This is a genomic window from Streptomyces sp. NPDC048623, from assembly GCF_040650755.1.
Lineage (GTDB): Bacteria > Actinomycetota > Actinomycetes > Streptomycetales > Streptomycetaceae > Streptomyces.
The window spans coordinates 495908-549297 of the sequence record NZ_JBEZHV010000001.1 but is presented as its reverse complement, the minus strand read 5'-3'; the positions used below and the strand labels follow the sequence as shown (position 1 = coordinate 549297).

The following is a 53390-nucleotide window of genomic DNA, read 5'->3' as shown; positions in this document are numbered from 1 at the left end:
GCGACCCACAGCATCGTCGGCAAGGACCGTTCCGACGCCTCCCACGTGGTCGAGATCGTCGAGTTCCCCTCGTACGACGTGGCCATGCGCAACTCGCAGCTCCCGGAGACCGATCGGATCTTCCGGGAGATGGTGGCGCTCTGCGACGAGATGCCGACCTTCACCGACCTGGACGTGGTGCGGGACGAGGCGCTGTACAAGGCCAATGCCCGGCGGCTCCTGGACATGCTGGCGAACGAGCCGGAACTCGCGCTGCTCGACGAGATCATCGCCGAGGGCTACCACGACCACGATCCGACCAACGAGCAGGACGTCATCGGGATGGACGCGGTCCGGCGCGAGGTCGAGATGTGGCGGGGCGGTTTCGACTTCGCCTTCACCGTGGACGACCAGATCGCCGAGGGAGACCGGGTCTGCACCCGGTGGACCTGGCGGGGCACCCACACCGGGGACTTCATGGGGATCCAGCCGACCGGCATGGACGTGTCGATGACCGGCACGGTGATCCACCGCTGCCGGGACGACGGGAAGATCGTCGAGGGGTGGTGGCAGTACGACCTGCTCGGCCTGATGGGGCAGCTCGGCGCCGTCGAGGCCTAGATCGGAACAGCACCGAGGCCCGGTGCTCCCGCGACGGGAGCACCGGGCCTCAGTGATCAGCTACGAGCCTCAGTGGGAGTGGCCGTGACCGTGGCCGTGGCCCGCGTCCGCCGGCTCCTCCTCCTTCTTCTCCACCACGAGGGTCTCGGTGGTGAGGAGCAGGGAGGCGATCGAGGCGGCGTTCTCCAGGGCGGAGCGCGTCACCTTCACCGGGTCGATGACGCCGGCCTTGACCAGATCGCCGTACTCGCCGGTGGCGGCGTTGAAGCCCTGGCCCTTGTCGAGCTCGGCGACCTTGGAGGTGATGACGTAACCCTCCAGGCCGGCGTTCTCGGCGATCCAGCGCAGCGGCTCGACGGCGGCGCGGCGGACCACGGCGACACCGGTGGCCTCGTCGCCGTCCTTGCCGAGGTTGCCCTCCAGGACCTTGACGGCGTGGACCAGAGCGGAGCCACCACCGGAGACGATGCCCTCCTCGACCGCGGCGCGGGTCGCGGAGATGGCGTCCTCCAGACGGTGCTTCTTCTCCTTCAGCTCCACCTCGGTGGCGGCGCCGACCTTGATCACGCACACGCCGCCGGCCAGCTTCGCGAGGCGCTCCTGGAGCTTCTCGCGGTCCCAGTCGGAGTCCGTGGCCTCGATCTCGGCCTTGATCTGGTTGACGCGGCCGAGGACGTCCTCGGAGGAGCCGGCGCCGTCCACGATCGTGGTGTCGTCCTTGGTGACGGTCACGCGGCGGGCGGTGCCGAGCACGTCCAGACCGGCCTGGTCGAGCTTGAGGCCGACCTCCTCGGAGATGACGGTGGCACCGGTGAGGGTGGCCATGTCCTGGAGCATCGCCTTGCGGCGGTCACCGAAGCCGGGCGCCTTGACGGCGACGGCGTTGAAGGTGCCGCGGATCTTGTTGACGACGAGGGTGGAGAGGGCCTCGCCCTCGACGTCCTCGGCGATGATCAGCAGCGGCTTGGAGCCACCGGACTGGATGACCTTCTCCAGCAGCGGCAGGAGGTCCTGGATGGAGGAGATCTTGCCCTGGTTGATCAGGATGTACGGGTCGTCGAGGACGGCCTCCATACGCTCCTGGTCGGAGACCATGTACGGGGACAGGTAGCCCTTGTCGAAGGCCATGCCCTCGGTGAAGTCGAGCTCCAGACCGAAGGTGTTGGACTCCTCGACGGTGATGACACCGTCCTTGCCGACCTTGTCCATCGCCTCGGCGATGAGCTCGCCGACCTGCTGGTCCTGCGCGGAGAGCGCGGCGACGGCGGCGATGTCGGACTTGTCCTCGATCGGGCGCGCGGTGGCGAGCAGCTCGTCGGAGACGGCCTTGACGGCGGCGTCGATGCCCTTCTTCAGGGCGGACGGCGAGGCGCCGGCGGCGACGTTGCGCAGACCCTCGCGGACCAGGGCCTGGGCGAGCACGGTGGCGGTGGTGGTGCCGTCACCCGCGATGTCGTTGGTCTTGGTCGCCACCTCCTTCACGAGCTGGGCGCCGAGGTTCTCGTACGGGTCCTCGATCTCGACCTCGCGGGCGATCGTGACACCGTCGTTGGTGATGGTGGGGGCGCCGAACTTCTTGTCGATGACGACGTTGCGACCCTTGGGGCCGATCGTCACCTTCACCGTGTCGGCCAGCTTGTTGACGCCGCGCTCAAGGGCGCGACGGGCGTCCTCGTCGAACTTCAGGATCTTCGCCATGGGAGCGGTTCAGCCCTCTCGGAAATCGTTGAAAGAAAACTGCGCCCCTGGACGCCCACGCAGAAAAGAGGGGGTCAGGGGCGCAGCTCAAAGCATCTGGCTCAGGTGCCTTGGTGACTTACTTCTCGATGATCGCGAGCACGTCGCGAGCCGAGAGGACGAGGTACTCCTCGCCGTTGTACTTCACCTCGGTGCCGCCGTACTTGCTGTAGAGCACGATGTCGCCGGTCTTCACGTCGAGCGGAAGGCGCTCGCCGTTCTCGAAGCGGCCCGGGCCCACGGCGAGGACGACGCCCTCCTGGGGCTTCTCCTTCGCGGTGTCCGGGATGACCAGGCCAGAGGCCGTGGTCTGCTCGGCGTCGAGCGGCTGGACCACGATGCGGTCCTCAAGCGGCTTGATGGCAACCTTGGAGCTGGTGGTCGTCACGATCCGACCTCCCCCTTCGGTGATCTCACGGGGTTGACTGTCTGAGGTGGCGACCAGGTGGATCCGTCGTCGCGGGTGCCGGACCTGCCCGTCGCTGTGTTGGCACTCTCCTGCGGGGAGTGCCAGAGCCGAGACTATGACCGCGATTAGCACTCGGTCAAGCGGAGTGCCAATTCACGACCCCGTGGCGTGACGCGGCACCTCCGGGCGGGCTTCCGGGTGCTCCTCATGGACCGTGCGGCGGGGATGCGGGGTGACCCGTTCCGCCGCCTTGCGGCCGAGCCGCTCGAACGGGTCGACCGAAGGAGCACAGGCCGGGAGGGCCGCGAGCAGCGCGCCGGCCAGGACCAGGGCGGCGACCGGCCGGCGCGCCCGGCTCACACGTAGTCCTCGAGCTTCGCCACCGCGTACCCCTTGGCCGTGATCGTCTTCATCACCAGACGGATCATGTCCGGCATGGAGCCCTTCCACTCCTGCTTGCCCCGGAAGTGCGTGAGGATGATGTCGCCGGGGTGCAGGTCCCGGTCCCACTCGCGCCACTCCATGTGGTCGGCGAAGGCCTCCGACGCCCACAGCGGGACGGCCTTGACGCCGCAGGACCTGGCGGCGCGCAGCGTGTCCTCGTTGTAGTTGCCGTACGGCGGGCGGAACAGCTGGGGCCGCCGGCCGAACTGCTTCTGCATGATGTCCTGCATCCCGCAGATCTCCCGCTTCTGCTCGTCGTAGTCGAGACCGGGCAGATAGGGGTGGGTGAGCGTGTGGTTGTTCAGGGTCACGCCCTGGCCCTGCATCTTCTTGAAGTAGCCGTAGTCGTCCTTCACCAGGTAGTTACTGAGGAAGGCGCTGTACGGGATCTTCAGCTCGTCCATCATGCGCAGCAGCGCCGGGTCCTTCTCGGCGCCGTCGTCGATGGTCAGGAAGACGACCTTCTGCTTGGTCGGCACGGTGGTGAACACCGGCGGGAGGCCGACGCCGTCGGTCTCGAAGCCCTTGCGCGTGGTGATCTTCGGCTTCACCTTGGGCGGCGCGGGCGCCTCGATGGGCGGCTGGGCCAGACCCCACTTCTTCGCGGCGGCGACCCGGGCGGCGCGGGCCTTGCGGACCCTCTCGACGTACGCGTCGAGCGCGCCGGCCGCGCCCCCGGGCTCGGCCTGCTGCTGGCCGGCGGCCGGCTTGGCCGGAGCGGGCTTCTCCTCGGCGACGGGGCCGGCGCAGGCGGAGCCGAGGGCGGCGACGAGCAGGGCCGCCCCGACCGCCCGCGCGGACCGGAATCCGGTGGCGGACCGGAATACATGCTTCTGTTCTTTTTGTCGTACGAGCTGCATGGCGCCGCATCCTGTCAGCGCCACGCCCCTCCGGGGTCCCGACACCACCGGCGGACCCGCACCGTCCCCCGGCCGGCCCGCACCCGTACGGACCAGGGCCACCGGGCCGCCGGCCCACGGCGACAATGGGAAGGTGACCGACCTCGCCGCCTTCACCGCCCTGCTCGCCCCCGAGGGGCAGGCCCTGCTCGCCGCCCTGCGCGACTACGACCCCGCCCAGGAACTCGCGGTCGCCTCGCGCCTGCGCCGGGACCACCCGGCCGAGCTGGTGTCGGCGGCGCTCGGGCAGGCGCGGCTGCGGCAGCGGGCGGTGGCGAAGTTCGGCGCGGAGGACGCGTACCGGATGTACTTCACGCCGAACGGCGTCGAGCAGTCGACCCGGGCGACGGTCGGGTCCTACCGGGCCGGGCGGATGAAGGCGCTCGGCGTGCGCAGCGTCGCCGACCTGTGCTCCGGCATCGGCGGCGACGCCCTCGCGCTCGCCCGCGCCGGGATCTCCGTCCTCGCCGTCGACCGCGACCCGCTGACCGCCGAGGCGGCCCGCGCCAACGCCGCCGCCCTCGGGCTCGCGGACCTGATCGAGGTGCGCTGCGCGGACGTCACGGAGATCGACACCCGTGCGTACGACGCGGTGTTCGTCGACCCTGCGCGGCGCGGCGGCCGGGGCAGGATCTTCGACCCCGAGGCGTACTCGCCGCCGCTGTCCTGGGCGGTCGAGGCGGCCCGCAAGGCCCCGCACGCGGCCCTGAAGATCGCGCCGGGCATCCCGCACGAGGCGGTGCCGGACGAGGCCGAGGCGGAGTGGATCTCGGACGGCGGCGATGTGAAGGAGGCGGTGCTCTGGTTCGGCACCGAGCCCGGCGCCCGCCGCGCCACCCTGCTGCCGGGCGGCGCCACGCTCACCGGAGGCCGGCTGCCCGACCCGGCGGTCCGCCCGGTCGGCCGCTATCTGTACGAGCCGGACGGCGCCGTCATCCGCGCCCATCTGGTCGCCGAGGTGGCGCGGGAGCTGGACGGCGGACTGATCGACGAGACCATCGCGTACGTCACGGCCGACGAGCTCCGCCCCACCCCGTACGCCGCCGCCTACCAGATCACCGACGAACTCCCCTTCAACCTCAAGAAGTTGAAGGCCCTGCTGCGCGAACGCGAGGTCGGCACCCTGACGGTGAAGAAGCGCGGCTCGGCCGTCGAGCCCGAGGAGATCCGCCGCAAGGTGAAGCCGAAGGGCCCCAACTCCGCGACGGTGCTGCTCACTCGGGTCGCGGGGGCGCCGACGATGCTGATCGGGCACCCGGCCGGGGGCCGTTGAGCCGCACGGCCAGCCGGTAGTGGCCGATGGCCTTCACGAGGCCCGTGAGGCCGGTCACCCAGAGAATGAGCCCGGCGCCCATGCCGTACGCGACGAGCGGGTAACCGCCGTTGTCCCGCGTGGTGTTGAACGACACGGCGAAGGACGTCCACAGGCCGACCGCGCACATCGCGAAGGACAGCAGCAGCCAGCACACGCTCAGGACCGGAGCGCGCAGCCGGGCGTCGGCGGCGGGGTCGCGGTCGAGGGCGGCCCACCGGACGAGGCGCGCGCGCACCACCTGATCGCGGCGCAGGCTCCGTACGGTCATCCAGACGCCCGGGATCAGCGCGCCGAGCCCGAGGACCGCGCTGAACAGGCAGAGGAACAGGGTGATCGGGTCCACCACGAGCACGTCGTCGAAGGCCGTGAAGACCAGGCTGAAGAGCGCCCAGCCGAGTTCGAGCAGCGCGAACCACACCAGGAACAGCGTGAGCCGCCCGGCGCCGAGGTAGCGGCGGGACAGGTCGTCGAGCGCCAGCGCCCGGTCGGTGAGCCGGGCCGCCCGGTCCGGCCAGCTCTGCAGTTCGGCGGGCGGCGGGGGCGGCGGCAGATACGGCAGCGCGGTACGACGGGACATGCCCGTGAGCCTAACCTCCGGACTTCGCGGCCTGTACGGCCCGTTGGAGCAGGAGGGCCCGCTCCCGCTCGTTACGGGTCAGGGCGGCCGCCCGCTCGAACTCCGCGCGGGCCTCCTCCGTACGGCCGAGGCGGGCGAGGAGGTCGCCGCGGACGCTGGGGAGGAGGTGGTAGCGGTCGAGACCGGGGGCGGTGGCCAGGGCGTCGACGAGGGCGAGACCGGCCTCGGGGCCGTCGGCCATGGAGACGGCGACCGCGCGGTTGAGTTCGACGACCGGGGAGGGGGCGACGGTGGCGAGGCGGGCGTAGAGGGCGGCGATGGTGGGCCAGTCCGTGGACGCGTAGGTCGCCGCGCGGGCGTGGCAGGCGGCGATGGTGGCCTGGAGGGCGTACGGGCCGTTGGCGCCGCCCGCCTCGACGGCGCGCTCCAGGGCGGCGAAGCCGCGCCGGATGAGGAGCCGGTTCCAGCGCCTGCGGTTCTGGTCGGCGAGGAGCACCGGCGCCCCGTCCGGGCCGGTGCGGGTCGCGGTGCGGGAGGCCTGGATCTCCAGGAGCGCGGCCAGGCCGTGGACCTCGCCCTCCTTCGGCATGAGCGCGGCGAGCACGCGCGCGAGCCGCAGGGCGTCCTCGCACAGCGCGGGGCGCAGCAGGTCGTCGCCCGCGGTCGCCGCGTACCCCTCGTTGAAGATCAGGTAGATGACTTCGAGGACCGAGTCGAGCCGGGCCGCCCGGTCCGCCCCGTACGGCACCTCGAAGTCCACGCCCGCCTTCGCGAGGGTCCGCTTGGCGCGCACGATCCGCTGCGCGACCGTCGGCTCGGGGACGAGGAAGGCGCGGGCGATCTCGTCCGTGCGCAGCCCGCCGACCAGGCGCAGCGTGAGCGCGGTGCGGGCCTCGGCGGACAGCACCGGATGGCAGGCGGTGAAGACGAGCCGCAGCACGTCGTCGTCGATGTCGCCGGGGCCCGAGGGCTCCGGGTCGTACGCCGCCTCGTCGAGCGTCCGGCCCACCTCGGCGAGCTTGCGCGCATACGTCTCGCGGCGGCGCACCAGGTCGACGGCGCGGTGTTTGGCGGCGGCCGCGAGCCACGCCCCCGGCCGGTCCGGGAGGCCGGAACCGGGCCACTGCTCCAGGGCCGCGAGGAACACGTCCTGCGCGATCTCCTCGGCGATGCCCAGGTCCCGTACGACCCGGGCCGCGGTGGCCACGATCCGGGCCGACTCCAGGCGGAAGACCGTCTCCAGCGTCTGCTCGACCGAGGCCCCGGCCCTGCTCTGTGCCGTCACCCTTCACATGACAGCACAGAGCACTGACAGCGGCCGCGAGCCGGGCTCAGGAGCCGGGCATCTCCTCGATCTCGCGGACCTCCAGGCCCACCGTCCACTCCTTGGGGTGGACCTCCAGGAAGCGCTTCCCCCACTCGATCGCCTCGGCCATGTCCTTGCACTGCATCAGGGCGTAGCCGCCGACGACCTCCTTGGTCTCGGTGAACGGGCCGTCCGTGTACGACAGCTTCCCGTTCGTCCAGCTGATCCGGGTGGACTCGGCGGTCGGCTTCAGACCGGCCGTGTCCAGCATGACGCCGGCCTTGGTGATCTCCTCGAACAGCGCACCCATGCGCTCCTCGAAGCCGGGGTCGGCGGACGCCATGTCGATGGTGTTCTCCTCGATGCGGACGAGGGAGAGGTAGCGGGGCACGGTGACTCCTCGGGGTGCGGTGGCGGGGCCGTTCCCCGCCTTCCACTCATACGTCGAACGGGCCCGCCCCGCATCGACACCCCGCCGAAGATTCTTTTCGGACGTCGTCCTCAGACGTAGTCCTCCAGGCGCGCGACCGTGTAGCCCTGCTCCTCGATGTGGCGCAGCAGATTGGCCATCATCTGGGTCATCGTGCGGCCCTTGAGCTCGGACGGGCCGCGGAAGTGGGCCAGGATCACGTCCCCGGGGTGCAGCTTCCCGTCTCCGCGCTGGTACTGCATGTTCTGGATCTGCATGGACTCGCGCCACAGCACGATCGCCTCGATGCCGCACTCCTTGGCGGCGGCGCGGGTGGCCTCGTTCCAGTTGCCGTACGGCGGGCGGAAGAGGCGCGGCCGGGTGCCGTACTCCTTCGTCAGCTTCTCCTGCTGGCCGCAGATCTCCCGGCGCTGGGCGTCCGGGGACAGGGTGCGCAGGTTCGGGTGGGTGAGGGTGTGGTTGGCGAGGCCGTGGCCCTGGGCGGTGAGCTGGGCGAAGTACGGGTAGTCCGAGCGGATCGTGGCGTCGGTGAGGAACATCGTCACCGGCACCTTGAGGTCCTTCATCATCGCGACGAACTGCGGGTCCTTCTCGGCGCCGTCGTCGATCGTGATGAAGACGATCTTCTGGTCGGTCTCGATGTCGCTGATGACGGGGACCGGGCCGCCTGCGGTGCGCGTGGCCGGCTTCTTCGCGGGCGGGGCGGGCGGCGGCGCGAGGGGCTTGAGGCCCCACTTGCGGTACGCGGCGGCGGTGGCGGCCGCCGCGTCCGGCGCCTCGGGGGCATCAGGAGCCCCCGGCGCCTTGTTGCCGGCCGAGGGGGTCGCCGTACTGGCGGCCGGGGCCGGGGAGTCGGCGTCGGCGGTGGTGCAGCCGGTCGCCGCGAACAGGGCGAGGGTGGTCAGGGCCGCCCACAGCGCGATCGTCTTCTTCACGCGCTGTGGGATGCCCGAATCCGGCGAAAGGTTGCCTTAGATACGACTGTCCGACTGACGGTCGACCGATTCGAAGCGCCAGCGGTGGACCGGACGGGTGGTCAGACCCGCGTCCGGCTCCGGCAGCTCGGGCAGTTCGGCGTCCAGGCCGTCCGCCGTCTCCCACCAGGTGAGGACGAGCACCCGGTCCTGCGGGGCGCGGAAGGTCTCGCGGCGGAGCGGATCACGGGCGAGCTTCTGGGCCCGCGCCCAGGCGAGGAGTTCCTCGCCCCGGCCCTCGGCCGCCCGCGCCTCCCACATCAGGGTCACTGTGCTCATGAGTAGAGGTTCTCCTTGCTGACCTCGTGCACATGATCGTGGTTCCCCGGCACGTGCGACTCCGTCACCGGCAGCGAGGAGTCCGCCGACAGCTCCAGGTCCGAGGCCGCCCGCCCGCGCGCCACCATCTCGGCGCCGAGCGCCGCCACCATGGCGCCGTTGTCGGTGCACAGACCCGGCCGCGGCACCCGCAGCCGGACGCCGGCCCGCTCGCAGCGCTCCTCGGCCAGGGCCCGCAGGCGCGAGTTGGCGGCCACGCCGCCGCCGATCATCAGATGGTCGACGCCCTCGTCCTTGCAGGCCCGGACGGCCTTGCGGGTGAGCACGTCGACGACCGCCTCCTGGAAGGACGCGGCGACGTCCCGTACGGGCACGTCCTCGCCGGCGTTCCGCTTGGCCTCGATCCAGCGGGCCACGGCGGTCTTCAGGCCCGAGAAGGAGAAGTCGTACGCCGGGTCCTTGGCGCCGCTCAGACCGCGCGGGAAGGCGATGGCCGCCGGGTCGCCCTCCCTGGCGAGCCGGTCGATGACCGGGCCGCCCGGGAAGCCCAGGTCGAGCACGCGCGCGATCTTGTCGAAGGCCTCCCCCGCCGCGTCGTCGATGGTCGCGCCCATCGGCCGTACGTCGGCGGTGATGTCCGAGGAGAGCAGCAGCGAGGAGTGCCCGCCGGAGACGAGGAGCGCCATCGTCGGCTCGGGCAGCCGGCCGTGCTCCAGCTGGTCGACACAGATGTGCGAGGCGAGGTGGTTGACGCCGTAGAGCGGCTTGCCGAGGGCGTACGCGTAGGCCTTGGCCGCCGAGACGCCGACCAGCAGCGCGCCCGCGAGGCCGGGCCCGGCGGTGACGGCGATGCCGTCGAGGTCCCTCGGCGAGACGCCGGCCTCCTTGAGCGCCCGCTCGATCGTCGGGACCATGGCCTCCAGATGGGCGCGGGAGGCGATCTCGGGCACGACGCCGCCGAAGCGGGCGTGGGTGTCGACACTGGACGCGACGGCGTCGGCGAGCAGGGTGGTGCCGTGCACGATGCCGACGCCGGTCTCGTCGCAGGAGGTCTCGATGCCGAGCACGAGCGGTTCGTCAGCAGCCATCAGATTTCGGTCCCAGTTCCTTGAACGATCAGTCGCATCACGAGCGCGTCGACGTTGCCCGGCTGGTAGTAGCCGCGCCGGAAGCCGATGGGCTCGAAGCCGAAGCGCTCGTAGAGCTTCTGAGCCCGGGTGTTGTCCACGCGCACTTCGAGGAGGACCTCGTCGCACTCGAAGGCGGTGGCGTGCCGGAGCAGGTCGGTGAGCAGCCGGGCGCCGAGGCCGGTGCCCCACTGGTCGCGGGCGACGGCGATGGTCTGGACATCGCCGAGGCCGCCGGCCGCGGCCAGGCCCGCGTACCCGACGATCCGCCCGTCGGGCGCCTCCGCGACGACGTAGCGGCGGGTCGCGCGCGGGCCCCGGGAGTGGGCGAGTTCGGACCAGAACATCCCGGCCGACCAGGCGTCCTCGGGGAACAGCTCGGCTTCGAGCGCGAGCACGGGCTCCAGGTCCCACCAGCGCATCTCGCGCAGCACGGCACCGGTCTCGGTGCTCGCGGTGCTCACGGTGCTCACTTGGGCGTGACCACCTTGTAGTTCTTGGGCACCTGCGCGTCGGGGCGGCGCAGGTACATCGGCTGCGGGTCGAGGAAACCGGCCTCACCGGCCTCACCGCCCGCGGCGAGCCGCTCGGCCGCGAGGGCGGCGAGCGCGGCGGCCGACTGGTGCTCGGGGTCGCGGGCGTCCGGGAAGGCGTCCGGGTAGAGGCGGGCGCCGGCGCCGACCACGGGCAGGCCGGCGAGCTGCTCGGCGATGTCGGCGGGCCGGTCGACGGAGGCCTCCGTCACGCGCGTACGGGAGTTCTCGTACCTCGCCCAGTAGACCTCCTTGCGGCGCGCGTCCGTGGCGACCACGAAGGGCCCGTCCTCGATCCCGCTCGCGTACGCGAGTCCGTCGAGCGTGCACAGGCCGTGCACCGGGACGCCGAGCGCGGAGGCGAAGGTGGCGGCGGTGACGAGGCCGACGCGCAGCCCGGTGTACGGGCCGGGGCCGACGCCGACCACGAGGCCCGTCACCGCGTCGAGCGTGAGCCCGGCCTCCTTCAGGACCCGGTCGACGGCGGGAAGCAGCAGCTCCCCGTGGCGGCGGGCGTCCACCTGGGAGTACTCGGCGACGACGGTCTCGCCGTCGTGGAGGGCGACGGTGACGGCGGGTGTGGCGGTATCCATGGCGAGCAAGAGCACGCGAACAGCCTACGGCGCCGGGCGTGGGGGTGCGGCGCCCCGCCTGACCGAGGTGACGGCTGCTACGGTCAGCCCGTCAGATTGACACCGATACGTACGTACGACAGAAGGTGGGCGCGCGGTGGCACGGAGCAGCTCGGGATTCGTGGCCGCGCTCACTGCGGCGGCGGTCGCCGTGGTCGGCTTCCTCGCCTATCAGGCCTCGGCCTCCGCGCCGTCGCCGGCCGAGCTGGCGGCGAAGCCGCGGACGCCGAGCTCGGCGCCGTCGGCCGAGGCGACCGGGAAGCCGAAGCAGCCGGTCCGCGACCCGCTCGCGCTGCCCGCGGACTCCGGCAGGGGCGAGCGCGTGGTGTACGGGCTCAAGGACCGCCGGGTGTGGCTGGTGGACGCGAAGAACCAGGTCACGCACACCTTCTCGGTCATGCCGAGCACGGTCTCGCCGGCGCCGGGCGCGTACGCGGTGACCTCGCGCTCCGGTTCGGTGCGCGGCTCGGACGGCGTGCAGATCGAGCACGTGGTGCGGTTCACGACCACGCAGGACGTCGCGATCGGCTTCAGCGCGGCGGTGGACGGCTCGACGCCGGACCCGGACCCGACGAAGAAGACCGGCGGCATCCGGATGAAGCGGGCGGACGGCGACGCGTTGTGGCTGTTCGCGACGATCGGCGCGAAGGTCGTGGTCGTCGCCTGACGCCGCAGGGGTTCTAGGCGGCCTCGTCGTGTACGGCGTGGGCGCCGGGCTCCTCGTCCACAGCCCCGTCCACGGCCCCGGGCTCGCGTTCGCGCGGCGGGGTGGACACGGCGGTCGCGGCGGCGCACGCGGCCAGCAGCTCTCTCATCGGGACGCGGACGATGTCGCTCTCGGTGTCCTCGGTGTGGTCCGCGCGCTCGGGCGTCGCCATGCCTGCCTCCCGTAGGTTAGGTACACCTAACCAGCTCGTGCATCCATGTGACCACGCCCGCGAGCACCGGCGCAACATTTTCCCGACACGTTGTCGGAATCTACGTACGTTCGGCTCAGCCGCAGGTCAGCTCAGCCGCAGGTCCTCGCCCGCCCAGCGCGCACCGATGCCGTTGAGGACGACGGTCCGCCGGTCGTCGTCCGTGTCGCCCACGACCCGGTGGATCAGCACGTGCAGCCGGTCGTCGGTCAGCTCCTCGACCTTGCCGTCGCCCCACTCGACCACGACCACCGAGTCCGGCAGCGAGACGTCGAGGTCCAGGTCCTCCATCTCGTCCAGACCGCCGCCGAGCCGGTACGCGTCGACGTGCACCAGCGGCGGGCCGTCCACGAGCGAGGGGTGGACGCGGGCGATCACGAAGGTCGGCGAGGTGACCGCGCCCCGCACGCCCAGGCCCTCGCCGAGCCCGCGGGTCAGGGTGGTCTTGCCGGCGCCGAGCTCGCCGGTGAGCATGACGAGGTCGCCGGGGCGCAGCAGCTTCGCGAGGCGCCGGCCGAGCTCCGTCATGCGCTCGGGCGAGTCGATCTCGACGGTGGCCTGGTTGACCGTGGCCTGGTGGGCCGTGGTCCGGTCGTGCGGTGTGTCCATGTCCGCCAACCTACCTACCCGGGTACGGGGACGGCTCCCGCCCTCACCAGCAGGTCGGCGATCCGGTCGGTGACCGCCTCGGGGTGCTCCAGCATCACCAGGTGCCCGGCGTCGGGCACGATGACCAGCTCGGCGCCCGGCAGCAGGTCGGCGATGGCCTCGGTGTGCGCGCTGGGGGTGACCAGGTCGTGGTCCCCGGCGAGGGCGAGCACCGGCATCTCGCGGAAGGCGCCGAGCGCGGCCGTCATGTCGTGCTCGGCGAAGGCCGGATAGAACTCGGCGACGACGTCGATCGGGGTCGACTCGATCATCCGCTCGGCGAACCGGGCCACGGCCGGATCCACGTCCTTCGAGGAGAACGAGTACTTCTTGATCAGCCCGGCGAACAGGTCCGCGGTGGCCCGCCGGCCCCGCTCGACCAGTTCCGCCTGCGAGCCGAGGGCGCGGAGCACCCCCGGCAGCACGCGGCGCACCGCGTTGACGCCGGCGAGCGGCAGTCCGTAACTGACCTCGTCGAGCCGGCCGGCCGAGGTGCCGACGAAGCCGACGCCGACGACGCGGTCGCGCACGAGCTCCGGGTACTGCGCGGCCAGGGCCATGATCGTCATGCCGCCCATCGAGTGCCCGATGAGCACGAGCGGCCCCTCGGGCGCGGCGGCGTCGAGCACCGCCTTCAGGTCGCGGCCCAGCTGTTCGATGGTGACCGGCACGCCGTCCGGGCCCTGCTGGGCCCGCCCGCGCTCGGAGTGCCCGTGGCTGCGCTGGTCCCAGTGGACGGTGCGGACGATCCCGCGCAGGGCGGCGCGCTGGAAGTGCCAGGAGTCCTGGGTGAGGCAGTAGCCGTGGCTGAAGACGACGGTGGCGGGCGTGGGGGCCTTGCGCCCGAAGAGGCGCCGGCGGCGCGGCCCGGAGGGGTCGGGCTCGACCTCGTCGACCTCGTAGTAGAGCGTGGTGCCGTCGTCCGCGAGCGCCCGGCCGGAGGTGCCGCGCAGGGCGCCGTACGGGCCTTCGGCGTCGAGCGCGAGCCGCGCCTTCTGGCGTACCGAACGACCCACGGTGAGCCGCTCGACCGCGACGCCGGCCGCCGCGCCCGCGGCGAGCACGCCTATCGCGGCCCCGGCCCAGCCGGCCTTGCGCCAGGTGTCGTCGCCCACGGCCCTCTCAGTCCTCTCGGTCCCCCAGGTAGACGCGCGGGACGCGCGCGCCGATCCGGGTGATGATCTCGTACGCGATGGTGTCGGCGGCCTCCGCCCAGTCCTGGGCCGTCGGCTCGCCCCGGTCGCCGGGGCCGAACAGCACGGCCTCGGTGCCGGGCTCGGGCGCGTCGCCGCCGGGACCGGTGTCGCCGAGGTCGACCACGAACTGGTCCATGGCGACCCGCCCGGCCACGGTCCGCACCCGGTCGCCGACCAGGACCGGGCCGCGGCCCGAGGCGTGCCGGGGGATGCCGTCCGCGTAACCGAGCGGGATCAGACCGAGGGTGGTCTCGTCCGGGGTGACGTAGTGGTGTCCGTACGACACGCCGTGACCGCCCGGCACCCGCTTCACCAGGGCGACGCTCGCCTTCAGCGACATCACCGGGCGCAGGCCGAGGTCGGCGGAGGTGCCGAGGGCCGGGTCGGGCGACACGCCGTACATGGCGATGCCCGGCCGGACCAGGTCGAAGTGGGCCTCGGGGAGGGTGAGGGTGGCCGGGGAGTTCGCGATGTGGCGCACCTCGGGCTCGACGCCGGCCTTCTCGGCGAAGCCGAGCATCGAGCGGAACACGTCGAGCTGCGCGGGGATCGACGGGTGCCCGGGCTCGTCGGCGCACGCGAAGTGCGACCACAGGCCGGTGACCTTCACGAGGCCCTGCGCCTCGGCCTTCAGGGCCTCGCCGACGAGCTCGGGCCAGTCGGCGGGCTGGCAGCCGTTGCGGCCGAGGCCGGTGTCGGCCTTGAGCTGGATCCTGGCGGGGCGGCCGACCGCCTGCGCGGCCTCCGTCACCTCGCGCAGGGCCCACAGGCCGCTCACCGACATGTCGAGCCCGGCCCGGATGCCGTCGGCCCACGGGTCCCCCGGCGTCCACAGCCAGCACATGATCCGCGCCTCGGTGAGACCCGCCGCCCGCAGCGCGAGCGCCTCCTGCGGCGTGGCCGTCCCCAGCCACGTCGCCCCGGCCTCCAGCGCGGCCCGCGCACACCGCACGGCCCCGTGCCCGTACGCGTCCGCCTTGACCACGCCCATCACCTGGACGTGTGGCGCGACACGGGCACGCAACGCGCGCACGTTCGCGCGCAGCGCCCCGAGGTCGATCTCGGCGCGGGCTCGGCGGGGGTGCGGTGTCTGAGTCATCGGCCCCAGTCTCTCAGGTGCGGCGCGCGGCACCGCGTAGGCGGTCGGTGGCCCGCCTCACTCCGCGCCGCGCGCGCCACCCCCGCCCCCTCAGCTCACTACGTCCCGCCACGCCCCCGGCAGCGCCTCCGCCACGTCGGTCGCCGCGATCGGCGAGCCGCCCTGGGACGCGCGGCGGGCCGCAAGGCCGTGGAGGTAGGAGGACACCGAGAGGGCGTCGACGGGGAGGAGGCCGGTGGCGAGGAGGGCGCCGGCGAGGCCGGAGAGGACGTCGCCGCTGCCCGCCGTGGCGAGCCAGGACGTGCCCGTCGGGTTCACCCGGACCGGGCCCGCGCCGCCCGGGCCGCAGACCAGCGTCGTCGAGCCCTTCAGGAGCACCGTCGCGCCGTAACGGGCAGCCAGTTCACGCACCGCCGACAGGCGGGCCGACTCGACCTCCTCGCGCGCGACCCCCAGCAGCGCCGCCGCCTCGCCCGCGTGCGGGGTGAGGAGAGTGGGGGCGGACCGGCCCCGTACCGCCGTCGGGGTCAGGACGCGCAGGCCGTCCGCGTCGACGAGGACGGGGACGTCGGTGGCCAGGACCTGGCCGAGGGCCACGGCGACACCGGGCCCCTCGCCGAGACCGGGGCCGATGACCCAGGCCTGGACGCGCCCCGCCTTGTCGGGCGGGCCGTCGTGGACCAGTGTCTCGGGGTGCGCGGCGATCACCGCGCCCGCCGCCGGCCCGACGTACCGCACCGCCCCCGCACCGCCCCGCAGCGCGCCGGAGACGGCGAGCACGGCGGCGCCGGGATAGCGGGCGGAGCCGGCGACGACGCCGAGGACGCCGCGCCGGTACTTGTCGGACTCCGACCCGGGCGCCGGCAGCCGCCGGGCCACGTCCTCGTGCTGGAGCGCCTCCAGGTCGGGCACGGACGGCAGGGTCGCGCCGAGCCCGATGTCGACGAGCCTGAGCGCGCCCGCGTACTCCCGGGCGGGGTCGACGAGCAGCCCCGGCTTGTACGTACCGAAGGTGATCGTCGCGTCGGCGCGCAGCGCCTCCCCCGCGACCTCCCCGGTGTCCGCGTCGACGCCGCTCGGCAGGTCGACGGCGACGACGACCGCGTCGGAGCCGCGCGCGGCGCGCGCGACGGGCACGGCGTCCGGCCGCAGCCCGCCCTGCCCGCCGATCCCCGTGATGCCGTCCAGGACGAGGTCGGCGGCGGCCAGGGCCTCGTAGGGATCGTCGTGCGGACCGGTCACCCGTCCGCCGGCGGCCCGCAGTGCCGCAAGCCCCGCCTCGTGCGCCCGCTCCCCCAACAGCACCGCCGTCACCCCGGCCCCGCGCCGCGCGAGCCGCACGCCCGCGTACAGCGCGTCGCCGCCGTTGTCGCCGCTGCCGACGAGCAGGACGACCCGCGCCCCGTACACCCGTCCCTTCCCGAGCAGCGAGCAGCAGGCGGCGGCGAGCCCGGCCGCGGCCCGCTGCATCAGCGCGCCCTCCGGCACCCGCGCCATCAGTTCGGCCTCGGCGGCCCGTACGGTCTCCACGCGATAAGCGGTACGCATGGCATCAACCCTCCGCGATCACCACCGCCGACGCCACCCCCGCGTCGTGACTGAGGGACACATGCCAGTGCCGTACGCCCAGCTCGGCGGCGCGGGCGGCGACGGTGCCGCGCACCCGCAGGCGCGGCTGGCCGCTGTCCTCGACGTACACCTCGGCGTCCGTCCAGTGCAGGTTCCCCGGCGCGCCAAGGGCCTTGGCCAGAGCCTCCTTCGCGGCGAACCGCACCGCGAGCGAGGCCGGGCCGCGCCGCTCGCCGCTCGGCAGGATCAGCTCGCGGTCGACGAAGAGACGCTGGACGAGGCCCGGCGTACGGTCAAGGGACGCCTCGAACCGGTCGATCTCCGCCACGTCGATCCCCACCCCGATGATCATGTCCTTCTTCTTTCACTCCACGGTCACGGACTTGGCCAGATTGCGCGGCTGGTCCACCTCGTTGCCCCGCGCCGTGGCCAGTTCGCAGGCGAAGACCTGGAGCGGCACGGTGGAGACCAGCGGCTGGAGCAGCGTAGGCGTCGCGGGGATACGGACGAGATGGTCGGCGTACGGGACGACGGCCTCGTCGCCCTCCTCCGCGATCACGATCGTCCTGGCCCCCCGGGCCCGGATCTCCTGGATGTTGGACACGATCTTGTCGTGGAGGACGGACCGGCCGCGCGGCGAGGGGACGATCACGACGACCGGCAGGTCCTTCTCGACGAGGGCGATCGGGCCGTGCTTGAGCTCGCCGGCGGCGAAGCCCTCGGCGTGCATGTACGCCAGTTCCTTGAGCTTCAGCGCGCCTTCGAGGGCCACCGGGTAGCCGACGTGCCGGCCGAGGAAGAGCACGGTGTCCTTGCCGGCGAGGGAACGGGCCAGGGCCCGTACCGGCTCCATGGTCCCCAGGACCCGCTCGACGTCCTCGGCGATCCGGCCGAGGTCGCGGACGACGGCGTGGATCTCGTCGCCCCACTGGGTGCCGCGCACCTGCCCGAGGTAGAGCGCGAGGAGGTAACAGGCGACGAGCTGGGTGAGGAAGGCCTTCGTCGACGCGACGGCGACCTCGGGCCCGGCGTGGGTGTAGAGCACGGCGTCGGACTCGCGCGGGATCGTGGACCCGTTGGTGTTGCAGACGGCGAGCACCTTGGCGCCCTGCTCGCGCGCGTGGCGCAGCGCCATCAGGGTGTCCATGGTCTCGCCGGACTGGGAGATCGCGACGACCAGGGTGCGCTGCCCGAGGATCGGGTCGCGGTAGCGGAACTCGCTGGCGAGCTCGACCTCGCAGGGGATGCGGGTCCAGTGCTCGATGGCGTACTTCGCGATGAGTCCGGCGTGGAAGGCGGTGCCGCACGCGATGATGACGATCTTGTCGGCCTCGCGGAGCACGGCGTCGGGGATGCGCACCTCGTCGAGGCGCAGGCGCCCCTCGGCGTCGATCCGGCCGAGGAGGGTGTCGGCGACGGCCTTCGGCTGCTCGGCGATCTCCTTGAGCATGAAGGAGGCGTAGCCGCCCTTCTCGGCGGCGGAGGCGTCCCAGTCGATCGTGAACGCCCGTACATCGGCGGGGGCGCCGTGGAAGTCGGTGACGGTGACGGTCTCGCGGGTGAGCTCCACGACCTGGTCCTGGCCGAGTTCGATGGCCGAGCGGGTGTGGGCGATGAAGGCGGAGACGTCGGAGGCGAGGAAGTTCTCGCCCTCGCCGACGCCGACGACGAGCGGGGAGTTGCGGCGGGCACCGACGACGACCTCGGGCTGGTCGGCGTGCACGGCGACCAGGGTGAAGGCGCCGTCGAGCCGCTTGCAGACGAGGCGCATCGCCTCGGCGAGATCGCCGACGGAGGAGTACTCCTCGGCGAGCAGATGGGCCACGACCTCGGTGTCCGTCTCGGACGCCAGCTCGTGGCCCCGGTCCGCCAGCTCCGCGCGGAGGGCGGCGAAGTTCTCGATGATGCCGTTGTGGACGACGGCGACGCGGCCCGCGTTGTCGAGGTGCGGGTGCGCGTTGGCGTCGGTGGGGCCGCCATGGGTGGCCCACCGGGTGTGCCCGATGCCGGTGGAACCGCTCGACAGCGGCCGCTCCACCAGCTCCTTCTCCAGGTTGCCGAGCTTCCCGGCCTTCTTGGCGGCGGCGAGCCCTCCGTCGGAGAGCACGGCGACACCGGCCGAGTCGTAGCCGCGGTATTCGAGCCTCTTGAGCCCTGCGATCACCACTTCGAGCGCCGACTGACCGCCGACGTAACCCACGATTCCGCACATGACGGCAGACTACGACCCGAGGGCCCTGAGCGGCCGGATCCGGAGCGGACCTGACCTGACCGGACGTGACCCGACCGGACCCGGCTCAGCCCAGCTTCGCCGCCTGCGCGTCGATGACCGTCTTCGGCTGCTCCTTGACCTCGCCGCTGATGCTCAGCGTGGCGAAGCCGGCGAGGTTGTTGCCCTTGCGGAGGACGGCGAGCTTGGTGACGAACGGCTCGCCCTCCATGTCGCGGGTGACGGTCCAGGCCAGGGCCTCGTCGCCCGCGGTCACCGTGTCCGGCTGCACCTTGGTGACCTTGGTGGCCACACCGCCGCCGTGGATGGTGAAGCCGCCGGCGCACTCGGTGCCCGCCGCCTTCAGGGACGCGAGGGCCTGCTGGGCGCCCTCGCCGGCGTAGGAGCCGAGGGTCACCGAGGTGACGGGCGCGGCGAAGGTGCCGAGGGCGTCCTCGAAGGAGCCCTTCTTCTGCGGGATCGGGATCGTCTTGACGGTGGCGCTGGCGCCGGGCGTGCCGGGCGCGGCCCAGGAGAGGGCCTCGGCCAGCGGCTCGCACGCGGGCTTGTCGGCGCTGACGTCCCCGGCGTTGACGTGCTCAGCAGGCTTGGCCTGCTCCACCTTGTAGCCCTTGAGGTCCGCCTGCGTCACCAGCAGCTTCTCCAGATCCGCCGCCGGCAGCGCCGTCACGTCGGGCTTCGCCGCCGCGGAGGCGGAGGCGTCCGCCTTGCCGCTGTCCTCGGTCTTCTTCTCCTCGCCGGCGCAGGCGGTGAGGGCGAGCGCGAGGGTGGTGACCGCGGCGACGGCCCCGGCGTGACGAAGGGCGCGTACTCTCATGTCTCAGCTCTCTCTTCAGCTTCTTCGCGTTGTCCGGGCGAACCCTATGTGCGCAGGTCACACGCACGCAGCTGATTTCGGGCAGGCGGAGGGGGAAGCCCGCCACGTGACCCACCCCACGGCCCCCGGGTCACCCACGACCGCCCCCGAGCCACGACAATGGCTCGGTGATCACTTCGCCGCCACGAAGCAACGGCACCGGCACCGGCTCGCGCCGGGTGGCCGAGCCGACGCCTTATGTCGACCTCACCCGGGGTGAGTGGAGCGCACTGCGCGACAAGACGCCGCTGCCGCTGACCGCCGACGAGGTCGAGCAGCTGCAGGGGCTCGGGGACGTCATCGACCTCGACGAGGTGCGGGACGTGTATCTGCCGCTGTCCCGGCTGCTCAATCTGTACGTGCAGGCCACCAGCGGGCTGCGCGGGGCGCTCAACACCTTCCTCGGGGAGAAGGCGGAGCAGCGCGGCACGCCGTTCGTCATAGGGGTCGCCGGGTCCGTGGCCGTCGGGAAGTCGACCGTCGCCCGGCTCCTCCAGGCGCTGCTCGCGCGCTGGCCCGAGCACCCGCGGGTGGAGCGGATCACCACCGACGGGTTCCTCTATCCGATGGAGGAGCTGAAGGCGCGGGGGCTGATGTCCCGCAAGGGCTTCCCCGAGTCGTACGACCGGCGCGCGCTCACCCGCTTCGTCGCCGACGTGAAGGCGGGCAAGGACGAGGTCACCGCGCCCGTCTACTCGCACCTCATCTACGACCGGGTGCCGGACGAGAAGCTCGTGGTGCGCCGCCCCGACATCCTGATCGTCGAGGGGCTCAACGTCCTCCAGCCGGCCCTGCCCGGCAAGGACGGGCGCACCCGCGTCGGGCTCGCCGACTACTTCGACTTCTCGGTGTACGTGGACGCCCGCGCCGAGGACATCGAGCAGTGGTACCTCAACCGCTTCCGCAAGCTGCGCGAGACCGCGTTCCAGGACCCGTCCTCGTACTTCCGGCGCTGGACCCAGGTCTCCGAGGAGGAGGCCCTGGAGTACGCCCGCACGATGTGGCGGACCGTCAACAAGGTCAACCTCCTGGAGAACGTGGCCCCGACCCGCGGACGGGCGACGCTCGTCGTCCGCAAGGGCGCGGACCACAAGGTGCAGCGCCTCAGCCTCCGCAAGCTCTGACGCCGCACAGGTCAGCCCCTACACTCGCGGGATGCTGCACCTGCGCCTGATCGTTCCTCCCGACCGTACGGACTCGGCCGTCGCGCTCATCGAGCGCACCGTCGGCACCACCCATCTCGTGGTGCTGCCGGGCGCGGCCCGGGACCCGGCCGGCGACCTCGTGATGTGCGACGTGGCGCGCGAGGCCGGGCAGGAAGTCCTGCGCGGGATACGGGAGCTGAAGATCGATCAGGACGGCTCGATCGCCGTCGAGAACATCGATCTGTCGCTGTCGAGCCGGGCGACCGCCGCCGAGGAGGAGGCGCCCGGCGAGGGCGCCGACGCGGTGATCTGGGAGCAGCTGACCGACGCCACCCACGAGGAGTCGACGCTCACCATCACCTACAGCGCCTTCATGATCATCGCCACGATGATCGCGGCCTGCGGTGTGGTCCTCGACAACGCGGTCCTCATCGTGGGCGCCATGGCCGTCGGCCCGGAGTTCGGACCACTGGCCGGCATCTGTACGGGGCTTGTGCGGCGCGCCCCGAAGCTGGTGCTGCGCTCCTCGTACGCGCTGATCATCGGCTTCGCGGCGGCGATCGTCGCGACGACCGTGTTCAGCCTGGGGATGGACGCGCTCGGCCTGTTCAGCATCGAGCAGCTCGACGCCCCGCGCCCCAACACCAGCTTCATCTGGCAGCCGGACCCGTTCTCCTTCGTCGTCGCCCTGCTCGCGGGCGCGGCCGGCACGCTCTCGCTCACCTCGACGAAGTCGGGGGCGCTGATCGGGGTCGCGATCTCCGTGACGACGGTCCCGGCCGGCGCGAACGCCGCCGTGGCGCTGAGCTACGCGCAGTACGCCCAGATGTGGGGCTCGATGGTGCAGCTGGTGCTCAACCTGACCGGCATCATCGCGGCCGGCACGCTCACGCTCTTCGCGCAGAAGCTGCTGTGGCGCACCCAGCGCGGCCGCTGGACCCGTATCCCCAGAACGGGCAAGAAACGCTGACAGCCCCCGCGATCAGATCCGCGGGGGCTGTCGGTGCGTCACACGGTCTAGCCGAGCGCCGACTTCACCACGTCCGCGAGCCGCCCGGCCACCGAGCGCGCCTGCTCGATGTCCGCGGCCTCGACCATGACCCGCACCAGCGGCTCGGTGCCGGAGGGGCGGAGCAGCACGCGGCCGGTGGTGCCGAGCTCGCGCTCGGCCTCGGCGACGGCGTGGGACAGCTCGGCGGAGGTGTTCACCCGGGACTTGTCGACGTTCGGCACGTTGACGAGGACCTGCGGCAGGCGCTCCATGACGCCCGCCAGCTCGGCGAGGGACTTGCCGGTGGCGGCGACGCGGGCCGCGAGCATCAGTCCGGTCAGGGTGCCGTCGCCGGTGGTGGCGTGGTCGAGCACGATGACGTGGCCGGACTGCTCGCCGCCGAGGGCGTAGCCGTGCTCCTTCATCGACTCCAGGACGTAGCGGTCGCCGACCGCGGTCTGCACGAGGGCCAGGCCCTCGCGCTCCATCGCCAGCTTGAAGCCGAGGTTGGACATGACGGTGCCGACGACGGTGTCGCCGCGCAGGGTGCCGGCCTCGCGCATGGCGAGGGCCAGGATCGCGAGGATCTGGTCGCCATCGACCTCCTCGCCGCGGCCGTCCACGGCGAGGCAGCGGTCGGCGTCGCCGTCGTGGGCGATGCCGAAGTCGGCCCCGTGCTCGACCACGGCGGCCTTGAGCAGGCCGAGGTGGGTGGAGCCGCAGCCGTCGTTGATGTTGAGGCCGTCGGGCTCGGCGCCGATGGTGACGACGGTGGCGCCGGCCCGGGAGAAGGCCTCGGGCGAGACGCGGGCGGCGGCGCCGTGGGCCTCGTCGAGGACGATCTTCAGGCCGTCGAGCCGGTTGGGGAGGACGCCGATGAGGTGGGCGACGTACTTGTCGAAGCCCTCGTCGTAGTCGCGGACGCGGCCGACGCCGGCCCCGGTGGGACGGGTCCAGGGGGCGCCGGTGCGGTGCTCCTCGTAGACGGACTCGATGCGGTCCTCGAGGTCGTCGGCGAGCTTGTGGCCGCCGCGGGCGAAGAACTTGATGCCGTTGTCGGGCATCGCGTTGTGGGAGGCGGACAGCATCACGCCGAGGTCGGCGCCGAGCACGCCGGTGAGATACGCCACCGCCGGGGTGGGCAGCACACCGACGCGCAGGACGTCGACGCCCGCGCTCGCCAGGCCGGCCACGACGGCGGCCTCCAGGAACTCTCCCGAGGCGCGCGGGTCGCGCCCCACCACGGCGGTCGGCCGATGGCCCTCAAAGGTGCCCGTCTCGGCGAGCACGTGCGCGGCCGCGACCGACAGGCCGAGCGCCAGCTCCGCCGTCAGGTCGGCGTTGGCCACGCCGCGTACCCCGTCCGTGCCGAAGAGTCGTCCCACAGCTGTCCTCCGAAAATACTCCGATGGTGCGATCCCTCGTGTGGCTGCTGCCCGCTTTTGGCCGGCTGCCGCTCAGGGATGAGCCCAAGTGATGCCCAAGATTATGAAAGCAAGGTCCGAAAATGAAAAAGCCGGGGACCCCGGCGAAAAGCCGGACGCCCCGGCAGCACGGGCAGTGCCGCCGGGGCGTCCGGGCCAAGCAGACCGAGCAGGCGATTAGCGCTTGCTGTACTGCGGGGCCTTGCGGGCCTTCTTGAGACCGGCCTTCTTGCGCTCGACCGCACGGTCGTCGCGGGAGAGGAAGCCGGCCTTCTTCAGCGCCGGGCGGTTGTTCTCGACGTCCGCCTCGTTCAGGGCGCGGGCCACGCCGAGGCGCAGGGCGCCGGCCTGACCGGAGACGCCGCCACCCGAGATGCGGGCGATGACGTCGTAGCGGTTGTCCAGCTCGAGCACCTTGAAGGGCTCGTTGACTTCCTGCTGGTGCACCTTGTTCGGGAAGTAGTTGTCGAGCGTGCGCCCGTTGATCTTCCACTTGCCGGTGCCCGGGACGATCCGGACGCGGGCGATGGCGTTCTTGCGACGGCCCAGGCCGGCAGCCGGCTGCGGGTCGCCGAAGCGGGACGCGACGGACTCGGAGGTGTAGTCACCCTCGACGATCTCGGTCTCGGTGGTGTACTCCTCGACGCCCTCGAACTCGTCGACGGGGGTCTCAGGGGTGGTCTCGGCCACGATGCTCCTCAGATTTCTTTCGTTCTTAGGGGGTGGCCGGAACTACTGCGCGACCTGGGTGATCTCGAACGGGACCGGCTGCTGGGCAGCGTGCGGGTGCTCGGCGCCCGCGTAGACCTTCAGCTTCGAGAGCATCTGACGGCCCAGGGAGTTCTTGGGGATCATGCCCTTGATGGCCTTCTCGACAGCCTTCTCCGGGCTCTTCTCGAGGAGCTCGTCGTAGCGGATCGAGCGCAGACCACCCGGGTAGCCGGAGTGGCGGTACGCCATCTTCTGGGTCTTCTTGTTGCCGGACAGGTGGACCTTGTCAGCGTTGATGATGATGACGAAGTCGCCCATGTCCATGTGGGGCGCGTAGACGGGCTTGTGCTTGCCTCGCAGGAGGTTCGCAGCCGTCGTCGCCAGACGGCCCAGGACGATGTCCTGCGCGTCGATGATGTGCCACTGGCGAGTGACATCGCCGGGCTTGGGGCTGTACGTACGCACTTCGTAGCCTTCGCTTCTTCAGTGGATGGAGTCCAGACACACCTGAAGCGATCATGCAGCTGGGGCCTGCACTGCCGGGACACCGCCCGTATGCGAGCCACTGGTAACTGCTCCAGGGAACTTGCGTAAGGGCCCCTCGCGTGAGAACGACGAAGCCGATACGCATAACAAACCGCTACGGTACCCGCGCCACCCCGGACGGGTCAAAACGCGCCGCCCCTACCGCGCCCGCTCCACGCGCCGCTCGTCCCACACCGGCTCGCTCGTCTCCCGTACGACCCCGTCCGAGCCGAAGACCAGATACCGGTCGAAGGAGCGCGCGAACCAGCGGTCGTGGGTGACGGCGAGGACCGTGCCCTCGTACGACTCCAGGCCGTCCTGGAGGGCCTCCGCGGACTCCAGGTCCAGGTTGTCCGTCGGCTCGTCGAGCAGCAGCGCCGTCGTGCCCGCCAGCTCCAGGAGCAGGATCTGGAAGCGCGCCTGCTGGCCGCCGGAGAGCTTCTCGAAGGCCTGGTCGCCCTGCCGCTCCAGCTCGTAGCGGCGCAGCATGGACATGGCCCCGCCGCGGTCCTTGGCGTGCTCGGTCCACAGGATGTCGACCAGCGGGCGCCCGAAGAGCTCCGGGTGGGCGTGGGTCTGCGCGAAGTGCCCCGGCACGACCCGGGCGCCCAGCTTCCACGTACCCGTGTGCGCGACCGACTCGTCACCGGCGAGCAGCCGCAGGAAGTGCGACTTGCCGGAGCCGTTCGAGCCGAGGACGGCGACCCGCTCCCCGTAGAAGATCTCCAGGGAGAAGGGCTTCATCAGCCCCGTCAGCTCCAGGTTCTCGGCCGTCACCGCCCGCACGCCGGTCCGGCCGCCGCGCAGCCGCATCCGGATGTCCTGCTCGCGCGGCGGCTCCGGCGGCGGGCCGGCCTCCTCGAACTTCCTCAGGCGCGTCTGCGCCGCCGCGTACCGCGAGGCCATGTCATGGCTGACCGCGGCCGCCTGCCGCAGGTTGAGCACCAGCTTCTTCAGCTGGGCGTGCTTCTCCTCCCAGCGCCGCTTCAGCTCCTCGAAGCGCGCGAAACGCTCCCGCCGCGCCTCGTGGAAGGTGTCGAAGCCGCCACCGTGCACCCACACGTCCGAACCGGCCGGACCGGGCTCCACGGCCACGATCTTCTGCGCGGCCCGGGACAGCAGCTCACGGTCGTGGGAGATGAAGAGCACCGTCTTACGGGTCTCCCGCAGCCGCTCCTCCAGCCAGCGCTTGCCGGGCACGTCGAGATAGTTGTCCGGCTCGTCGAGGAGCAGCACCTCGTCGCTGCCGCGCAGCAGGTACTCCAGGACCAGACGCTTCTGCTCTCCGCCGCTCAGCGTGCGCACCTGCCGGAACTGCGCCTTGTCGTACGGCACGCCCATCGCGGCCATGGTGCACACGTCCCACAGGGTCTCGAACTCGTACCCCTGCACCTCGGCCCAGTCGCTGAGCGCCTGCGCGTACGCCATCTGCGCGGCCTCGTCGTCGACCGTCATGATCCGCTCCTCGGCGGCGTCGACGGCCTGCGCGGCGGTACGGATCCGGGCGGGCGCCACCGAGACCAGCAGGTCGCGCACGGTCGACTCGTCCCGCACGGAGCCCACGAACTGCGGCATCACGCCGAGCCCGCCGCTGACCGTGACGGTGCCGCCGTGCGGCTGGAGCTCCCCGGAGATCATCCGGAGGAGGGTCGTCTTGCCGGCGCCGTTGGCCCCGACCAGGGCGACCACGGCGCCCTCGCCGACCCGGAAGGAGGCGTCCCCGAGGAGGACCCTCCCGTCCGGAAGGTAGTACTCCAGGTGCGCGGCTTCGACATGTCCCATGAGGGGCATTGTCACCGCCGCGACCGCCGAATCCCAAGCGGATTAGGATGCCGCGCATGAGCTTTGGGGGACCGCAGGCGGGCGGCGAGCAGCAGAACGGGCAGCAGGGTTACGGGTACGGGTACCCGCAGCAGCCGGGTTACGGATACCCGCAGCAGCCACCGGCGTACGGTCAGCAGCCCACGTACGGGCAGCCCCAGCAGCCGAACCCGTTCCCGGGCGCGCAGGACACCGGCACCCCCGACTGGGGCGCCCTCGCCGACGCCTCCGCCTCCCGCAACAAGCGCAAGCGCCTGCTGTTCATCGGCGGCGGCGTGGTCGCCGCGCTCGCCGTGGGCGCGGTGGTCGCCACCGCGATCGTCTCCACCAACAGGAACAACGAGGAGGCGAAGAACGGCGGCCCCACGCCGACCGGCTCCGTCGCCCCCACCGACACCGCGAGCCCCGCCCCGACCTTCTCCTCGGTCGCCCCGCTGCCCCCGCCGAACCCGATGGACTACATCTCCGACGCCAAGAAGGACAAGGCGCCGCTGAGCCCCGAGGGCCTCTTCCCGGGCAAGAAGCTGAGCATGAACAAGCGCCCGTACGCGAAGGGCGCGACCTCCTCCACCACGAACTGCGCGGCCGTCACCCAGGGCGCTCTCGGCGGCGTCCTCAAGAACAACGGCTGCACCCGGGTGATCCGCGCCACCTACGTCCGCGACGGGGTCGCGATCACCGTCGGCGTCGCCGTCTTCCCGACCGACGAGCAGGCGAGCAGGGCGAAGAAGCAGGCCAGTGGCGGCATCGCGCCGCTCACCGGCGCCGGGGTGAAGGACTTCTGCCACGCCACGGTCTGTCTGCGGCGCACCAACTCCATCGGCCGGTACGTGTACCTCACCCAGGCCGGCTTCCTCAACGGCAAGAAGGTCACCACCGGCGACTCGGCGGTCTTCCAGGCCTCCGACGACCTGGGCACCTTCACCTTCAACCAGCTCTACGCCCGCGGCCGCGCCCAGGCCTCAGCAGCAGCCGGCGCTCCCCGGGAGTGACCGCTTGTTGCGGGCCTCCCTGCTGCGGGCGGCGAGCAGCTCGTCGGCCGGGTAGCCGACCTCTTCCAGGGTGAGGCCGTGCGGCCGTACGACATGCACGGCCGAGTCCCGCACACCGGCGGCCAGGACCTTGCCCGGCCACTCGACCGGGCGGTGCCCGTCGCCGACGAAAAGCAGCGCGCCGACCAGCGAGCGCACCATGTTGTGGCAGAAGGCGTCGGCCTTGACGGTGGCCTCCAGGATCCCGTCCGGGCGGCGCTCCCAGCGCAGCTCCTGCAGGGTCCGGATGGTCGTCGCGCCCTCGCGCTTCTTGCAGTACGCGGCGAAGTCGTGCTCGCCGACGAGGCGCTCGGCGGCCGCGTTCATGGCGTCCATGTCGAGCGTCCAGTCGTGCCACAGGACGTGGCCGCGCAGGAGCGGGTCGACGCCGCCGGGGTGGTCGGTGACGCGGTAGGCGTAACGGCGCCAGATCGCCGAGAAACGCGCGTTGAAGCCCGCGGGGGCCTCCTCGACCTTCCAGACCCGCACGTCGTGCGAGAGGCGCCCGGCGAGCCGCCGCAGCAGCTTCTCCCGGTGCTCCGCCCACAGGCCCTCCGGCAGGTCCACGTGCGCGACCTGGCCGCGGGCGTGGACCCCGGCGTCGGTACGGCCGGCGACGGTCAGCTCGTACGTCTCGGAGGACCGGGTCACGGTCTTCAGCGCGTCCTCGATCTCGCCCTGGACGGTCCGCTGCCCGCGGGCCTGCTTGGCCCAGCCGGAGAAGTCCCTGCCGTCGTACGAAAGGTCGAGCCGTACGCGTACGAACCCGGGCTGCACGTCATCACGCTGGTCGGTCACGCCGTAAATCCTCTCAAACACATGGACACGCCTCGGACGCACGGGAGCGGGCCCGCACCCCAGGGGGTACGGGCCCGCTCGCGGGAAACTCGGCGGAACGCTTACGCGTCCTTCGCCTCGTCCTCGGTCGTCTCGACCGCGGCGGCCTCGTCGGCCTCCTTGACGGCGCGCTTGGTGGCGGCCTCGGCCTCGGCGACGGTCGCCTTCTTGGCGATCTCGCCCTCGACCAGCTCGATCACGGCCATCGGGGCGTTGTCGCCACGACGGTTGCCGATCTTGGTGATACGGGTGTAACCACCCGGACGCTCCGAGTAGCGCGGGGCGATCTCGGTGAAGAGGGTGTGGACGACGCCCTTGTCGGTGATCGTCTGCAGCACCAGGCGACGGTTGTGGATGTCGCCCTTCTTCGCCTTGGTGATCAGGCGCTCGGCGACCGGACGCAGGCGACGGGCCTTGGCCTCGGTCGTCGTGATGCGGCCGTGCTCGAAGAGCGACTTCGCCAGGTTGGCGAGGAGCAGCTTCTCGTGCGCGGCGGAGCCGCCGAGGCGGGCGCCCTTGGTGGGACGCGGCATGGTGTTTCTCCTTGGGTCTGCCCCGGCCGTGTCAGGTACCGGAGTCAGTGTCCGAGCAGGCGGTTACCTGTCGGAGATCCGGGACGCGCCCTCGAAAGGGCGGGTCCCGGAAGGTACGGACCGTGAGGCCCGAGCTCTTAGTACTGCTCGGTCTCGACGAAGCCCGCGTCCGCGTCGTCGTCGGCGCCGAAGGCGTCGGCGGCGGCGGTCGGGTCGAATCCGGGCGGGCTGTCCTTGAGGGCCAGGCCCATGCCGGCCAGCTTCGCCTTGACCTCGTCGATCGACTTCGCACCGAAGTTGCGGATGTCGAGCAGGTCGGCCTCGGAACGCGCCACGAGCTCACCCACGGAGTGGATGCCCTCGCGCTTGAGGCAGTTGTACGACCGAACGGTGAGCTCCAGCTCCTCGATCGGCAGCGCCAGGTCGGCGGCCAGGGCGGCGTCCGTCGGGGACGGGCCCATGTCGATGCCCTCGGCGTCGATGTTGAGCTCGCGGGCCAGACCGAACAGCTCGACCAGGGTCTTGCCGGCGGACGCCATGGCGTCACGCGGGCGCATGGCCTGCTTGGTCTCGACGTCGACGATGAGCTTGTCGAAGTCGGTGCGCTGCTCGACTCGGGTCGCCTCGACCTTGTAGGTGACCTTGAGAACCGGCGAGTAGATGGAGTCGACCGGGATACGGCCGATCTCCTGGCCCACCTGCTTGTTCTGGACAGCGGAGACGTAGCCGCGACCGCGCTCGACGGTCAGCTCCATCTCCAGCTTGCCCTTGCCGTTGAGCGTGGCGAGGACCAGGTCGGGGTTGTGCACCTCGACACCGGCCGGCGGCGCGATGTCGGCGGCGGTGACGACACCCGGACCCTGCTTGCGCAGGTACATCACGACCGGCTCGTCGTGCTCCGAGGAGACGACCAGCTGCTTGATGTTCAGGATGAGGTCGGTGACGTCCTCCTTGACGCCCGGCACGGTGGTGAACTCGTGCAGGACACCGTCGATGCGGATGCTGGTGACAGCAGCGCCGGGGATCGACGAGAGGAGGGTGCGGCGGAGCGAGTTGCCGAGGGTGTAGCCGAAGCCCGGCTCCAGCGGCTCGATGACGAACCGGGAGCGGAACTCGTCGACGACCTCTTCGGTCAGCGAAGGACGCTGAGCGATAAGCATGTCGGTGATTCCTTCGTTTGTGGACGCCCACTATTTGACGCCCGACAGGTACTGCGAGGTACTGCCAAGGGTACGGGCGGCACGTCCCTTTGCAGGGTCGTACCGCCCGGACACTCAAAGACGCACAGGTGCGCCCGCTGCGTCAGACGCGGCGGCGCTTCGGCGGACGGCAGCCGTTGTGCGGGGTGGGGGTGACGTCCTGGATCGAGCCGACCTCGAGGCCGGTGGCCTGGAGGGAGCGGATCGCGGTCTCACGGCCGGAGCCGGGACCCTTGACGAAGACGTCGACCTTGCGCATGCCGTGCTCCTGCGCGCGGCGGGCGGCCGACTCGGCGGCCATCTGCGCGGCGAAGGGGGTGGACTTGCGCGAGCCCTTGAAGCCGACGTGGCCGGCGGAGGCCCAGGAGATCACGTTGCCGGACGGGTCCGTGATCGAGACGATCGTGTTGTTGAACGTGCTCTTGATGTGCGCGTGGCCGTGAGCGACGTTCTTCTTTTCCTTGCGGCGCACCTTCTTGGCAGCGCCCTGACGACCCTTGGGGGGCATCTATAACTCCTACGGGAGGTGGTCGGTCCTACAGCGAAGACCGTTTGGTCGAGCGTCCGCTGAGGACTACTTCTTGCCCGGCTTCTTCTTACCGGCGATGGCGCGACGCGGGCCCTTGCGGGTACGAGCGTTCGTGCTGGTGCGCTGACCGCGGACGGGCAGGCCACGACGGTGGCGCAGGCCCTGGTAGCAGCCGATCTCGACCTTGCGGCGGATGTCGGCGGCGATCTCGCGGCGGAGGTCACCCTCGGTCTGGAGGTTGGCGTCCACGTACTCGCGGATCTTGACGAGGTCTTCCTCGGCAAGGTCGCGGACACGGGTGGACGGGTTCACGCCGGTCGCGGCGAGGATCTCCTCGGACCGGGTACGCCCGATGCCGAAGACGTAGGTGAGTGCGACCACCACACGCTTTTCGCGCGGGATGTCAACACCGGAAACGCGTGCCATTCAATGGCTCCTGTGTTCTCGGGGGTCTGCTGCAGAACCACTCCCGACTGCCGACCCTCTGTTGTCAGAGGAGTGGTACAGCCGGGTCCCCGGCCCCCGCCGGAGGTGTCGTCAGCCGTGCGGGACGGCCGGACGGGCTCTGCTTATGTACGTGTGTTGCTATGCGTCGCGCGAAGAACTGCGAGATGCAGGTCGGTCGGCGTGCGTCAGCCCTGGCGCTGCTTGTGGCGCAGGTTGTCGCAGATGACCATGACCCGGCCGTGGCGGCGGATCACCTTGCACTTGTCGCAGATCTTCTTGACGCTCGGCTTGACCTTCATGGGATGTGAGGTTCTCCGGGTCAGTGCCACCACCCGCGCGAAGGTGCGGGGGTGCGGGCAAGATCTACTTGTACCGGTAGACGATCCGGCCACGCGTCAGGTCGTACGGAGACAGCTCCACGACGACCCGGTCGTCCGGGAGGATTCGGATGTAGTGCATCCGCATCTTGCCGGAGATGTGCGCGAGGACCTTGTGACCGTTCTGGAGCTCCACCTTGAACATGGCGTTCGGCAGGGACTCGATCACGGTGCCCTCGATTTCGATGGCACCTTGCTTCTTGGCCACGCTTCGCCCTTCGAATCGGCTACCTTGATCGACTCTCGCCTCCGGGTGCGGACACACGGGTACACGAGAGCCGACGCATCAGTCTACGTCAGGCACCTGGAAAAGACGAATCCGGGAAGTTTGCCCAACGTCGTTGATCGTTACGCCAGCGGTCAGGCCAGCGGATCCGGCGCCGCCGTCACGCCCAGCTCCGCCAGCTTCGCCTTGCCGCCGTCGACCGCCGTGAGGACCAGCGGGCCCTCCTCGGTCAGGGCGATGCTGTGCTCCCAGTGGGAGGACCAGGTGCCGTCGGTCGTGATGACGGTCCAGTCGTCGGCGAGAACCTCGGTGCGCGGGGTGCCGAGGGAGACCATGGGCTCGATGGCCAGGCAGAAGCCGGGGACCAGCTTCGGGCCCTTGCCGCGCTTGCGGGAGACGTAGTTCAGCAGGTGCGGGTCCATGTGCATCTCGGTGCCGATGCCGTGGCCGCCGTAGTCCTCGATGATGCCGTAGCGGCCCAGGCTGTGGTCGCCCACGGCCGGCCGCGGCTGGCGCTTGATGTAGGACTCGATCGCCTTCGAGATGTCCACCAGGCGCGCGCCGAGCTTCATCGCGGCGATGCCCGCCCACATCGACTCCTCGGTCACCCGGGAGAGCTCGATCAGCTCCGGCGCGTGGCCGCTGCCCACGAAGCAGGTGTACGCGGCGTCGCCGTGCCAGCCGTCGACGATCGCGCCGGCGTCGATGGAGATGATGTCGCCGTCCTTGAGGACGGTCTTCTCGTCCGGGATGCCGTGGACGACGACCTCATTGACCGAGGTGCAGATGGTCGCGGGGAACCCGCCGTACCCGAGGAAGTTGGACTTCGCGCCGTGGTCGGCGATCACCTTGCGGGCGACCTCGTCCAGGTCCCGCGTCGTCGCGCCCGGCACCGCCACCTCGCGGGTGGCCGCGTGGATGGCCGCGACGACCAGCCCCGCCTCGCGCATCTTCGCGATCTGCTCGGGGGTCTTGATCTGCACCATCGTGGTCGGGGCCTTTCCTCTACGCGTACCGGGGACAGAACAACGATACGGCCGCGGCGCCCTCACCGGGCACCGCGGCCGTGTCGTACGAAAACCGTGGTTACTTCTTCAGCGCGTCCATCGCCCGCGCCGTGACCTCGTCCACCTTGCCGAGAGCGGAGATCGTCGCGACGAGCCCCTGCTTCTTGTAGTAGTCGATGATCGGCTCGGTCTGCGTGTGGTAGACCTCCAGGCGCGTGCGGACCGTCTCCTCGGAGTCATCCGGGCGCTGGAAGAGCTCGCCACCGCAGATGTCGCAGACGCCCTCGGTCTTCGGGGCGTTGTACGTCACGTGAAAGACGTGCGCGGAGTCGGTGCGGCAGACGCGACGACCCGCGATCCGCTTCACGACCTCGTCCTCGGGGACCTCCAGGTCCAGAACCGCGTCCAGCTGCATGCCGTCCTCCTTGAGGGCGGCATCCAGGGCCTCGGCCTGGGCCACGTTGCGCGGGAACCCGTCGAGCAGGAAGCCGTTGACGGCGTCCTCCTGCTCCATACGGTCCTTGGCCATCCCGATGGTCACCTCGTCCGGAACGAGCTCGCCCCGGTCCATGTAACCCTTCGCCGCCAGGCCCAGCTCCGTGCCCTGCGAGATGTTGGCACGGAACAGGTCACCCGTGGAGATGTGAGGAATGGCCAGGTTCTTGGCAAGGAACGCAGCCTGCGTTCCCTTGCCGGCCCCGGGCGGTCCGACGAGGACGATTCGCATCAGCGGAGGAACCCTTCGTAATTGCGCTGCTGGAGCTGGCTCTCGATCTGCTTCACGGTCTCGAGACCCACACCCACGATGATCAGGATGCTGGTGCCACCGAACGGGAAGTTCGCGTTCGCACCACCGAAGCCGGCCAACGCCATCGTCGGCACAAGAGCGATCAGACCCAGGTACAGCGAGCCCGGCCAAGTGATCCGGTTGAGCACGTAGCTCAGATACTCGGCAGTAGGACGACCAGCCCGGATACCCGGGATGAAGCCACCATACTTCTTCATGTTGTCGGCGACTTCCTCGGGGTTGAACGAGATCGCCACGTAGAAGAAGGCGAAGAACACGATCAGAAGGAAGTACGCGGCGATGTAGTACGGGTGGTCACCCTTGACGAAGTGGGCTTCGATCCAGGTCTTCCAGCCGGCGGTGGAGTTCGAGAACTGCGCGACGAGCGCCGGGATGTAGAGCAGCGACGAGGCGAAGATGACAGGAATCACACCTGCCTGATTCACCTTCAACGGGATGTAAGTGGACGTACCGCCGTACGACCGCCGGCCGATCATCCGCTTCGCGTACTGCACCGGGATGCGGCGCTGGGCCTGCTCGACGAAGACGACGAGGGCCACCATCACGAAGCCGATGATGATCACGGTGCCGAACTCGATCCAGCCCTTGGCGAGCTTGCCGCTCTCCTTGATGGCCCACAGGGCGCCCGGGAAGCCGGCGGCGATCGAGATGAACATGAGGATCGACATGCCGTTGCCGATGCCGCGGTCGGTGATGAGCTCGCCCAGCCACATCACGACACCGGTGCCCGCGGTCATGGTGATGACCATGGTGGCGGTGGTGAAGATCGACTGGTCGGGAACGACCTGGCTCGCGACGGTGCAGCCGCTGAACAGCGCGCCGGTACGGGCGGTGGCGACGAGGCCGGTGCCCTGGAGGATGGCGAGCGCGACCGTCAGATAACGCGTGTACTGCGTGATCTTCGTGGTGCCGGCCTGCCCCTCCTTCTTCAGGGCCTCCAGGCGCGGGATCACGACGGTCAGCAGCTGCAGGATGATGCTCGCCGTGATGTACGGCATGATGCCGAGCGCGAAGATGGTGATCTGCAGCAGCGCCCCGCCACTGAACATGTTCACCAGACCGAAGAGGCTGTTGTTGCCCTGCTTCGCCTGGTCGACACACTGCTGGACGGCCTCGTAGCTGACGCCGGGGACGGGGATGTGCGCCCCGAGCCGGTACAGCACGATGATGCCGAGCGTGAAGAGCAGCTTCTTGCGCAGGTCGGGCGTCTTGAACGCCCGGGCGAACGCGGTGAGCACGGTGCCTCCTGCGACCCCCGCGCAATGCGTCAGAGGTGACGGTCTTGAGGTTCGACTATGAGTGGTCAGTCCGGAGGGCTCGCGGGCATACCGCACGCACTCTAGACAGTGGACGCCACCTTACCGGCGACTATGGCCCCCTAGGAACGACCAACCGGGGATGCCCCTTTTGTAGGGGCATCCCCGGTGGGATGTTCAGGCCATCGAGTCGTCTCAGACGAGCTCGGTGACGGTGCCGCCGGCGGCGGCGATCTTCTCCTTGGCGGAGCCGGAGACGGCGTCGACCGTCACCTGCAGCGCCACGGAGACCTCGCCCTGGCCCAGGACCTTGACGAGCTGGTTCTTGCGAACCGCACCCTTGGCGACCAGGTCGGCCACCGTGACCTCGCCACCCTGCGGGTAGAGCGCGGCCAGCTTGTCCAGGTTCACGACCTGGAACTCGGTGCGGAAGGGGTTCTTGAAGCCCTTCAGCTTCGGGAGGCGCATGTGGAGCGGCATCTGGCCACCCTCGAAGCGCTCCGGAACCTGGTAGCGGGCCTTCGTGCCCTTCGTACCACGACCGGCCGTCTTACCCTTCGACGCCTCACCACGACCCACACGGGTCTTGGCGGTCTTGGCGCCCGGGGCGGGACGGAGGTTGTGGACCTTCAGCGGGTTGGTCTCCGCCATGTCAGTCGACCTCCTCGACCGTCACGAGGTGGCGGACGGTGTGCACCATTCCGCGGAACTCGGGGCGGTCCTCCTTGACGACCACGTCGTTCAGGCGCTTGAGCCCGAGCGAACGCAGGGTGTCGCGGTGGTTCTGCTTGCTGCCGATGTACGACTTCGTCTGCGTGATCTTGAGGCGAGCCATTACGCACCCGCCCCGGCACGCGCACGAAGCAGAGCCGCGGGGGCGACGTCCTCGAGGGGCAGACCGCGGCGGGCCGCGATCTCCTCGGGACGCTGCAGGCCCTTGAGGGCCGCCACGGTCGCGTGCACGATGTTGATCGCGTTGTCGGAGCCGAGCGACTTCGACAGGATGTCGTGAACGCCGGCGCACTCGAGCACGGCGCGCACCGGGCCACCGGCGATGACACCGGTACCGGGGGAAGCCGGCTTGAGCAGGACGACGCCCGCGGCCTTCTCACCCTGGATCGGGTGCGGGATGGTGCCCTGGATACGGGGGACCTTGAAGAAGTGCTTCTTGGCCTCCTCAACACCCTTGGCGATGGCGGCCGGCACCTCCTTGGCCTTGCCGTAACCGACACCCACGGTGCCGTCACCGTCGCCCACCACGACCAGCGCGGTGAAGCTGAAGCGACGACCACCCTTCACAACCTTGGCGACGCGGTTGATCGCGACAACGCGCTCAACGTACGCGGTCTTCTCGGCGGCGGCAGCGCCACCGTCGCGGCCCTTCCGGTCCCGCCGCTCGCCGCCACCGGCACCGCTGCCGCGGCGCTGGGGTCCAGCCATTGGAATACCTCTCTCTGTTACGTCCGTTAGTCCCGGAACCGGGGCTTAGAACTTCAGCCCGGCTTCGCGGGCGGCGTCAGCCAGAGCGGCAATGCGCCCGGCGTACCTGTTGCCACCACGGTCGAACACGACGGCCTCGACGCCGGCCGCCTTGGCGCGCTCGGCGACCAGGGCGCCGACCTGCTTGGCCTGCGCGGACTTGTCGCCCTCGCCACCGCGGACGGAGGCGTCCAGGTGGGACGCCGACGCCAGGGTGTGACCCTTGAGGTCGTCGATGACCTGGGCGGTGATACCGCGGTTCGAGCGCGTCACGACGAGACGCGGACGCTCCGCCGTACCCGACACGTTCTTGCGGATGCGCAGGTGACGACGCGCCTTCGCAGCGCGCTTGTAAGCGTCGCCCTTGGCGATCTTGACACCGTATGCCATGGCTTACTTACCAGCCTTTCCGACCTTGCGGCGGATGACCTCGCCCGCGTACTTGACACCCTTGGCCTTGTACGGGTCGGGCTTCCGCAGCTTGCGGATGTTGGCGGCGACCTCGCCGACCTTCTGCTTGTCGATGCCCTCGACCGAGAACTTGGTCGGCGACTCGACCTTGAAGGAGATGCCCTCGGGGGCCTCCACCAGGATCGGGTGGCTGTAGCCGAGCTGGAACTCCAGGTCGGAGCCCTTCGCGGCAACGCGGTAACCGACACCGCTGATCTCGAGCGCCTTCGTGTACCCCTGGGTCACACCGGTGATCATGTTGGCCACCAGCGTGCGGGACAGGCCGTGGAGGGCCTTGTTCTGACGCTCGTCGTTCGGACGGGTGACGTTGAGAACGCCGTCCTCGCCCTTAACGATCTCGATCGGAGCGGCGACGGTGTGCGTCAGCGAGCCCTTGGAGCCCTTGACGGTGACCGTGCGGCCCTCGATGGTGACGTCCACGCCGGCGGGAACCGGGATGGGGAGCTTGCCAATGCGAGACATAGCTTTTCCTCCGTTCCCGACTACCAGACGTAGGCGAGGACTTCCCCACCCACGCCCTTCTTCTGCGCCTGCTGGCCGGTCAGGAGACCGTGGGACGTGGAGATGATCGCCACGCCCAGGCCGCCGAGGACCTTCGGCAGGTTGGTGGACTTCGCGTAAACCCGGAGGCCCGGCTTCGAGATCCGCTTGATGCCCGCGATGGAGCGCTCACGGTTCGGACCGAACTTGAGGTCGAGCACGAGGTTCTTGCCGACCTCGGCGTCCTCGACCTTCCAGCCCGTGATGAAGCCCTCCTGCTGGAGGATTTCCGCGATATGCGACTTGATCTTGCTGTGCGGCATCGTCACGGAGTCGTGGTACGCCGAGTTCGCGTTACGCAGACGCGTGAGCATGTCTGCGATCGGATCAGTCATGGTCATGAATTGGCCTTCGGCCTCTCTCGCCGGGGTTTCCTGGTGCACCATCCCTCTCCCCGATCCGAGACGGGGCGGGTGCGGTGCGGTGGACCTACGGCGTAGTAAGTCGGTAGGGCGGCGGACGCCCAACCCTTCAAGCCTACGGCATGAAGAGGAGGGCCTCCGCCAGCCCAGTGCTTACCGAGAGACTCCGGTCATTCACCAACGCCCAGAGGGCGAAGGAGAATTACCAGGAGCTCTTGGTCACGCCCGGCAGCTCGCCACGGTGAGCCATCTCACGAAGGCACACGCGGCACAGGCCGAACTTGCGGTACACGGAGTGGGGGCGACCGCAGCGCTGGCAGCGGGTGTACGAACGCACACCGAACTTGGGCTTGCGGGCAGCCTTCGCGATGAGAGCCTTCTTCGCCATCTCGCTTACGCCTCCTTGAACGGGAAGCCGAGGTGACGCAGAAGGGCACGGCCCTCGTCGTCGTTGGTCGCCGTGGTGACCACGGTGATGTCCATACCCCGGACGCGGTCGATCTTGTCCTGGTCGATCTCGTGGAACATGACCTGCTCCGTGAGACCGAAGGTGTAGTTGCCACGGCCGTCGAACTGCTTGGGGGACAGGCCGCGGAAGTCGCGGATGCGCGGCAGCGCGAGCGACAGGGTGCGGTCCAGGAACTCCCACATGCGGTCGCCACGGAGCGTGACGTGGGCACCGATCGGCTGGCCCTCACGCAGCTTGAACTGCGCGATGGACTTGCGGGCCTTGGTGACGGCCGGCTTCTGACCGGTGATCGTGGTGAGGTCGCGGATCGCGCCCTCGATCAGCTTCGAGTCACGGGCGGCGTCGCCGACACCCATGTTGACCACGATCTTCACGAGGCCGGGGATCTGCATGACGTTGTCGTACTTGAACTCGTCACGCAGCTTGCCCGCGATCTCCTCGCGGTACTTCGTCTTGAGACGCGGAGTGGTGGTAGCCATCAGATGTCCTCACCCGTCCGCTTGGCAACGCGGATCTTGTTGCCCTCGTCGTCGAAGCGGTAACCCACACGCGTGACGACCTTCTTGCCGTCCTTCTCCACGACCAGCTGGACGTTGGAGACGTGGACCGGAGCCTCGGTGGTCACGATGCCGCCGGCCTGGTTCGGGCCGGCCTTCGTGTGCTTCTTGACCCGGTTGACACCCTCGACCAGGACACGGGAGTCGGCGGGGTAGGCCGCGATGACCTTGCCCTGCTTGCCCTTGTCCTTACCGGTGATGACCTGGACCAGGTCGCCCTTCTTGATCTTCATGCTTACAGCACCTCCGGCGCGAGCGAGATGATCTTCATGAACTTCTTCTCGCGCAGCTCACGGCCCACCGGGCCGAAGATACGGGTGCCGCGAGGGTCGCCGTCGTTCTTCAGAATGACGGCGGCGTTCTCGTCGAAGCGGATGTACGAGCCGTCCTGGCGGCGGCGCTCCTTGACGGTGCGAACGATGACCGCCTTGACGACGTCACCCTTCTTCACGTTGCCACCGGGGATCGCGTCCTTGACGGTGGCGACGATGACGTCACCGATGCCCGCGTAGCGGCGACCCGAACCACCGAGAACACGGATGCAAAGGATCTCCTTGGCACCAGTGTTGTCGGCGACGCGAAGTCGCGACTCCTGCTGGATCACGTCTATCTCCTGATTGTCTGCCGGTTCCCGGTGGGGGCCTCAAGCGAGTGAGGCCCCACACCGAGCCTGGCGGAACGAACCCGAGGGAAGGCCCCTCGGATTAATTACTTGGCCTTCTCGAGGATCTCGACGACACGCCAGTGCTTCGTGGCGGACAGCTTGCGCGTCTCCATGAGGAGCACGCGGTCGCCGACGCCGGCCTGGTTCTGCTCGTCGTGAGCCTTGAGCTTGTTCGTACGGCGGATGATCTTGCCGTACAGCGCGTGCTTGACGCGGTCCTCGACAGCGACGACGACGGTCTTGTCCATCTTGTCGCTGACGACGAGGCCCTCACGGACCTTGCGGGCGTTGCGCTCTTCAGTCACGTTGTTCTCGCTCATCAGGCGTTCTCCACCGTCTCGATGCCCAGCTCACGCTCACGCATCAGGGTGTAGATCCGGGCGATGTCCTTACGGACGGACTTGAGCCGACCGTGGTTCTCGAGCTGGCCCGTCGCCGCCTGGAAGCGGAGGTTGAACAGCTCTTCCTTGGCCTCGCGGAGCTTGGCGACAAGCTCCTCGTTGCCCAGCTCGCGCAGCTCGGACGCCTTGGTACCGGCCGACATCACAGCTCACCTGCCTCGCGCTTAACGATCTTGCACTTCATCGGCAGCTTGTGAGCCGCACGAGTCAGAGCCTCACGCGCGATCTTCTCGTTCGGGTAGGACAGCTCGAACATCACCCGACCGGGCTTGACGTTCGCGATCCACCACTCCGGGGAACCCTTACCGGAACCCATGCGGGTCTCGGCAGGCTTCTTCGTGAGCGGACGGTCCGGGTAGATGTTGATCCAGACCTTGCCGCCACGCTTGATGTGGCGGGTCATCGCGATACGCGCGGCCTCGATCTGACGGTTGGTCACGTACGCCGGCGTGAGGGCCTGAATGCCGTACTCGCCGAACGCAACCTGCGTGCCACCCTTGCTCATGCCCGAGCGCTTGGGGTGGTGCTGCTTGCGGTGCTTGACCCTACGGGGGATCAGCATTTCGGTCAGGCCTCCGTTCCGGTGCTCTCAGCAGCCGGAGCGGCGGCGGGAGCCTCGGCCTTGGGGGCCTCGGCAGCCTGAGCCTGCTGCGGCTTGCGACCGCGACCGCCACGCTCGCCACCGCGGCCACCACGGCCGGCCGGGCGGTCAGCGCCACCACGGGCCGGGCGGTTGCCGGCGCGGGCAGCGGCGTTCTCGGCGCGGACCTCGGCGATGTTCTTGACGTCGCCCTTGTAGATCCAGACCTTCACGCCGATGCGGCCGAAGGTCGTCTTGGCCTCGAAGAAGCCGTACTCGACGTTCGCGCGCAGCGTGTGCAGCGGCACACGACCCTCGCGGTAGAACTCCGAGCGGGACATCTCGGCGCCGCCGAGACGGCCACCACACTGGATCTTGATGCCCTTGGCGCCGGCCTTCATGGCGGACTGCATGCTCTTGCGCATGGCCCGACGGAAGGAGACGCGGGAGGACAGCTGCTCGGCGACGGCCTGGGCCACCAGCTGAGCGTCGACCTCGGGGTTCTTGACCTCGAGGATGTTCAGCTGGACCTGCTTGCCGGTCAGCTTCTCGAGCTGGCCGCGGATCTTGTCGGCCTCGGCGCCACGGCGACCGATGACAATGCCCGGGCGAGCGGTGTGGATGTCCACACGGACGCGGTCACGGGTGCGCTCGATCTCCACCTTCGAGATGCCGGCGCGCTCCATGCCGGACGTCAGCATCCGACGGATGGCGACGTCTTCCTTGACGTAGTCCTTGTACAGCTTGTCGGCGTACCAGCGGGACTTGAAGTCCGTGGTGATGCCGAGCCGGAACCCATGCGGGTTAACCTTCTGGCCCATTACCGGGTTCCTTCCTTGCTGCTGACGACCACGGTGATGTGGCTGGTCCGCTTGCGGATCCGGTAGGCACGGCCCTGGGCACGCGGACGGAACCGCTTCAGGGTCGGGCCCTCGTCGACGAACGCCTCGCTGATGAACAGCGAAGAGGCGTCCGTGTGGTCGTAGTTGTGCGCGGCGTTGGCGATGGCGCTGTCGAGCACCTTGCCGACCGGCACGGAGGCTGCCTGCGGGGCGAATCGCAGAACAGCCTGAGCCTCCGTGGCATCCATGCCACGGATAAGGTCCACCACGCGGCGGGCCTTCATGGGCGTAACGCGGATGTACCGCGCCTGGGCCCTGGCTTCCATGGTTGTCCCTCTCAGTTACTTACGTGTCTGAATGCGATCCGCTGCTAGCGGCGCTTCGACTTCCGGTCTTCCTTGACGTGACCCCGGAAGGTGCGCGTCGGCGAGAACTCGCCGAGCTTGTGGCCGACCATCGACTCGGTGACGAACACCGGGATGTGGGTCTTGCCGTTGTGCACCGCGATCGTGTGGCCGAGCATGGCCGGGACGATCATCGAGCGACGGGACCAGGTCTTGATGACGTTCTTGGTGCCGGCTTCGTTCTGGACATCCACCTTCTTGATGAGGTGGTCGTCGACGAAGGGCCCCTTCTTGAGACTGCGCGGCATCTAAACCCGCTCCTAGCGCTTCTTGTTCGTCTTGCGGCGGCGGACGATGTACTTGTTCGAAGCCTTCTTCGGCGAACGAGTACGACCCTCCTTCTGACCCCACGGGGAGACCGGGTGACGACCACCGGAGGTCTTGCCCTCACCACCACCGTGCGGGTGGTCAACCGGGTTCATCGCCACACCGCGAACGGTCGGGCGGACGCCCAGCCAGCGCTTGCGGCCGGCCTTGCCCCAGTTGATGTTCGACTGCTCGGCGTTGCCGACCTCACCGATGGTGGCGCGGCAGCGGGCGTCGACGAGACGGATCTCACCGGACGGCATGCGGAGGTGGGCCATGGTGCCCTCCTTCGCCAGCAGCTGCACGGAGGCACCGGCCGAGCGGGCGAACTTGGCGCCGCCACCGGGACGGAGCTCGATCGCGTGGATCGTGGTACCGACCGGGATGTTGCGGAGCGCCAGGTTGTTGCCGGGCTTGATGTCCGCGCCCGGGCCGTTCTCGACGCGGTCACCCTGCGTCAGACCCTTGGGGGCGATGATGTAGCGCTTCTCGCCGTCCACGTAGTGGAGCAGCGCGATGCGCGCGGTGCGGTTGGGGTCGTACTCGATGTGAGCGACCTTGGCCGGCACGCCGTCCTTGTCGTGACGACGGAAGTCGATCACACGGTAGGCGCGCTTGTGGCCACCGCCCTGGTGACGGACGGTCACACGACCGGTGTTGTTACGGCCGCCCTTGCTGTGCAGGGGGCGGACCAGCGACTTCTCCGGCGTGGACCGCGTGATCTCGACGAAGTCGGCGACGGAGGAGCCACGGCGGCCCGGCGTCGTCGGCTTGTACTTGCGGATACCCATTTCTCAGTCCTCGTCCGATATCGGACGACTCGACCGCCGTCAGGCGGTCGGGCCGCCGAAGATGTCGATGCGGTTGCCCTCGGCGAGGGTCACGATGGCGCGCTTGGTGTTGGCGCGCTTGCCGAAACCGGTGCGGGTGCGCTTGCGCTTGCCCTGGCGGTTGATCGTGTTGACCCCGGTGACCTTGACCGAGAAGACCGCCTCGACGGCCTGCTTGATCTGGGTCTTGTTGGCGCCCGGCGCGACGATGAACGTGTACTTGTTCTCGTCGAGCAGCGCGTAGCTCTTCTCGGAGACAACCGGCTTGACGAGGACGTCGCGCGGGTCCGTGAAGGTCTTGCTGGTGATCGTGGCCTCGGACATCAGGCCTCGCTCCCTTCGGTCTCAGCGGCCTTGGGGCCAGACACGAAGGACTCGAGGGCGGCCTGGGTGAAGACCACGTCGTCGGATCGCATCACGTCGTACGTGTTCAGCTGGCCCGGCTCCAGGATGTGCACCTGGGGCAGGTTGCGGGCGGACAGCCACGCGGCCTCGTCGGAGCGCTCGACGACCAGGAGCAGGTTCTTGCGCTCCGAGATCTTGCCGAACAGCGTCTTGGCGGCCTTGGTGGAGATGCCACCCTCGACCACGCCGGTGACGACGTGGATACGGGAGTGGTTCGCCCGGTCGGAGAGGGCACCGCGGAGGGCGGCGGCCTTCATCTTCTTCGGGGTCCGCTGCGAGTAGTCACGCGGCACGGGACCGTGCACGACGCCACCACCGGCGAACTGCGGGGCGCGGGTCGAACCCTGGCGGGCGCGGCCGGTGCCCTTCTGGCGGTAAGGCTTCTTGCCACCACCGCGGACCTCGCCACGCGTCTTGGCCTTGTGCGTGCCCTGACGGGCGGCGGCCAGCTGCGCGACGACGACCTGGTGGATCAGCGGGATGCTGATCTTGGCGTCGAAGATCTCGGCCGGGAGCTCGACGGTCCCGGTCTTGTCGCCGGAGGGCGACAGAATGTCAATGGTGCTCATATCCTCAGGCCCCCTTGGCCGCGGTGCGGACCAGGACGAGGCCGCCGTTCGGACCAGGAACCGCACCCTTGATCAGGAGCAGGCCCTTCTCCGCGTCAACGGCGTGAACGGTCAGGTTCTGGGTGGTCACGCGCTCGTTGCCCATACGGCCGGCCATGCGCATGCCCTTGAAGACGCGGCCCGGGGTGGCGCAGCCACCGATCGAACCCGGCTTGCGGTGCACACGGTGGGCACCGTGGGAAGCCTTGCCACCACGGAAGTTGTGGCGCTTCATGGCACCGGCGAAGCCCTTGCCCTTGCTCTTGCCGGTCACGTCGACCTTGATGCCCGCCTCGAAGACCTCGGCGGTGATCTCCTGGCCGAGGGTGTACTCGCTGGCGTCAGCGGTACGGATCTCGACGAGGTGACGGCGCGGGGTGACGTCGGCCTTGGCGAAGTGGCCCTTGAGGGGCTTGTTCACCTTGCGCGGGTCGATCTCGCCGAAGGCGATCTGGACCGACTCGTAGCCGTCGACGTCGTTCGTACGCACCTGGGTCACGACATTCGGGCCGGCCTTGACGACGGTCACCGGGACGACCCGGTTGTTCTCGTCCCAGACCTGCGTCATGCCGAGCTTCTCGCCCAGGATGCCCTTGATGTTCTTAGCCATCTCGCGCGTCACCTCAGAGCTTGATCTCGATGTCGACGCCCGCCGGCAGGTCGAGACGCATCAGCGAGTCAACCGTCTTCGGCGTGGGGTCGAGGATGTCGATGAGGCGCTTGTGCGTGCGCATCTCGAAGTGCTCGCGCGAGTCCTTGTACTTGTGCGGCGACTTGATGACGCAGTACACGTTCTTCTCAGTGGGCAGCGGCACCGGGCCCGCGACCGACGCACCAGTGCGGGTCACCGTCTCGACGATCTTCTTCGCCGAGGAGTCGATGACCTCGTGGTCGTAGGCCTTGAGCCGGATGCGGATCTTCTGTCCCGCCATGGCTACTCAGTAGTCCTTTGTCTTGTTTAACGCTCTGGTACCCGGTGGTTCAGCGCTCTGTCTCCGACCCACGCGGTCGGGCGTGTCGCACTCCCTCTACGAAGATCTCCCATAGGGATTTCCCAACCAAGGGGGTGCGGGCCGAGCCGCGTGGCGGGTGCAGAACACCACCGGGCGCCTGGCTGAGGCCCCGCCCACGCTTCCCGAAAGATTCCCGTACGTCCGACCCGCAGGGGGTCGACGAGTACTGTGGGACTCGCTTCCGGTCCTCCCGGCGGGAGGCGCGCAGCATCGGCACTCAACCGAGCAACCCCGACAGTCTGCCATACGGGGCCATGCGGCCGCCAATCGGGGTCGAAGACTTTACCCCGGGCGTGACGGAGATCAAACCCGGGGTCCGACACGCCTCCGTGCCTGTGCCAGTGTGGTGCGGTGATCGACTTCGGGGGCGGCCCGGACACGCCGAAACGGCGGTCCCGGCTGGCCGACATCGCAGACATGACCTCGGCGCCGCACGGCGGGCGGACACCGGCCCCGCAGAGGTCCGCCGCACCACCACCCCGGGGCGCGCCGCAGGACCCGGAGGCGGAGGGGGAGGCCCGGCGGCGCGAGTTCGCCGCGGTCCTCGATCTCTTCCGGAGGACGGCGGTGCTCGTACCGCGCCGGGACGGGTCCTGGCTGACGGTCGACTTCGGCGGCGTGCGCTGGATCCTCGCGTTCTCCGACGAGTCGGCGCTGGCCCGGTACGCAGTCGCCCGGGGCGAGGACGACACGGCGTGGGAGTACGAGACGGTGCTCGGGGCCCGGCTGCTCGACGTGGCCGTGCCGGGCGCGGGGGTGCCGTGCGGCGTGGCCCTGGACGCGGCGGACGGTGCGGAGCACGCGGTGCTCCTCCCGCCGGTGGACGGGATCGTTCCGGACGCGGCGGCGGTGGACGAGGGCGTCAGTGGAGCGGCGCGGTGAGCGGGGGCGGGGGCCAGGGCGGCCAGGAGCTGGCCGCGAACGGGTTGGGCGAGATCGCGGACGGACTGACCCTGGCGCTGAGCGAGCTGAAGGAGCTCGGCTCGGTCGGCACGGCGGGGGCGGGCCGCGGCTTCGGAGAGATCGAACTCTCCGGTCTGGATCTGGGCCACGAGGGGCTGACGGAGAAGTTCTCGTCGTTCTGCGAGCGCTGGGAGTGGGGCGTGCGCGCCCTGATCAACGAGGGCAACGGGTTCGCCGTGAAGGCGGGCCTGTCGGCCGGCACGTACCACGAGAACGAGCAGTACGTGGAGGGCACGTTCAAGATCGTCGCCAACGCGGCCGTCGGGAACCCGTACGCGTCCGAGGACGAGGTCACGCAGCAGGGCTGGCGCGACATCGCCAGGTCCGGGGCGTTCGGCGGGGTCGACTACAGCCATGAGTCCTTCGATCAGGCATGGGACAACTCGGCTCAGGGCTGGAAGGACGCCGGACGCGATGTGATGACCTCCGGCTCGGTCGGCGTGCCCGGGCTGAACCCGCGGACGATGGGCTCCTCCCTCGGGGTCTCCGACGCCCAGTACGAGCAGATGCTCGACACCGCGTTCGGGCCCTCGCCCGAGGAGCGGGCGGCCGCCGCCCAGCAGCAGAGCGGCGGAGCGAACTGATGGGCGGCCTGCTCGGCGCCCTCGGCGACGGCATCGGTGACCTCGGCAGGGGCCTCAAGGACAGCGTCGACGAAGGCCTCGGCACCATCGAGGACGGCATCGACTCCGGCAAGAAGGCGCTGGGCGAAACCGTCGACTGGGTGACCGACAAGACCGGGGAGCGCCTCGACGCGTACGGCCTGCACAAGGCCGCCGACGTCGTCACGGACTGGGGCGACGGCTTCGCGTCGGACCTCGGCGCGACCCCGGGCGAGAAGCAGCTCGGCCAGACCGAGGACGCGAACGAGCTCGTCCACGGCAACCCCGCGAACATCCTCGCGAGCGCGGCGCATCTCAAGGACTTCCGGGCTGCCTTCGAGAGGGTCGGCCAGGGCATGCGGAAGGTCGACTCCTCGCGCTGGAAGGGCCTGGGCGGCGACGCGTTCCGCGAGAAGTTCGGCGTCCACCCCACGAAGTGGCTGCACGCGGCCGACGCGTGCGAGACGGCCGCCGCCGCACTCGAGGCCTATGCCGACACCGTGAGGTGGGCTCAGGGCCAGGCGGACGAGGCCGTCGAGATGTACCGGGAGGGCATGCGCGTCTCGGAGGAGGCGAAGGCCGCCGCGGCCGCCAGGGGTGCCACGGACGCCACGGTCACCGCGGCGCACGAGGCCGGCAGGGCCGCCGAGGCGGTCGTCGCAGAGGCCAGGGCCAGGCTCGCGCACGCCCGTGAGCAGCGGAACACCGCCGCGACCGATGCCCAGACCAGGGTCGAGCGGGCCCTGGCCCACGCCCCGGCCGAACCGCCGCCCCTCGACCGCCTGGGCAACGGCCTCGTCGACGACTACCTGGCGTACAACACGGAGCTGACCCATGGCCTGGGCGGCGTCCTCAAGGGGACGGCGGGGCTGCTCAACTTCGCCCGGGGCCTCAACCCGGTCGACGCGTACAACCTGACGCACCCCGCCGCGTACATGCAGAACGTCTCGATGACGCTCTCCGGTCTGGTGTCCACCTCGGCCCACCCCGACCGCGTGGTGACGGCCACGGTGGAAGGCTTCAAGAAGGACCCGTCGGAGTTCCTGGGCCGCCTCCTCCCCGAACTGATCGGCACGAAGGGCACCGGGCTCGCCCGCGGCGGCCTCCGCCTCGCGGCCCGGGAGGGGCTGGAGACCGGGGCGACGAGCCTGGCGACGAAGGGCGTGAAGTACGGCGACGACCTCGCCGCCACCGCATCCCACCACCCGCCGTCGCCGGTGAACTGGGCGGACGACGTGGCCGCCCACCCGCCCCTCACCGGGCCGGCCGAGTACGCGGCCTCCGGTCTGCCCAAGAGCTGGACGATCGACACCCCGGCCGCCCACCCCTCCCCCACCGGGCTGCTCGACGACATGCCCGCCGGCAAGAGCTGGGACGACCTCACCCAGCCCACCCACCACATGGACGAGGGCACCGCCCACGCGGACACGGCGGATCCCAAGGCGGGTCAGGGGTTCCTGGAGGATCAGCATCCGGAGCTCAAGGGGGTCGATGACGGGGTCGGGGGGCACGGCGACGGCGGTCTCGCGCATGAGCCGCACGTTTCGGCGGACGAGTTCCGCACACTCAGCCCCGCGGAACAGCACAAGGTAGCGGCAGCGGAACTCGGCGACGGGGCGGTGACGTTCCCGGACAACGACGCGGCGATTGCCTACGGCAGAGAGAACTGGAACGACTACGCGGAGAGCCTTCCCGAATCGACCAAGAAATCAGTTCTCGACTACACCCGGGAGCCCGGGGAGATCTTCCCAGACCCCCATTACGCCACCTACAAGGAGATGAACGCATACCTCCGGGGTAACACCGAAATGGGAACGCCCGACGTCCTTCGCAACATCGAGGAGATGGACAAGGCGCTTGCAGGCCGCCCGCTGTCGGAGGATGTCATGGTCACGCGCGGGCAGGGAGTGGGCCACCTGGGCGTCACACGCCCTCACGAACTGATCGGTGAGACCCTGACCGAACCGGCGTACATGTCCACTTCGCTCGGCAGCCCGTCCTTCGGTAGCCAGCCGGGGATCCTGCACTTGCGTGTCCCCGAAGGAACCCCTGCGCTGTGGGTGGAGAAGGTCGGCTATTTCGGCATGGGTGAGCGAGAGCTGGTGCTCGGGCGTGGCGTTCAGTACAAGGTGACGCGGGGCTTCATGGACGAGAGCGGGCAATGGCACATCTACGGAGAAGTCCTGCCCGGGAACTAGGAAGGGAACCTGGAATGAGCACCGGAAAAGAGGCACTTCGCTTCGTGAAGCGGAGAATGAGCCCGAGCTACGAAGACGAAGGTCCTCTGATTTCGTCGGGAGGACGCCCTCGATACGCCGCGGAAACGAGTAAGCCCGTCCAAAGTGTCACCGTTTCCGATGCCACCGGAAACGTGATCGGTTATCTGTGGATCAACGACGCGGAGGCAGCGGCACGCTGGGTTCCGCTCAGGGCCAATCCCAACCAGGGTGGCTGGTGGGACGACCGGCTGGACGACGCCAAGGCACGTGGCCTCACTCCGTCGGAGGCGCTGATCGAGATGATCAGAAACCCTCCCGGCTCCAGCGGTGTCGTCCCGGGCTCGCTCACCGTGGCTCCCCATTCCGCCGCGGTCGACGACCTCGCCGGTTATGCCCCCCGGGAGCGTCCCTGGCGCGCGTCGGCCGCGGTTCTCCTCGGCCTGGCATTCGGCGACGCCATGGGCTATCCCACCGAGTTCATGACCATGGAGCAGATCACCGCCGCGTTCGGCCCCTGGCACGAGATGGAGATGCCCCTCTCCTCGGACGGCGTCGTACGGGTCACCGACGACACGCAGATGACACTGGCCGTCGGGGAGGCCCTGGCGGAGATCACCACGAGTCCCCGCGCGACCGGCGGAGCCTGGGGAGCAGCACAGTCCCTCGCCCCTGCCCAGGTCGAAGCGGCCCTGCGCAGGCACCTCGTGGCCTGGCTGCACTCCCCGGACAACAACCGGGCCCCCGGCCAGACCTGCCTGAACGCCTGCGCCGCACTGGAGCGGGGCATCCCATGGCAGGACGCCACGGTGATCAGCTCCAAGGGCTGCGGCGCGAACATGCGGGTGGCCCCCGTCGCGCTCGTACCCGGCCTCACGGCCGAGCAGCGCTCGGGCATCGCCCAGTTGCAGGCGGCCATGACGCACGGCCACCCGACCGCGCTCGCGGCCAGCGATCTGACGGCCCACGCCATCTGGCTGCTCTCCCACGGCTGTGCCCTGGACGACCTCCTCACTCAACTGCGTCTCTACGCACTGCAGTCACGACGGAAGTACCACGGCGACTGGCTCGGAGACCTGTCACGCAAGGCAGGAGCGCCCGACCCCGCGACGTACATCGCATTCGGATGGGACGAATGCCTCAGCGCACTCGACAAGGTGACCGAAGCACTCCGCACCCCTGACCGGGACATGGACCCGAGCCGAGCCGTCGGGGCCGGTTGGGTGGCCGAAGAAGCCCTCGCGACGGCTCTGTACTGCCTCCTCGTCGTCCACGGCTACCGCCGCGCACCGATCCAGCGAGGTGCGCATTCCTCCGGCGACTCCGACTCGATCGCCGCCCTCGCCGGTGCTTTCGCCGGAGCGTTGAACGGGCCCAGGTTCTGGCCGGACGAATGGACCGAGGTGCTGGAATACCGCGACCGCCTCCTTGCGCTCGGCCAGCTCTGGGACTGAGTGCAGGCGTGACACGCGCCACGGCGGAAGACGACCGGCCCGCGGGCCTGCCCCACCCCACCCACCGGGCAACCACCTGGCTGAACGCCGTCTAGGGCGGGCTCGTCGAGCTCGCCGTGCCGCGTCCGGTGTACGAGACGGAGACGGCCTGGCTGATGGCCTGCCGGGCCCTCCCGCAGCCCGGATTCCCTCGTACACCGATGCTCGCGGCCTCGCTCGTCGTGCCGAAGGACAGCGGCTCCCCGTTCCACCCCGCATCCAGCGCCCCGCTGGCGGACCTGGAGCCCGCCTCCGTGCACGAGACCTCGGTCCGCGTACGGAACCAGGCACGCCGCATCAACGCGCGCGGTTGCGCGGCCGCCCTGTACTCCGTGGTCGGCGGTCACCCGTCGGTCGCCCTGCCCTGGCGTCCCGACCATGAGGCCCCCGGGTGGTGGGGCAGGCTGAACCGCCGGTACTTCCAGGACTTCAGGGATGTCCCCGTCGGTGGCTGGAAGGACGTGATCGAGGCCGTTCGCGAACCGGGCCCGGACACCCGCGGGCTCGTGTGGGTACGCCGCGAGGCCGACGCTCAGGAGGTGACCGGCGGCCTCGTCCACGTCCACAACGACAACGGCCGTCAGGTACGGGAGACGGTGCCGCACTCCTGCGACAGTTCGTCCAGGCCCTTGCTGCGGTCGTACGGGTCCTCCTCCGGGCCGGCCGGGGCCGTGTCCGGGGCGGTCATCAGGTCCGAGTCGAACTGCGGGTGGAGGAATCCGTCCTCGTCCTGGTCGCAGGTGCTGTTGCCGACGTTCGCGTTCCACTCCCACAGCGCCAGCCTGCCCTGGGTGACCTCGAACTTCTCCGGGTCGGACAGGGCGAAGACGACGGTGCGGCGGACGATGGTCCGCGCCACCTCGTCGGAGCCCGGGGCGGCCTTCACGACCGGGTAGACGAAGGTGTAGTCGGCGCGGATCAGGACCGCGTCCGCGTCCTTGCCCTTCCCCTCCTCGAAGGTCATCCGGCCCCGGGTCTTCACGACCGTGCCGACCTGGCGGACCTCCTTCGGGCTGAAGCGGGTGAAGAGCGAGGTCGGGTCGTCCTCCTCGGTCGGCTTCGCCAGGGACTTCTCCAGGTCGGCCCGGACGTCCGGCTGCTTCGGGTCGATCAGCGCCAGCGCGGCGGCCGGCTTCCCGCCCTTGAGCACCGCCGGGTCCAGGTTCGAGGCGACCAGGAAGTCCTTCGCCCGCTTCAGCGCGGCCTCGACCTGCGCCTTCGACATCCAGCCGGTGGCCTTGGCGGCCGGCGGCTGGATCCCGGCGGCGCCGTCCGCCCAGCGCACCGCCGGGGAGCCCCGGAAGGGCTCCGCGAGGGTCGGCCGGTCCGGGAACGCCTCCTCGGACGGCGCGGCGCTCGGCCGCTCGGTCTCGGCGCCCAGCGGGGTCGTGTCCCCGGCGTCGCGCCACGGCATCAGCTCCGGCCGCAGCACCAGCATGGCGAGGCCGGCGGCCACCACGATGCCGACGGCGCCGGAGGCGATGCGGGCGGCGGGGCTCTGACTCTCGCCGCCGCTGTGCCCGTCGTAGTCCCATCCCATGTCTACGCTCCTGAGTCAGACGCGCGTGGAGGCGCGGCAGCCCTTCGGCTGCTGGTCGATCGGCTTGCTGCGGTCGTACGGGTCGACCGCGGGGCCCGTGGCGGGCACGCCGGAGTCGGCGGTGGCGTCCTCCCGGAAGGTCGGGTGGTAGAAGCCGTCCTCGATGTCACAGGAGCTGTTGGCGGCGGTGCCGATCCAGAAGTGGAGGATCAGCCTGCCCTTGGTCACGTCGTACGGGCCCGGCTGGTAGAAGGCGAAGGTGACCTCCCGCCGAACGATCGTGCGGGTGACCTCCTCCGCTCCCGGCCGGGCCTTCGTCACCGGATAGACGAAGCTGTAGTCGGCACGGACGAGGACGGCACCCCGCGCCTCGCCCCGGCCGGGCTCGGCGCTCATATGCCCCCGGGTCTTCACGACGCTGCCGACCAGCGCGACCTCGGTCGGCGAGAACCGGCTGAAGAGCGTGGTGGGGTCGTTCTTCGCGGTCGGCTTCGCGAGCGCCCGCTCCAGCTCGGCCCGGACCTCGGGCTGCTTCGGGTCGATCATCGCCAGCGCGGCGGCCGGCTTCCCGCCCTTGAGGACCGCCGGGTCCAGGTTGGCCGCGACCAGGAACTCCTTGGACTTCTTCAGCGCCGCCTCGACCTGCGCCTTCGACATCCAGCCCGTCGCCTTCGCCGGCGGAAGCTCGATGCCCGCCGCCCCGTCCGCCCACCGCACCGCCGGGGAGCCCTTGAACGGCTCCTCCAGGGTCGGGCGGGAGGGGTCGACCGGGGCCGGGGGTGCCGTCGGGGCCGCCGTCTCGGCCGCCAGAGGGGTGGTGTCCTCGGGGTGGTCCGTCCAGGAGGACGGGAGGGCCGAGGTGACGGACTCCGGGAGCAGGCCGGTGAGCAGCTGCGGGCGTACGGCGACCAGGGCCAGGGCCGCCGCCAGGGCGATGCCGAGGGTCGCCTTGAGCCTGCGCTTCCGCGCGGCGCCGCCGTTCATCTCCTGCCAGGCGGGGCCCGTGCGCCAGCCCGCCGGTTCCTGGCGCTTCGGCGCCTTGGCGGCCTTCGGCGGCTTCGGGCGCCTCGGCGGCTTCGCCTTGCGCAGCGCCCGTACGTCGGCCTTCGTGCCGATGCCCTGCTCGCGCGCGGCCTCGACGAACGAGGCCCATTCCTCGTCCGAGACCGATGGTCTGTCCGACTGTCCGTCCGACGGCTTGTCGCTCATGATCCCCACCCCTGCGACCTCTGCGATACGTGATGCGATCCGGACGTTCTCACGCCGCCGCGCGGGCGGAAGAGGCAGGCCAGAGGTCTTGATCAGTTCGTGACCGGCGGAATCCGGGCACAGGCCGGGTATGCACACCAGCGACGAGGTCTACCACCGGGTGGTGTGGGACCCGCGGCTCGACGCCGAGCGGTTCGTCATGGGGATCGCCGAGCGCGGCGCGGGGCCGAAGCGGGTGGATCTCGTGGACTTCGTGCCCGGTGGCGAGGTCCCCTGGCACCGGGTGGTGTTCTTCGAGGCGGACGGGGAGCTCGTCTGGGACCGGGCCACCGGGCTCGACCGGCTCGACCGGTCCGCTGCGGGCCGGGTCCGCACCGACGTGCTCGCCGTACCCCCCACGTACCGGACGGCCGTGGCCTGGCTGCCGCCGCCCGGGCTGTGGGAGCCGATCCAGAGCATCCGGCGCGTCCACGACCGGCAGATCGGACGCTGGCCGCCCCACGTCAACGTCGTGTACGGCTTCGTGCCCGAGTCCGACTTCCTGCGGGCGATCCCGCTGGTCGCGGCGGCCCTGCGGACCGTCCCGCCGTTCCGGGCGCGGCTGCGGGGCGTGCGGTGGTTCCGGCACCGTACGGACGCCACCGTGTGGCTCGACCCGGCCGCGGCGGGCCCGGAGCCGTGGGAGCGCCTGCGGGAGGCGCTGGAGGACCGGTTCCCCCGGTGCGTCGACACCCGCCCCTTCACCCCGCATCTCTCCCTCGGCCGCAGCCGCGACCCCGCCGCCCTCGCCGC

The 53390-nt window shown here is 70.2% G+C and carries 67 protein-coding genes and 2 pseudogenes (2 of these 69 running past the window's edge); 12 read left to right on the top strand and 57 right to left on the bottom strand.

Going from position 1 to position 53390, the window contains the following annotated elements; translation table 11 throughout:
• Window positions 1–600: the 3' portion of an ester cyclase gene (locus tag AB0C73_RS02845; protein WP_362523740.1), read on the top strand. Its footprint begins 99 nt before the window's first position; only the last 600 of its 699 coding nucleotides appear in the window; its start codon lies off the left edge, out of view; its stop codon occupies window positions 598–600.
• A 69-nt stretch (window positions 601–669) separates the two neighbouring features.
• Here the strand turns inward: AB0C73_RS02845 and groL are convergent, their stop codons facing one another.
• The 4 genes from groL to AB0C73_RS02825 form a co-directional block, all read right to left on the bottom strand.
• Window positions 670–2298, bottom strand: a complete 1629-nt coding sequence (groL, locus tag AB0C73_RS02840; RefSeq protein ID WP_362523738.1) for a chaperonin GroEL — start codon at window positions 2296–2298, stop codon at window positions 670–672.
• Window positions 2299–2416: 118 nt separating this feature from the next.
• On the bottom strand, window positions 2417–2725 hold the full coding sequence (groES, locus tag AB0C73_RS02835) for a co-chaperone GroES (protein WP_003998759.1): 309 nt from the start codon (window positions 2723–2725) through the stop codon (window positions 2417–2419).
• A 174-nt stretch (window positions 2726–2899) separates the two neighbouring features.
• Window positions 2900–3106, bottom strand: a complete 207-nt coding sequence (locus AB0C73_RS02830) for a hypothetical protein (protein ID WP_362523737.1) — start codon at window positions 3104–3106, stop codon at window positions 2900–2902.
• Entirely contained in the window at window positions 3103–4050 is a 948-nt protein-coding gene (locus AB0C73_RS02825; protein WP_362523735.1) for a polysaccharide deacetylase family protein, read from the bottom strand. Before AB0C73_RS02825 ends, AB0C73_RS02830 begins: the two co-directional genes overlap by 4 nt.
• A gap of 133 nt (window positions 4051–4183) precedes the next feature.
• Here AB0C73_RS02825 and AB0C73_RS02820 point away from each other — a divergent pair, with 133 nt between their 5' ends.
• Window positions 4184–5362 (top strand): class I SAM-dependent methyltransferase, encoded by a 1179-nt coding sequence (locus AB0C73_RS02820; RefSeq protein WP_362523733.1) that lies wholly within the window; start codon window positions 4184–4186, stop codon window positions 5360–5362.
• Here the strand turns inward: AB0C73_RS02820 and AB0C73_RS02815 are convergent.
• The 8 genes from AB0C73_RS02815 to tsaB all read right to left on the bottom strand — a co-directional run bounded on the left by AB0C73_RS02815 (window position 5304) and on the right by tsaB (window position 11238).
• Window positions 5304–5981 (bottom strand): hypothetical protein, encoded by a 678-nt coding sequence (locus tag AB0C73_RS02815; RefSeq protein WP_362523732.1) that lies wholly within the window; start codon window positions 5979–5981, stop codon window positions 5304–5306. The two genes, AB0C73_RS02820 and AB0C73_RS02815, sit on opposite strands and share 59 nt — an antisense overlap.
• A 10-nt stretch (window positions 5982–5991) precedes the next feature.
• Window positions 5992–7266: an RNA polymerase sigma factor gene (locus AB0C73_RS02810; protein WP_362523730.1), complete on the bottom strand. Its 1275-nt coding sequence runs from the start codon at window positions 7264–7266 to the stop codon at window positions 5992–5994.
• Window positions 7267–7312: 46 nt separating this feature from the next.
• The gene (locus tag AB0C73_RS02805; RefSeq protein ID WP_362523728.1) at window positions 7313–7678 is read right to left on the bottom strand and encodes a YciI family protein; all 366 of its coding nucleotides are present in this window, start codon (window positions 7676–7678) and stop codon (window positions 7313–7315) included.
• Between the two features lie 110 nt (window positions 7679–7788).
• A complete protein-coding gene (locus AB0C73_RS02800; protein WP_362523727.1) occupies window positions 7789–8652 on the bottom strand; it encodes a polysaccharide deacetylase family protein in 864 nt (287 codons plus the stop codon).
• A 36-nt stretch (window positions 8653–8688) separates the two neighbouring features.
• Window positions 8689–8970, bottom strand: a complete 282-nt coding sequence (locus tag AB0C73_RS02795; protein WP_362523725.1) for a hypothetical protein — start codon at window positions 8968–8970, stop codon at window positions 8689–8691.
• A complete protein-coding gene (gene tsaD, locus AB0C73_RS02790) occupies window positions 8967–10058 on the bottom strand; it encodes a tRNA (adenosine(37)-N6)-threonylcarbamoyltransferase complex transferase subunit TsaD (protein ID WP_362523723.1) in 1092 nt (363 codons plus the stop codon). Before tsaD ends, AB0C73_RS02795 begins: the two co-directional genes overlap by 4 nt.
• Entirely contained in the window at window positions 10058–10519 is a 462-nt protein-coding gene (gene rimI, locus AB0C73_RS02785) for a ribosomal protein S18-alanine N-acetyltransferase (RefSeq protein ID WP_362523883.1), read from the bottom strand. The genes tsaD and rimI overlap by 1 nt, the downstream gene beginning before the upstream one ends.
• Before the next feature lie 47 nt (window positions 10520–10566).
• On the bottom strand, window positions 10567–11238 hold the full coding sequence (gene tsaB / locus AB0C73_RS02780; RefSeq protein ID WP_362523722.1) for a tRNA (adenosine(37)-N6)-threonylcarbamoyltransferase complex dimerization subunit type 1 TsaB: 672 nt from the start codon (window positions 11236–11238) through the stop codon (window positions 10567–10569).
• Window positions 11239–11359: 121 nt separating this feature from the next.
• Here tsaB and AB0C73_RS02775 point away from each other — a divergent pair, with 121 nt between their 5' ends.
• The gene (locus tag AB0C73_RS02775) at window positions 11360–11929 is read left to right on the top strand and encodes a L,D-transpeptidase (protein ID WP_362523720.1); all 570 of its coding nucleotides are present in this window, start codon (window positions 11360–11362) and stop codon (window positions 11927–11929) included.
• A gap of 13 nt (window positions 11930–11942) precedes the next feature.
• Here the strand turns inward: AB0C73_RS02775 and AB0C73_RS02770 are convergent, their stop codons facing one another.
• The 8 genes from AB0C73_RS02770 to AB0C73_RS02735 form a co-directional block, all read right to left on the bottom strand.
• The gene (locus AB0C73_RS02770; protein ID WP_362523718.1) at window positions 11943–12140 is read right to left on the bottom strand and encodes a hypothetical protein; all 198 of its coding nucleotides are present in this window, start codon (window positions 12138–12140) and stop codon (window positions 11943–11945) included.
• Between the two features lie 126 nt (window positions 12141–12266).
• Window positions 12267–12788, bottom strand: coding sequence for a tRNA (adenosine(37)-N6)-threonylcarbamoyltransferase complex ATPase subunit type 1 TsaE (tsaE, locus tag AB0C73_RS02765; RefSeq protein WP_362523716.1), 522 nt, complete (start codon window positions 12786–12788; stop codon window positions 12267–12269).
• Between the two features lie 14 nt (window positions 12789–12802).
• Entirely contained in the window at window positions 12803–13942 is a 1140-nt protein-coding gene (locus AB0C73_RS02760) for an alpha/beta hydrolase (protein WP_362523715.1), read from the bottom strand.
• A gap of 7 nt (window positions 13943–13949) precedes the next feature.
• Window positions 13950–15122, bottom strand: a complete 1173-nt coding sequence (gene alr, locus AB0C73_RS02755; protein WP_362523713.1) for an alanine racemase — start codon at window positions 15120–15122, stop codon at window positions 13950–13952.
• Window positions 15123–15212: 90 nt separating this feature from the next.
• Complete coding sequence (locus tag AB0C73_RS02750) at window positions 15213–16670, bottom strand: NAD(P)H-hydrate dehydratase (protein ID WP_362523711.1); 1458 nt, start codon at window positions 16668–16670, stop codon at window positions 15213–15215.
• Between the two features lie 4 nt (window positions 16671–16674).
• A complete protein-coding gene (locus AB0C73_RS02745; RefSeq protein WP_362523709.1) occupies window positions 16675–17043 on the bottom strand; it encodes a holo-ACP synthase in 369 nt (122 codons plus the stop codon).
• 12 nt (window positions 17044–17055) lie between these two features.
• Window positions 17056–18903, bottom strand: coding sequence for a glutamine--fructose-6-phosphate transaminase (isomerizing) (gene glmS, locus AB0C73_RS02740; RefSeq protein WP_362523707.1), 1848 nt, complete (start codon window positions 18901–18903; stop codon window positions 17056–17058).
• An 85-nt stretch (window positions 18904–18988) separates the two neighbouring features.
• A complete protein-coding gene (locus AB0C73_RS02735) occupies window positions 18989–19738 on the bottom strand; it encodes a hypothetical protein (protein WP_362523705.1) in 750 nt (249 codons plus the stop codon).
• 167 nt (window positions 19739–19905) lie between these two features.
• Here AB0C73_RS02735 and coaA point away from each other — a divergent pair, with 167 nt between their 5' ends.
• Window positions 19906–20901: a type I pantothenate kinase gene (coaA, locus tag AB0C73_RS02730; RefSeq protein ID WP_362523703.1), complete on the top strand. Its 996-nt coding sequence runs from the start codon at window positions 19906–19908 to the stop codon at window positions 20899–20901.
• Window positions 20902–20932: 31 nt separating this feature from the next.
• Window positions 20933–21892, top strand: a complete 960-nt coding sequence (locus AB0C73_RS02725; protein WP_362523701.1) for a DUF389 domain-containing protein — start codon at window positions 20933–20935, stop codon at window positions 21890–21892.
• Window positions 21893–21939: 47 nt separating this feature from the next.
• On the opposite strand, the gene glmM is transcribed toward AB0C73_RS02725, so the two are convergent.
• The 4 genes from glmM to AB0C73_RS02705 all read right to left on the bottom strand — a co-directional run bounded on the left by glmM (window position 21940) and on the right by AB0C73_RS02705 (window position 26355).
• Window positions 21940–23298, bottom strand: coding sequence for a phosphoglucosamine mutase (gene glmM / locus AB0C73_RS02720; RefSeq protein ID WP_362523699.1), 1359 nt, complete (start codon window positions 23296–23298; stop codon window positions 21940–21942).
• Window positions 23299–23514: 216 nt separating this feature from the next.
• On the bottom strand, window positions 23515–24027 hold the full coding sequence (gene rpsI, locus AB0C73_RS02715) for a 30S ribosomal protein S9 (protein WP_362523697.1): 513 nt from the start codon (window positions 24025–24027) through the stop codon (window positions 23515–23517).
• A 42-nt stretch (window positions 24028–24069) separates the two neighbouring features.
• A complete protein-coding gene (gene rplM, locus AB0C73_RS02710; RefSeq protein WP_362523695.1) occupies window positions 24070–24513 on the bottom strand; it encodes a 50S ribosomal protein L13 in 444 nt (147 codons plus the stop codon).
• Window positions 24514–24732: 219 nt separating this feature from the next.
• Window positions 24733–26355, bottom strand: a complete 1623-nt coding sequence (locus tag AB0C73_RS02705; protein ID WP_362523691.1) for an ATP-binding cassette domain-containing protein — start codon at window positions 26353–26355, stop codon at window positions 24733–24735.
• 56 nt (window positions 26356–26411) lie between these two features.
• On the opposite strand from AB0C73_RS02705, the gene AB0C73_RS02700 reads away from it, so the two are divergent.
• The gene (locus tag AB0C73_RS02700; RefSeq protein ID WP_362523690.1) at window positions 26412–27386 is read left to right on the top strand and encodes a hypothetical protein; all 975 of its coding nucleotides are present in this window, start codon (window positions 26412–26414) and stop codon (window positions 27384–27386) included.
• On the opposite strand, the gene truA is transcribed toward AB0C73_RS02700, so the two are convergent.
• The 31 genes from truA to rpsJ all read right to left on the bottom strand — a co-directional run bounded on the left by truA (window position 27357) and on the right by rpsJ (window position 44494).
• Window positions 27357–28244 (bottom strand): tRNA pseudouridine(38-40) synthase TruA, encoded by an 888-nt coding sequence (gene truA, locus AB0C73_RS02695; RefSeq protein ID WP_362523688.1) that lies wholly within the window; start codon window positions 28242–28244, stop codon window positions 27357–27359. The genes AB0C73_RS02700 and truA overlap by 30 nt on opposite strands.
• An 80-nt stretch (window positions 28245–28324) precedes the next feature.
• The gene (rplQ, locus tag AB0C73_RS02690; protein WP_356063809.1) at window positions 28325–28795 is read right to left on the bottom strand and encodes a 50S ribosomal protein L17; all 471 of its coding nucleotides are present in this window, start codon (window positions 28793–28795) and stop codon (window positions 28325–28327) included.
• A gap of 137 nt (window positions 28796–28932) precedes the next feature.
• Window positions 28933–29955: a DNA-directed RNA polymerase subunit alpha gene (locus AB0C73_RS02685; protein WP_265864056.1), complete on the bottom strand. Its 1023-nt coding sequence runs from the start codon at window positions 29953–29955 to the stop codon at window positions 28933–28935.
• A 142-nt stretch (window positions 29956–30097) separates the two neighbouring features.
• Window positions 30098–30502, bottom strand: a complete 405-nt coding sequence (rpsK, locus tag AB0C73_RS02680; RefSeq protein ID WP_003956432.1) for a 30S ribosomal protein S11 — start codon at window positions 30500–30502, stop codon at window positions 30098–30100.
• Between the two features lie 66 nt (window positions 30503–30568).
• The gene (gene rpsM / locus AB0C73_RS02675) at window positions 30569–30949 is read right to left on the bottom strand and encodes a 30S ribosomal protein S13 (protein ID WP_015035595.1); all 381 of its coding nucleotides are present in this window, start codon (window positions 30947–30949) and stop codon (window positions 30569–30571) included.
• A 206-nt stretch (window positions 30950–31155) separates the two neighbouring features.
• Window positions 31156–31269 carry a 50S ribosomal protein L36 gene (rpmJ, locus tag AB0C73_RS02670; protein WP_003956441.1) on the bottom strand — a complete coding sequence of 38 codons (114 nt, stop codon included), beginning with the start codon at window positions 31267–31269 and terminating at the stop codon, window positions 31156–31158.
• Between the two features lie 64 nt (window positions 31270–31333).
• On the bottom strand, window positions 31334–31555 hold the full coding sequence (gene infA, locus AB0C73_RS02665) for a translation initiation factor IF-1 (RefSeq protein ID WP_003956442.1): 222 nt from the start codon (window positions 31553–31555) through the stop codon (window positions 31334–31336).
• Window positions 31556–31707: 152 nt separating this feature from the next.
• Window positions 31708–32559, bottom strand: a complete 852-nt coding sequence (map, locus tag AB0C73_RS02660) for a type I methionyl aminopeptidase (protein WP_362523685.1) — start codon at window positions 32557–32559, stop codon at window positions 31708–31710.
• A gap of 100 nt (window positions 32560–32659) precedes the next feature.
• Window positions 32660–33307: an adenylate kinase gene (locus AB0C73_RS02655; protein WP_362523683.1), complete on the bottom strand. Its 648-nt coding sequence runs from the start codon at window positions 33305–33307 to the stop codon at window positions 32660–32662.
• Window positions 33307–34626, bottom strand: a complete 1320-nt coding sequence (secY, locus tag AB0C73_RS02650) for a preprotein translocase subunit SecY (protein WP_362523682.1) — start codon at window positions 34624–34626, stop codon at window positions 33307–33309. The genes AB0C73_RS02655 and secY overlap by 1 nt, the downstream gene beginning before the upstream one ends.
• Window positions 34627–34839: 213 nt before the next feature.
• On the bottom strand, window positions 34840–35295 hold the full coding sequence (gene rplO, locus AB0C73_RS02645; RefSeq protein ID WP_362523680.1) for a 50S ribosomal protein L15: 456 nt from the start codon (window positions 35293–35295) through the stop codon (window positions 34840–34842).
• A gap of 1 nt (window position 35296) precedes the next feature.
• The gene (gene rpmD, locus AB0C73_RS02640) at window positions 35297–35479 is read right to left on the bottom strand and encodes a 50S ribosomal protein L30 (protein WP_005313525.1); all 183 of its coding nucleotides are present in this window, start codon (window positions 35477–35479) and stop codon (window positions 35297–35299) included.
• Complete coding sequence (gene rpsE, locus AB0C73_RS02635) at window positions 35479–36084, bottom strand: 30S ribosomal protein S5 (RefSeq protein ID WP_005313527.1); 606 nt, start codon at window positions 36082–36084, stop codon at window positions 35479–35481. Before rpsE ends, rpmD begins: the two co-directional genes overlap by 1 nt.
• A gap of 45 nt (window positions 36085–36129) precedes the next feature.
• Window positions 36130–36513, bottom strand: coding sequence for a 50S ribosomal protein L18 (gene rplR / locus AB0C73_RS02630; protein WP_362523678.1), 384 nt, complete (start codon window positions 36511–36513; stop codon window positions 36130–36132).
• Between the two features lie 3 nt (window positions 36514–36516).
• A complete protein-coding gene (rplF, locus tag AB0C73_RS02625) occupies window positions 36517–37056 on the bottom strand; it encodes a 50S ribosomal protein L6 (protein ID WP_030201556.1) in 540 nt (179 codons plus the stop codon).
• Between the two features lie 20 nt (window positions 37057–37076).
• Complete coding sequence (gene rpsH / locus AB0C73_RS02620) at window positions 37077–37475, bottom strand: 30S ribosomal protein S8 (RefSeq protein ID WP_041130779.1); 399 nt, start codon at window positions 37473–37475, stop codon at window positions 37077–37079.
• A gap of 223 nt (window positions 37476–37698) precedes the next feature.
• The gene (locus AB0C73_RS02615) at window positions 37699–37884 is read right to left on the bottom strand and encodes a type Z 30S ribosomal protein S14 (RefSeq protein ID WP_059127180.1); all 186 of its coding nucleotides are present in this window, start codon (window positions 37882–37884) and stop codon (window positions 37699–37701) included.
• Window positions 37885–37889: 5 nt separating this feature from the next.
• Window positions 37890–38447, bottom strand: a complete 558-nt coding sequence (gene rplE / locus AB0C73_RS02610; RefSeq protein WP_362523881.1) for a 50S ribosomal protein L5 — start codon at window positions 38445–38447, stop codon at window positions 37890–37892.
• Entirely contained in the window at window positions 38444–38755 is a 312-nt protein-coding gene (rplX, locus tag AB0C73_RS02605; RefSeq protein WP_189974770.1) for a 50S ribosomal protein L24, read from the bottom strand. Before rplX ends, rplE begins: the two co-directional genes overlap by 4 nt.
• A 2-nt stretch (window positions 38756–38757) precedes the next feature.
• Window positions 38758–39126 (bottom strand): 50S ribosomal protein L14, encoded by a 369-nt coding sequence (gene rplN, locus AB0C73_RS02600; protein ID WP_003956455.1) that lies wholly within the window; start codon window positions 39124–39126, stop codon window positions 38758–38760.
• A gap of 104 nt (window positions 39127–39230) precedes the next feature.
• Complete coding sequence (gene rpsQ, locus AB0C73_RS02595) at window positions 39231–39506, bottom strand: 30S ribosomal protein S17 (RefSeq protein ID WP_265864048.1); 276 nt, start codon at window positions 39504–39506, stop codon at window positions 39231–39233.
• On the bottom strand, window positions 39506–39730 hold the full coding sequence (rpmC, locus tag AB0C73_RS02590) for a 50S ribosomal protein L29 (protein WP_128985131.1): 225 nt from the start codon (window positions 39728–39730) through the stop codon (window positions 39506–39508). Before rpmC ends, rpsQ begins: the two co-directional genes overlap by 1 nt.
• Entirely contained in the window at window positions 39730–40149 is a 420-nt protein-coding gene (gene rplP, locus AB0C73_RS02585) for a 50S ribosomal protein L16 (protein ID WP_015035580.1), read from the bottom strand. The genes rpmC and rplP overlap by 1 nt, the downstream gene beginning before the upstream one ends.
• 5 nt (window positions 40150–40154) lie before the next feature.
• Window positions 40155–40988, bottom strand: a complete 834-nt coding sequence (gene rpsC / locus AB0C73_RS02580; protein WP_362523674.1) for a 30S ribosomal protein S3 — start codon at window positions 40986–40988, stop codon at window positions 40155–40157.
• A complete protein-coding gene (gene rplV / locus AB0C73_RS02575) occupies window positions 40988–41335 on the bottom strand; it encodes a 50S ribosomal protein L22 (RefSeq protein WP_030359020.1) in 348 nt (115 codons plus the stop codon). The genes rpsC and rplV overlap by 1 nt, the downstream gene beginning before the upstream one ends.
• Window positions 41336–41379: 44 nt before the next feature.
• Window positions 41380–41661 carry a 30S ribosomal protein S19 gene (rpsS, locus tag AB0C73_RS02570; protein WP_009190133.1) on the bottom strand — a complete coding sequence of 94 codons (282 nt, stop codon included), beginning with the start codon at window positions 41659–41661 and terminating at the stop codon, window positions 41380–41382.
• A gap of 12 nt (window positions 41662–41673) precedes the next feature.
• Complete coding sequence (gene rplB, locus AB0C73_RS02565; RefSeq protein WP_030208986.1) at window positions 41674–42510, bottom strand: 50S ribosomal protein L2; 837 nt, start codon at window positions 42508–42510, stop codon at window positions 41674–41676.
• A 39-nt stretch (window positions 42511–42549) separates the two neighbouring features.
• On the bottom strand, window positions 42550–42873 hold the full coding sequence (gene rplW, locus AB0C73_RS02560; protein WP_265864044.1) for a 50S ribosomal protein L23: 324 nt from the start codon (window positions 42871–42873) through the stop codon (window positions 42550–42552).
• Window positions 42873–43523 carry a 50S ribosomal protein L4 gene (gene rplD, locus AB0C73_RS02555; RefSeq protein WP_362523671.1) on the bottom strand — a complete coding sequence of 217 codons (651 nt, stop codon included), beginning with the start codon at window positions 43521–43523 and terminating at the stop codon, window positions 42873–42875. Before rplD ends, rplW begins: the two co-directional genes overlap by 1 nt.
• 4 nt (window positions 43524–43527) lie before the next feature.
• A complete protein-coding gene (gene rplC / locus AB0C73_RS02550; protein WP_031012092.1) occupies window positions 43528–44172 on the bottom strand; it encodes a 50S ribosomal protein L3 in 645 nt (214 codons plus the stop codon).
• Window positions 44173–44185: 13 nt separating this feature from the next.
• The gene (gene rpsJ, locus AB0C73_RS02545) at window positions 44186–44494 is read right to left on the bottom strand and encodes a 30S ribosomal protein S10 (RefSeq protein ID WP_003948644.1); all 309 of its coding nucleotides are present in this window, start codon (window positions 44492–44494) and stop codon (window positions 44186–44188) included.
• A 432-nt stretch (window positions 44495–44926) separates the two neighbouring features.
• Here rpsJ and AB0C73_RS02540 point away from each other — a divergent pair, with 432 nt between their 5' ends.
• The 5 genes and pseudogenes from AB0C73_RS02540 to AB0C73_RS02520 all read left to right on the top strand — a co-directional run.
• Window positions 44927–45457, top strand: coding sequence for a hypothetical protein (locus AB0C73_RS02540; RefSeq protein ID WP_362523669.1), 531 nt, complete (start codon window positions 44927–44929; stop codon window positions 45455–45457).
• Entirely contained in the window at window positions 45454–46122 is a 669-nt protein-coding gene (locus AB0C73_RS02535; protein ID WP_362523667.1) for a hypothetical protein, read from the top strand. Before AB0C73_RS02540 ends, AB0C73_RS02535 begins: the two co-directional genes overlap by 4 nt.
• Window positions 46122–48338 carry a putative T7SS-secreted protein gene (locus tag AB0C73_RS02530; protein WP_362523665.1) on the top strand — a complete coding sequence of 739 codons (2217 nt, stop codon included), beginning with the start codon at window positions 46122–46124 and terminating at the stop codon, window positions 48336–48338. The genes AB0C73_RS02535 and AB0C73_RS02530 overlap by 1 nt, the downstream gene beginning before the upstream one ends.
• Before the next feature lie 173 nt (window positions 48339–48511).
• The gene (locus AB0C73_RS02525; protein WP_362523664.1) at window positions 48512–49810 is read left to right on the top strand and encodes an ADP-ribosylglycohydrolase family protein; all 1299 of its coding nucleotides are present in this window, start codon (window positions 48512–48514) and stop codon (window positions 49808–49810) included.
• 155 nt (window positions 49811–49965) lie between these two features.
• Window positions 49966–50418: pseudogene (locus AB0C73_RS02520) on the top strand (toxin glutamine deamidase domain-containing protein); the annotation flags it as partial.
• Between the two features lie 11 nt (window positions 50419–50429).
• Here AB0C73_RS02520 and AB0C73_RS02515 read toward each other — a convergent pair.
• Both AB0C73_RS02515 and AB0C73_RS02510 read right to left on the bottom strand, forming a co-directional pair.
• Window positions 50430–51389, bottom strand: a complete 960-nt coding sequence (locus AB0C73_RS02515) for a hypothetical protein (protein WP_362523662.1) — start codon at window positions 51387–51389, stop codon at window positions 50430–50432.
• A gap of 15 nt (window positions 51390–51404) precedes the next feature.
• The gene (locus AB0C73_RS02510; protein ID WP_362523660.1) at window positions 51405–52598 is read right to left on the bottom strand and encodes a hypothetical protein; all 1194 of its coding nucleotides are present in this window, start codon (window positions 52596–52598) and stop codon (window positions 51405–51407) included.
• Window positions 52599–52728: 130 nt separating this feature from the next.
• Here AB0C73_RS02510 and AB0C73_RS02505 point away from each other — a divergent pair.
• Window positions 52729–53390: pseudogene (locus AB0C73_RS02505) on the top strand (RNA repair domain-containing protein); its annotated part runs 109 nt beyond the window's last position; the annotation flags it as partial.

Excerpts from the sequence above, each read along its gene's own strand:
- groL (WP_362523738.1), bottom strand. The coding sequence starts at position 2,298 with ATGGCGAAGATCCTGAAGTTCGACGAGGACGCCCGTCGCGCCCTTGAG.
- AB0C73_RS02825 (WP_362523735.1), bottom strand. The coding sequence starts at position 4,050 with ATGCAGCTCGTACGACAAAAAGAACAGAAGCATGTATTCCGGTCCGCC.
- AB0C73_RS02815 (WP_362523732.1), bottom strand. The coding sequence starts at position 5,981 with ATGTCCCGTCGTACCGCGCTGCCGTATCTGCCGCCGCCCCCGCCGCCC.
- AB0C73_RS02795 (WP_362523725.1), bottom strand. The coding sequence starts at position 8,970 with ATGAGCACAGTGACCCTGATGTGGGAGGCGCGGGCGGCCGAGGGCCGG.
- tsaD (WP_362523723.1), bottom strand. The coding sequence starts at position 10,058 with ATGGCTGCTGACGAACCGCTCGTGCTCGGCATCGAGACCTCCTGCGAC.
- rimI (WP_362523883.1), bottom strand. The coding sequence starts at position 10,519 with ATGCGCTGGTGGGACCTGGAGCCCGTGCTCGCGCTCGAAGCCGAGCTG.
- AB0C73_RS02770 (WP_362523718.1), bottom strand. The coding sequence starts at position 12,140 with ATGGCGACGCCCGAGCGCGCGGACCACACCGAGGACACCGAGAGCGAC.
- tsaE (WP_362523716.1), bottom strand. The coding sequence starts at position 12,788 with ATGGACACACCGCACGACCGGACCACGGCCCACCAGGCCACGGTCAAC.
- alr (WP_362523713.1), bottom strand. The coding sequence starts at position 15,122 with ATGACTCAGACACCGCACCCCCGCCGAGCCCGCGCCGAGATCGACCTC.
- AB0C73_RS02750 (WP_362523711.1), bottom strand. The coding sequence starts at position 16,670 with ATGCGTACCGCTTATCGCGTGGAGACCGTACGGGCCGCCGAGGCCGAA.
- AB0C73_RS02745 (WP_362523709.1), bottom strand. The coding sequence starts at position 17,043 with ATGATCATCGGGGTGGGGATCGACGTGGCGGAGATCGACCGGTTCGAG.
- glmS (WP_362523707.1), bottom strand. The coding sequence starts at position 18,903 with ATGTGCGGAATCGTGGGTTACGTCGGCGGTCAGTCGGCGCTCGAAGTG.
- AB0C73_RS02735 (WP_362523705.1), bottom strand. The coding sequence starts at position 19,738 with ATGAGAGTACGCGCCCTTCGTCACGCCGGGGCCGTCGCCGCGGTCACC.
- AB0C73_RS02725 (WP_362523701.1), top strand. The coding sequence starts at position 20,933 with ATGCTGCACCTGCGCCTGATCGTTCCTCCCGACCGTACGGACTCGGCC.
- AB0C73_RS02705 (WP_362523691.1), bottom strand. The coding sequence starts at position 26,355 with ATGGGACATGTCGAAGCCGCGCACCTGGAGTACTACCTTCCGGACGGG.
- AB0C73_RS02700 (WP_362523690.1), top strand. The coding sequence starts at position 26,412 with ATGAGCTTTGGGGGACCGCAGGCGGGCGGCGAGCAGCAGAACGGGCAG.
- rplQ (WP_356063809.1), bottom strand. The coding sequence starts at position 28,795 with ATGCCGCGTCCCACCAAGGGCGCCCGCCTCGGCGGCTCCGCCGCGCAC.
- AB0C73_RS02685 (WP_265864056.1), bottom strand. The coding sequence starts at position 29,955 with ATGCTTATCGCTCAGCGTCCTTCGCTGACCGAAGAGGTCGTCGACGAG.
- rpsK (WP_003956432.1), bottom strand. The coding sequence starts at position 30,502 with ATGCCCCCCAAGGGTCGTCAGGGCGCTGCCAAGAAGGTGCGCCGCAAG.
- rpsM (WP_015035595.1), bottom strand. The coding sequence starts at position 30,949 with ATGGCACGCGTTTCCGGTGTTGACATCCCGCGCGAAAAGCGTGTGGTG.
- rpmJ (WP_003956441.1), bottom strand. The coding sequence starts at position 31,269 with ATGAAGGTCAAGCCGAGCGTCAAGAAGATCTGCGACAAGTGCAAGGTG.
- map (WP_362523685.1), bottom strand. The coding sequence starts at position 32,559 with ATGGTGCAGATCAAGACCCCCGAGCAGATCGCGAAGATGCGCGAGGCG.
- AB0C73_RS02655 (WP_362523683.1), bottom strand. The coding sequence starts at position 33,307 with ATGCGAATCGTCCTCGTCGGACCGCCCGGGGCCGGCAAGGGAACGCAG.
- rplO (WP_362523680.1), bottom strand. The coding sequence starts at position 35,295 with ATGGCGGAGACCAACCCGCTGAAGGTCCACAACCTCCGTCCCGCCCCG.
- rpmD (WP_005313525.1), bottom strand. The coding sequence starts at position 35,479 with ATGGCTCGCCTCAAGATCACGCAGACGAAGTCGTACATCGGCAGCAAG.
- rpsE (WP_005313527.1), bottom strand. The coding sequence starts at position 36,084 with ATGGCTGGACCCCAGCGCCGCGGCAGCGGTGCCGGTGGCGGCGAGCGG.
- rplR (WP_362523678.1), bottom strand. The coding sequence starts at position 36,513 with ATGGCATACGGTGTCAAGATCGCCAAGGGCGACGCTTACAAGCGCGCT.
- rplF (WP_030201556.1), bottom strand. The coding sequence starts at position 37,056 with ATGTCTCGCATTGGCAAGCTCCCCATCCCGGTTCCCGCCGGCGTGGAC.
- rpsH (WP_041130779.1), bottom strand. The coding sequence starts at position 37,475 with ATGACCATGACTGATCCGATCGCAGACATGCTCACGCGTCTGCGTAAC.
- AB0C73_RS02615 (WP_059127180.1), bottom strand. The coding sequence starts at position 37,884 with ATGGCGAAGAAGGCTCTCATCGCGAAGGCTGCCCGCAAGCCCAAGTTC.
- rplX (WP_189974770.1), bottom strand. The coding sequence starts at position 38,755 with ATGAAGATCAAGAAGGGCGACCTGGTCCAGGTCATCACCGGTAAGGAC.
- rpsQ (WP_265864048.1), bottom strand. The coding sequence starts at position 39,506 with ATGAGCGAGAACAACGTGACTGAAGAGCGCAACGCCCGCAAGGTCCGT.
- rpmC (WP_128985131.1), bottom strand. The coding sequence starts at position 39,730 with ATGTCGGCCGGTACCAAGGCGTCCGAGCTGCGCGAGCTGGGCAACGAG.
- rplP (WP_015035580.1), bottom strand. The coding sequence starts at position 40,149 with ATGCTGATCCCCCGTAGGGTCAAGCACCGCAAGCAGCACCACCCCAAG.
- rpsC (WP_362523674.1), bottom strand. The coding sequence starts at position 40,988 with ATGGGCCAGAAGGTTAACCCGCATGGGTTCCGGCTCGGCATCACCACG.
- rplV (WP_030359020.1), bottom strand. The coding sequence starts at position 41,335 with ATGGAAGCCAGGGCCCAGGCGCGGTACATCCGCGTTACGCCCATGAAG.
- rpsS (WP_009190133.1), bottom strand. The coding sequence starts at position 41,661 with ATGCCGCGCAGTCTCAAGAAGGGGCCCTTCGTCGACGACCACCTCATC.
- rplB (WP_030208986.1), bottom strand. The coding sequence starts at position 42,510 with ATGGGTATCCGCAAGTACAAGCCGACGACGCCGGGCCGCCGTGGCTCC.
- rplW (WP_265864044.1), bottom strand. The coding sequence starts at position 42,873 with ATGTCCGAGGCCACGATCACCAGCAAGACCTTCACGGACCCGCGCGAC.
- rplD (WP_362523671.1), bottom strand. The coding sequence starts at position 43,523 with ATGAGCACCATTGACATTCTGTCGCCCTCCGGCGACAAGACCGGGACC.
- rplC (WP_031012092.1), bottom strand. The coding sequence starts at position 44,172 with ATGGCTAAGAACATCAAGGGCATCCTGGGCGAGAAGCTCGGCATGACG.
- rpsJ (WP_003948644.1), bottom strand. The coding sequence starts at position 44,494 with ATGGCGGGACAGAAGATCCGCATCCGGCTCAAGGCCTACGACCACGAG.
- AB0C73_RS02530 (WP_362523665.1), top strand. The coding sequence starts at position 46,122 with ATGGGCGGCCTGCTCGGCGCCCTCGGCGACGGCATCGGTGACCTCGGC.
- AB0C73_RS02515 (WP_362523662.1), bottom strand. The coding sequence starts at position 51,389 with ATGGGATGGGACTACGACGGGCACAGCGGCGGCGAGAGTCAGAGCCCC.
- AB0C73_RS02510 (WP_362523660.1), bottom strand. The coding sequence starts at position 52,598 with ATGAGCGACAAGCCGTCGGACGGACAGTCGGACAGACCATCGGTCTCG.